Here is a 57,220-nt window from a genome sequence, read left to right on the forward strand (position 1 = left end):
CCCATCGACCTCGCTGCGCTCGGCCACTTCCCCCTCTGAAGAGGGGGAAGGACAAATTTGCGGCGGCCTGGCCCTCTTCGTAGAGGTATCCCCCGGGATTCCCCTGCGAAATGCCGTGAGTCGGCCAGGTTTTCCAAAAATATTTCCTTTTTTTCGATAATTTTCCTTGACACGGGCGATCCCGCGCCCTATATCGGCCCCGTCAACGCCCGAAGTGCGCCCGCTGCGGTCGGCCGACGCCCTCTCAAAAAAGAAGCGAACGAAGAAACAGGCGGGAACCTGCCCGCTTTCCGGCCCGCCGCCGATCGGCTATCCGATCTGCCATCCAATGCGCCACCCTGTGCGCCATCCACTGCACCACGGGGCTTGACGGCCGGACCCCGTCCGGTTCGACCCTCCAATTCTGCCGGGCCATGCTACCCCGATTTTGGTCCTCGATCCTGCCCGGCGGTGCCGCCCCCGGTGTCGACCGGCGCTCCCGCTCGGCCGGGATGCTGGAAAATTTCCTATCGAGATTGATTTTGCGCATTCCCGAAAGGCGTCTTTCCAACGATTCCAAAGGGTTAGGGCTGCCGGGTGCAAAAAAACACGTAAGAAAGACCGGTCTGTCTAACTCTAAAAACCAAGCAATTTCAAAGACTTAGAGTAATTGATTTTGAACATTTATTCAAAATCCAGCCGCTTTCCGGCGTCCGGCCCGTCCGGCACACCCTTTCGCTGGGGAATCCCCGGAGATGAAAGGCGGAGCAAAGGCGGAGTCGCGGCGCGGATTTCAGGGCTCAGAAGTCGATCGGGGCGCCGCCGCGCAGTACGGCCTCGGCCGCCGGGGTAAAACGGCCGTCCGCCTCGTGCAACGTCAGGCCGGGCAGCAGACGCGCCGGGCCCTTTCCGCCGAGGCGCGCGCGGACCAGAACCCGCCTGGCGTCCCTGCCGGCCTTGGGCCACAGCGGCAAAATCTCCGGCCCGCCGCACCGCGCCGCCAGCGCGGCCAGCAGATCGTCGAGCCGCGCCGCGGCATAGACCGTCGTCGCCGTCGCTTTCGGCCGGCCCCCCGGACGGCAGAGACGGCAGAGTTCGTCCACCCATCCGGCGATGGACATGTCGCCTTCGTGGTTGGCCCGCGCCTTGCGGGCGTCAGGCGACCGGTTGCCCGACCCTTCGGCCCAGAAGGGTGGGTTTGACATCACATGATCGAACGGCCGCCCGGCGGCGTCGAGCGCCGCCGTGTCCGCAACGGCGGTCAGCCGGCCGTCGAGGCCGTTCGCCGCCGCGTTTTCCAGCGCGAGCCGCCGCAGGACGGGATCGGGCTCGACGCCGGCCACCATGCAGTCCGGAACGCGCGCCAGCAGGCACAGCGCCGCCGCCCCGGCGCCCAGGCCGAGTTCGAACACCCGGTCGCCGGCCCCGGCCGGCACGGCGGCGGCCAGGAACACCGGGTCGATGGCGCTGCGGTAGCCGGCCGCCGGCTGCCGGAACCGGATGCGGCCGCCGAGCAGCGCGCCGTCGGTGGTTTCAATCGTCATCGAATGCGTTATCCGCTTCCGAGAGAATCCGCCGGGCGGCGGCGAAATCGTCCGCGGCCACCATGACACGGCGCGGCAGGAGGGCGACGCTCCCTTCCAGAACGCTCATATGCAGGTCGAGCACCAGCGGTTCGATCCCTTCGGCCCTCAAGGCCGCCTCGAGCCAGGAAATGAGCACCGGATCGGTGGTTCTGACCAGTTCGCGCATGGCTTTCTCCCGGCCGGCCCGGACATGCCCGGCGCATCTGCCGTTGTTTCCGGACCAAGCATCGCTGCGCTTGTTTGCCGCTTGACCGGCCTTTGCGCGGCGGTGTCTGATATTTGGCTAGCGGGTTACGATTTTTTGCCAATACGACAGGAATATCAAGAGGTTATACCGGACGCTCGACGGACGCGCGCCCGGTTGCCGCGATGCCGCGGCCGGCCAACGCCGGCAGGTGAGGAGACGCTGTGACGCCAGTCGCGACCCTGCAGCAGAACACGGCGCAGCAGAACACGGCGCAGCAGAACACGGCAGCGACCGGCTCCGGACTGGCCTCCGCCCCCGGACTGGATCGTATCCTCAGGATCGTCGGCGCCGACCTCGAACGGGTGAATCGGGTGGTCCTCGACCGGATGCAGAGCCCGGTCGCGCTGATCCCCGAACTGGCCGGCCACATCATCGCCGCCGGCGGCAAGCGGCTGCGCCCCGTCCTGACGCTCTCAAGCGCCCGCCTCTGCGGCTATGAGGGCGACCGCCATGTCGAGCTCGCCGCCTGCGTGGAATTCATCCACACCGCGACGTTGCTGCATGACGATGTCGTCGACGAAAGCGACCTGCGCCGCGGCGTGGCGACGGCGAACGCGGTGTGGGACAACAAGGCCTGCATCCTGGTCGGCGATTTCCTGTTCTCCCGGGCCTTCGAGATCATGGTCGCCGACGGTTCGCTGAAAGTGCTGGAGACCCTGTCCGCCGCGTCGGCCGCCATCGCCGAGGGCGAGGTGCACCAGCTCGCCACGACCAACGACCTCTCGACCACGGAAGAGCAGTATCTGGACGTCATCTCGGCCAAGACGGCCAAGCTGTTCGAAGCGGCCGCGCAGGTCGGCGCCATCGTTGCCGATCAGCCGGAGCGCACGGAGCGCAGCCTCGCCGCCTTCGGCGCGCATATTGGCATGGCGTTCCAGCTGATCGACGACGTGCTGGACTATTCGGCGCAACAGGCAACCCTGGGCAAAACGATCGGCGACGATTTCCGCGAAGGCAAGATCACCCTGCCGGTGATCCTGGCCTACCGCCGGGGGCAGCCGGCGGAAAGGGAATTCTGGCGGCGGGCGCTGGAAGAGCAGCGGATCGAGGATGGCGACCTCGACCGGGCGATCGACCTGATGCGCCGCCACGGTGCGCTCGCGGAAACGGTCCAACGGGCCCGGCACTACGCCAACTCCGCGCTGCGGTCGCTGGACGGGTTCCCGCGCAGCCCGATCCGCGAGGCGCTGGGCGACCTCGTCGCTTTCGCCGTGGAACGGCCCTACTGAAAAGCCGGCCGGCGGGCCGGCGGCGCGGCTTGCACCCGCACCGGCCGGCCCTTATATAGCGCGCTCGGCCGGAGTGTAGCTCAGCCTGGTAGAGCACTGTCTTCGGGAGGCAGGGGCCGGTGGTTCGAATCCACTCACTCCGACCATTATATTTCGTAGTGTTTTTCAGAGGGTTGGCGGCACTCCGCGCCCTTTGAATTCCCCCGGGTATCTTTGCGTTCGCAATGAAACCCGGTCGCAACGGGGCGGCCGGGCCCGTCAGCGAGCAGGATTGTCCGTCCGGGAGACGCGCCCGGAATACCGCCCGAGGCCGGTGGCGGCAAGGAGGGCAGGATGGAGCCTGGAAAGATCGCGGCGCTGACCTACGACGTTTTCGGCACCGTCGTGGACTGGCGGGGCGGCATCGCGCGCGACGCCAGGGCGCTGCTCGGCGGCGAAAAGGGCCTTTCGCTCGACTGGAACGCCTTTGCGATCGCCTTCAAGGAACGCAGCAAGATGGCGGGCTCCCCGGAAGAGGCGGCGGCGCGCGCCGAACGCTCGATCCGCGCCGACGATCTCAACCGGGATAATCTGCGGGAGACGCTGGACACGTTCGGCGTTGCGCCCGATACGCTCACCCCGGCGGAGTTCGGCTGGCTCGCGAAGGCCTGGCACCGGCTCGATCCCTGGCCCGATTCCGTGCCGGGTATGACACGGCTGCGCACGCGCTACATCCTGGCCGCGGTATCGAGCGGCAACGTCGCGCTGCTGGTCGCTATGGCGCGGCGCGGCGGCCTGCCCTGGGATGCCATTCTGTCGGCCGAGGTCACCGGCTACTACAAGCCGCGGCCCGAGGCCTACCTGACCGCCGTGGACATGCTCGGGCTGGAACCGGCGCAGTGCCTGATGGTCGCGTCGCATAACGACGATCTGCGCGCCGCCGCGGCCTGCGGCCTGCGCACCGCGTTCATCCGCCGCCCGGCCGAGGACGCCGAGGACCGGATCGAGGACGCCCGGGCCGCGCCCGGCGTGGACCTCGCGGTCGAAAACATGGTCGACCTTGCAGAACGGCTCGGGTGCTGACGAAAGGCAAGCGCCGCGACCGTCCCGTCCGGTTTGTCAGCCTGACCGGCTGTCGGCCTTGCAGGACGGGGAATCGTCGAGGCGGCCGTTCGGGTGACGGTCCACTGTTGTTCGGCGCCCAGGTTTGACCCTATAGGAATACGGAACATCGAACGGTTGGCCTGCCGATCGGCGTTCGACCCGTACGCCGATCAGCAGACGACCGCAAGGCAGGCGAGATGGCCGAGTTACCGACACCGGACTGGATGGAGCGCTACCGGCAGCGGGTCAACGCAGACCCCGAGATGGCCGTGATCGGCGACTGGTTCTCGCTCGACTTCAAGCTCGCCTTCGAAGGCGACGCCTGGCTGCTCTCGGTGCGCGCGGGGCGGATCGTCGATATCGTCCACAACCCGCGCTTCGACCGTCCGGCACGGTTCACCATATCCGCGCCGATGCGGGTCTGGACGAAGTTCATCCGGCCCGACCCGGAGCCGCTGTACCACGATTTTTTCGCCATGCTGATGCGGGTGCCGGACTTCGGGATAGACGGCGATTCCCTCGCCGCGATGCAGAACGCGCGCGCGCTGCACCGCATGATGAACATTCTCAAGACGATGGAGCCGCTCGATGGCCGATCTTGAGCCGGTGGTCGGCCGTTATCTCAACCTCGAAAGCGGCGGGCGCCGCTACCGGATCTACTACGAGGAGGCGGGAGCGGGACGGCCGCTGATCTGCCTGCACACGGCGGGCGCCGACAGCCGGCAGTTCCGCCACGTCCTCAACGATGCGGACGTCACCGGCCGGTTTCGCGTGCTCGCCTTCGACCTGCCCTTCCACGGGCGCTCGAACCCGCCCGACAGATGGTGGCTGGAGAGATACCGCCTGACCACGGAGGTCTATCTCGGCCTGATCCGCGATTTCTGGCGCGCGCTGGGGCTCGACCGCCCGGTGGTGATGGGCTGTTCGATGGGCGGCGCGATCGTCCTCAGGGTCGCCGCCGACCACCAGGACGAGATCACCGGCATCGTCGGCCTCGAAAGCACCGCCTTCGCCGAGGGGCGCGACAACGACTTCCTGCACCACCCGGCGATCCACGGCGGCGAGCTCGCGGCCTGCTACACCTACGGGCTCAACGGCCCCGACTCGCCCGAAGAAGGCTGCCGCGAGAACTGGTGGTACTACAGCCAGTCCGGCCCCGGCATCTACAAGGGCGACGTCTGGTTTTACTGCGAGGACTGGGACGCGCGCGAGGACATCGGGCGGATCGACACCAACCGCTGCAAGGTCTCGCTGCTGACCGGCGAATACGACTATTCGGCGACGCCGGCGATGACGCGCGAAGTGGCCGACGCGATCCCCGGCTGCCGCTTCACGGTGATGGAGGGCATCGGGCACTTCCCGATGGTCGAGAACTACGACCTGTTCCGCGGCTACCTGCTCGAAGAGCTGGCGCGGATGGCCTAGCGCCTATCCGTTTCAGGTCGGACCATGCCCGGCGTCCGGAAAGCGTCCTGCGCCGAGGCACGAGAGGCGCCATGTTTGCGATCGAAGAGCCGGGTTCTTCGGACATTCAGCGTTTTCGCCGGGATGGCTTCCTCGTCGTCGAACGGCTCATCGAGCCCGCGGCCGCCGCACGTCTGGCCGCGCGCTTCGGGCCGCTCTTCCGCGGCGAATTCGAGACCGGCCTTTGCCCCGACGAGTGGAACTGGCGCGAAGGGCGGGACGCCGAAGACCTGACGCGCCAGATCTGCAACGCGTGGAAGTCGGACCGTCATGTGGCGCGCACGGTCCTTCATCCCCGCGTCGGCCTCTGGTGCGCACGGCTCAGCGGCTGGCCGGGCGCGCGGATCAACCAGGACAACGTGTTGTGGAAGCCGCCGGGCGCTCGCCCGCTCGCCTTCCACCAGGACGACAGCTATCAGCAGTGGGTGGTGCCGCCCGAACTGTGCAGCTGCTGGATCGCCCTCGACGCGACCAGCGCGGCCGGCGGCACCATCGAATATGTCGTGGGGTCGCACCGCTGGGGCCTGGCCCCGCCGGCCGTCCGGTTTCACGCGCCCGACGACTACGAGCGCGAGATGCATGAGGCCGCCGCACAGGCGGGCGTCGTCCCCGAAGCGGTGCGGGTCGAAGTCCCGGCGGGCGGCGGAGTCTTTCACCACGGACGGACGTTCCACGGCTCGGGCACCAACCGCACCGGCACGCCCCGGCGGGCGCTGGTGTCTCACTGCATGTCTTCCGAAGCCCGCTACCACCCGACCAACGTCGGATCCGTCTACGGCCGCTACAAGCGCGCCGGAACCACGGAGATGGACGAATCCTTCTTTCCCGTGCTGTGGACGGAGGACGGCTACCGGAGCGCCTTTCTCGATGGGTATCTCGGCGCGGTTCCCGATACCTCGGGCTGATCCGCGCATGCAGCCCGTTCCCGCCGGCGGCGTACCTTGCGGGCCGCGCCGGAACCGGAAAATTCAGTTCGCGATGATGTTGTGTTCCGGGCCGAAGGGGAAGCCGGTGATATTCTCGGCGCCGTCTTCGGTCACGACAAGGATATCGTGCTCCCGGTAACCGCCGGCGCCGGGCGCGCCCTCCGGAACCATGATCATCGGCTCCATCGACACGACCATGCCGGGTTTGAGCACCGTCTCCACGTCCTCGCGCAGCTCCACCCCGGCTTCGCGGCCGTAGTAGTGGCAAAGCACCCCGAAGGAGTGGCCATAGCCGAATGAACGGTATTTGAGCAGGTCGTGGCTCCGGTAGATCTCGTTGAGTTCCTTCGCGATCTCGCCGCAGCGCGCACCGGGCCCGATCAGCGCGAGTCCGGCGCGGTGGACGTCGCAGTTGATCTCCCACAAGCGCAGATGCTCGTCCGAGGCGCGGTCGCAGAACAACGTGCGCTCCAGCGCCGTGTAATAGCCGAAGATCATCGGGAAGCAGTTGAGGCTCAGGATGTCCCCCGGCCGGATGACCCGGTTGGTGACCGGATTGTGCGCCCCGTCGGTGTTGATGCCGGACTGGAACCAGGTCCAGGTGTCCATCAGCTCGACGAAGGGGAAGCTCCTTGCGATTTCCCGTATCATCGCGTTGGTGGAGGCGATCGCCACTTCGTGCTCGGGCACGCCGGCCTTGATCGTCTCGGCGCAGGCCCAGCCGCCCACGTCGCAAATTCGCGCGCCCTCCCTGATGAGCGCGATCTCTTCGTCCGACTTGACGGTCCGCGTCCACATGGATTGCGCTCCGGCGTCGACAAACTCGACGCCGGGGAGCTCTTCTTCCAGTTGCCGCCGATAGTCGAGATGTATGTGGTCGAACTCGATGCCGAGGCGCTTGACCCCGCCGGTGAGCTGCCGAACGGCGCGGAAGAAGTTGTCGCGCCGCCAGTCGGTATAGGTGATGTTGCGGCCGAAGGCGCGGCGCCAGGGCTGTCCGCCGTCGATTCCGGCCGAGATCGTCGTCGCGTTCTCCTGGTCGATCACGAGACCGTATTTGCGGCCGAAATAGCAGTAGAGCCAGCCGGAATAGTAGTTGATGCAGTGGTGGGAGGTGAACAGAACGGCATCGACATCGTTGTCCGCCATCCAGGGGCGAATCGAGTCCTGACGCCGCTGCATTTCGGCGTCCGAAAACGGGGAATACTCCTTCTCGCCGTTGTGCCACTCCATGACGTGCAACATGTCGTCAGACATGGCTATCCTCCGTCGTTTCCCCGGATACATCGCGACCGGCGGCCGGGCGGAATACTAGTGCGCCGACATGCATCAGATAAATTTATTCCTGAAATGATTGCATAAGACGATCGGATGACCGGCGTTCGCTTCTTCGCCATCTCCATCCCGTGTTGACGGCGGCGCAACGAGACCCCGCACGGCACGGCCGGATGGCCGGCCGCGGCGCTCGAAACCGGGCGGCAGTCCGGCGATTGCCGCCCGGCATCGCCCCGGGGCCGCTCAGGTCAGGAACTTGGTGAAGCCGCCGTCGACGTTCCAGCAGGCGCCGGTCACGAAGCTCGCCCGCTCCGACGCGAGAAAGGCCACGACGCCGGAGACCTCGTCCGGCCGGCCGTAGCGCCCGGTCAGAAGGAGTTGTCCTGCGAGGTTGGTGAACACCTCGTCGACGGTCTCCCCCGCCTCGCCGACGAAGGCCTCCTCCGCGATGCGTTCCCACAACGGGGTGTGGATGAGCGCCGGGTTGACCGCATTGACCCGGATGCCGTCGCCCGCGAGGTCCTGGGCCAGGGTCTTGGTCATAGCGAGCATCGCCGCCTTGGCCGAGTTGTAGTCCGCCATGCCGCCGAGGCCGCTGTGTCCGCTCACCGAGGCGACGTTGACGACCGAGCCGCCGCCCTGCTCGCGGATCAGCGGCACCGCGGCGCGGGTCGCGCGCACCGCACTCCAGAGGTTGATGTCGTAGGTCTGCTCCCAGACCTCGTCCGGGTCCTCGATGGTCCGGCCGACCGCGGCGTCTCCGGCATTGTTCACGAGAATGTCCAGGCGCCCGAAATGCGCTGCGGTTTCGTTGACGAAGCGTTCGACATCCTCTCGCCTGCTCATGTCGGCAGCGCACGAGAACACCTCCCCGCCGGCCGCTTCGATCGCCGCCGCGGCCTCGTCGAGCGGTCCCTGACGGCGCGCGCAGATCGAAACCTTGGCGCCCTCCTGCGCCAGTTCCATGGCGATCGCCTGGCCGAGGCCGAGGCTCGAGGCCGTCACGGCGGCCACCTTGCCGTTCAATCCGAGATCCATTGTCCGTTCCTTCGCTTGGTGTTGTCTGTGGGTCTTGTGCCGGCGGAAGCGCCGGAAACGCGCGCCGCCGCTAGAAGGCGGGGCTCAGCCGGTGCTTGGGATACTCCGCCCCGACGACGTGCTGAATGGTGATCGCCCGCACCATCTGGTAGGTGCGGATGCGGAAGGCCGGATCGCAGGACATGCGGATGTAGGTGTCCTGCGGCTTGACGCCGTAATCCTCGCTCAGCCAGTCGATCATGTTGGCGCAGGCGTCGTAGACCGCGTGCTCCATCGGCAGGTTGATGCCGACTGCGACGATGCTCTCCGGCTTGACGATCCGAACAGTCGGCTGGCGCTTGTTCTTGATGACGGTGCAGTTGAGCTGCACGGTGGCGCGCGTTTCGTCCGCGATGCCGGTGAACTCCGTATCGCCCTGTCCGCCGTGGATGTCGCCGATGTAGAGCAATCCGCCCTCGTGGTAGGAATTGAGCAGGATCGTGTGGCCGGGCGCCACGTCCCGGCAGTCGATATTGCCGCCGAACGGGCCCTGGCCCAGCAGCGAGGTGAAGACCTCGCGTTCCGGAGCGGTCGCCAGAGTCCCGCAGAAGGGCTCCAGATCCCAGGTCAGCTTGTCGGAATACTTGCCCTTGCCATCCCGGGTCTTGCCGCTCGGGCCGGGCAGATGTTCGATGACCTGCACCCGCGGCTCCGCGCACTGGCCGCCCCAGCGCGTCGACTCGCCATAGGGGCCGATGCCCGGGAGAATGCCCGAGAAGCCGTAGCGCCACGGGTCGATGGTCTCGAGGTTGACGGCGAGGACGTCGCCAGCTTCGCAGCCTTCGACGTAGATCGGGCCGACGACGGGATTGTATTTTGGAGGCCAGGCCGCGTTCAGCGCTTCGACATGGGCATCGCCCACGAACTGGTGCACCTTCGGATTGTCGCTGTCGTCCTCGATCAGGCCCGACAGCGCATCGTCGGTCTCGATCTGGAACGACTCCTCCTGCTTGACGCGAAGCACGGGCTCGTCTCGCGCATCGAACGCGTATTTCGTCACTTCGCCACGCTTGATGATCTGCATCGATCGGCCTCCCTGGGTTCGATGGATGGCCGGGGTGTCGCCCGGCCGGCACGTCGCGTGCCCTGTCCCCGCAAGACATTGCAATGAAACATTACGATACCGGGCGCATCGGAGAAACCTTGCCCTGTGAACGTTGCCCTGTGAACGTTGCGATGTGTGGCTCAACTCGCCGGCCGGCGGTATCGTCCGGGGACGGCCGGAACCGCCTGCGGATACGGACGGTGTCGCGGTAAGCTGGCCCCGAGGCGCGACGGAGGTGGCGCGCGTGCGGAAAACGGGATACGGCGTGGAACGGAAAAAACCGGAGCAAGCGCAATGAAGGCGGCGGTGTGCCGGGCATTCGATGCGCCCCTGGAGATCGCGGACATCGATCTCCGCCCGCCGGGGCCGGGCGAGGTCGAGGTCGCAATCGCCGCGTGCGCCGTCTGCCATTCGGATCTCCACGCGATGGACGGCGCCTGGGGCGGCTACCTGCCGGCAGTTTACGGGCACGAAGCGGCGGGCCATGTGACGGCCATCGGAGAGGGCGTTACCGACATCGCAAAGGGCGGCCCGGTGCTTGTCACACCCATCCGCGCCTGCGGGACCTGCCCGTCCTGCGCCGGCGGGCATCCGGCGACCTGCGAAACGCCGTATGACCGGGTCGGCGACAGCCCGCTCAGGGACCGGGACGGCACGCCGGTCGAGCAGGGAATTTCGGCGGCGGCCTTCGCCGAGCGCGTCGTCGTCGACCGGAGCCAGGTCCAGAAGATACCGGCCGATATCGGCATGGATGCGGCCTGCCTGCTCTCCTGCGGGGTCATCACCGGCTTCGGCGCCGTTACCAACACCGCCGACGTGAAACCGGGCAGCGATGTCGTGGTGGCCGGCGCCGGCGGCGTGGGTCTGAACAGCATCCAGGGCGCCGCCATCGCCGGCGCGGCGCGGGTGATCGCCGTCGACCCGGTGCCGGAAAAGCTCGACGCCGCCCGCGAATTCGGCGCGACGGATGTCGTGCTGGCGACGGATGACGATGTCGAACATCAGATCGGAAAGCTGACCGGAGGCCGCGGCGCGGATACCGTCCTGGTCACGGTCGGCGCTGCCGACGCCTACCGGCAAGCGCCGCGCTTCCTTGCGCCCCGGGGCCAATTGATCGCGGTCGGCATGCCACCGTCGGACGCGTGGGCGGAATGGTCTCCCGCCGATTTCTCCTACTACGGCCAGGGCATCAGCGGCTCGTGCCTGGGCGATACGGTGCTCTCGCGGGACATTCCCGCCCTCGTCGAACTCTACCGGCAGGGGCGCCTCAAACTCGACGAACTGGTAACCGGCAGGTACCCGTGCGCGCGGATCAACGACGCCATCGGCGACACGCGGTCCGGCCGGTCCCGGCGCAATGTCATCCTGTTCGACGGATACGGCCGATGAAGCTGGCGGATCTTGAGGTCTTCGTCGTCGGCAACCCGCCGCCCGGCTGGGGCGGCCGCTATTTCTTCTTCGTGAAAGTCTCCACGGCCTGCGGCGTGGCGGGATACGGCGAGGTCTACGCCGCCGCTGTCGGGCCGGCGGCCATGAAGGCCGTGGTCCGGGACATCTTCGAACGGCACATGGCGGGCGAAAACCCCGAGAACATCGAGATGATGTTCCGCCGGGCCTATTCCTCCGGCTTCACCCAGCGTCCCGACCCGACGGTCATGGGCGCCTTCTCGGGGCTCGAAATGGCCTGCTGGGACATCATGGGCAAGGCGCACGGCCGGCCGGTCCATGCCTTCCTGGGTGGCATGATGAACGAGCGGCTCCGCTCCTACACCTATCTCTATCCGTTGCCGGGCCATGACCTGAGGGCATTCTGGACCAGCCCGGAGATGGCGGCGGAATGCGCGGTGGAAATGGTGCGGCTCGGCTTCACCGCCGTGAAGTTCGACCCGGCCGGCCCCTATACCGTGCGGGGTGGTCACCAGCCGGCGATGGGCGACATCGAGCTTTCGGCCGAATTCTGCCGTGCCGTGCGCGACGCGGTGGGGAGCCGGGCCGATATCCTGTTCGGCACCCACGGCCAGTTCACCACATCCGGCGCGATCCGCCTCGGCCGGCGCCTCGAGGAATTCGATCCGCTCTGGTTCGAGGAGCCGGTGCCGCCCGACAATCCCGACGAATTCGCCAAAGTCGCGGCGGCCCTGCGCATTCCGGTGGCGACCGGCGAACGGCTCTCGACCAAGGCCGAATTCGCGGCGGTGCTCAAGACCGGCGGCGCAAGCATCGTCCAGCCGGCGCTCGGCCGCTCGGGCGGGCTGCTCGAAACCAAGAAGATCGCGGCGATCGCCGAGGTCTTCAACGCCCAGGTCGCGCCGCATCTCTACGCCGGACCGGTCGAGTGGGCGGCGAACATCCAGCTGGCGGCCTGCATCCCCAATCTCCTGATGGTCGAGACCATCCAGACCGGCGGCGACTTTCACCGCCGGCTGATCGGCGACGCGATCGAGTGGGAAGACGGCTACATCCGGACGCCGACAGCGCCGGGGCTCGGCATCGACTTCGACGAGGATCTTGCGCGGGCCCATCCCTACAAAGGAACCCAATTGCACCTTGAGATGCAGGAAGCGCCCTGCGACTACACCGGCGCCAATGCGTTCGCAGGCGGTGCGCCGCCTGTGAAGGAATGATTCGCGACGCCTGTCTCTTTCAGGCCGGCTTTCAGAGTGCGTTGCGCTGCCGGGGCGGCCGGAAAATGCCCGTGTTAAGGCAACCGGGGGATGCTATAGTCGATTCCTGCACATCTGTCGGCATACCGATATGAATTTGGATTCATGCATCGCGCTCATTATGGGGCGCCGCTGGCTGACCGTTCTTCTTTCATTGCTTCTCATGCTGGTTCTCGCCACCGGCGCAATGTTCATAGTCAATGTCGACGTCGACGTTCGAAATCATTTCAGCAAAAACGACCCGCACATTGTTGCGCTCGAACAGCTTGAAGACACCTACGCGCTTTCGGACGCCGCGTTCGTTACCGTAGCGCCGCGCAACGGCACAGTTTTCACACGCGAAGCGCTTGTCGCCATAGAAGATCTGACCGAACAGCTCTGGCATACGCCCTACGTTACCCGTATCGATTCCATCGCAAACTATTCGCACAGCGAGGGCCGTGAGGACGAACTTATCGTCGAGCGGCTGATCGACGGCGCCGGTTCTCTCAGCGCCGGCGACATAAGACGTATCGAAAAAATCGCGCTCGAAACCGAGGAAGTTGCCGGGCGCCTGGTTTCCCGGGACGGTCAGGTCGCCGGGTTGGTCGTCAGCATTGCGCTTCCCGAGAAACGACAGCAGGCGCGCGTGGAAATCGTCGATTTCCTCAACGAAACGCTCGCCGCGGTCCGGGCGAAACATGCGGACATCGATTACCACTTGACCGGTGAAATCGTCCTCAATCGCGCCATGCGCGACGCGATCAACGACGACATGGGCATCCTGGCGCCGCTTGCGCTGGTGACGATGCTGCTCGTCGCCATAGTCCTGCTCCGCTCGATCTGGGGAACCGTGGCGATCGTCGTGATGCTGATCGTCGTCTTCCTGTCCGCGCTGGGCTTCATCGGCTGGGCCGGGATGAAGTTCTACGGAGAGAGCGGCGCGGCGCTGTTCGTCCTGATGGCGGTCACCGTCGCGCACTCCGTCCATATGATCGAGGCCGTGGCGGCGGGATTGCGCCAGGGCATGGATCGCAAACAGGCTGCGACTCACGCCCTGCAAGTCAACATATGGCCCGTTTTCCTGACGTCGCTGACGACCGCGATCGGTTTCCTCAGCCTGAATTTTGCGGAAATGCCGCCGTTTCGGGTCATGGGGAACATGGTGGCGTTCGGCGCCATGTGCGCCTTCGTCTATTCGGTCACGCTGCTGCCGGTATTTCTGTCGGTCGTGCCCCTGCGCGCCCGGCCCGTGCGCGCCGGACACTCGAATGTCTTCGATCGTCTCGGGCGGTTTGTCGTTTCCCACCGCACGACACTTCTATGGTCTTTCGGCATCGTGACCGTTGTGCTCATCGCCGGAATTTCGCGGATCGAGCTCAAGGAAAACTGGCTCGAACTGCTCGACGAAAGCTACGAGTTCCGGCGCTCCACGGATTTCGTGAGCGAGAAATTCGCCGGCGTGGAAACCTACGAATACTCGCTCAATTCCGGGCGCGAGGGCGGCGTAACCGATATCGAATACCTGCGCCGCGTCGATGCGTTTGCGCAATGGTACCGGGCGCAGCCTGAAGTGGCCCACGTCTTCGCCATTTCCGACATCATGAAGCGGCTGAACAAGAACCTGCACGGCGACAAACAGGAATTTTACGCTATTCCGGACAACTCCGATCTCGCTGCGCAGTATTTGCTGCTTTACGAGTTTTCCTTGCCGGAAGGTCGCGACCTGAACAATCTCATCGACGTCGGACGCGCGGCGACGCGCATGACGGTCACGCTCAAGAGCCTGTCCACCAACGAGAAGATCGCGCTTGACGAACGCGCGCGGGACTGGCTGAGGACCAATGCCCCCGGCATGGAATCCGGCGCCACCGGCGTCGCCGTCGTCGGCGCCAATTCGATCCAGCGGAACATCGAAGGCATGTTGCGCGGCACCATCGTGGCGATGGCGATCGTCTCCCTGCTCCTGCTGTTCGTCTTCAGGAGCGTGCGGCTCGGCCTGATCAGCCTGATACCCAATTTCGTTCCGGCCGCCATGGCGATGGGCCTGTGGGGCTATGCGGTCGGAGCGGTCGGGAATGCGGCGGCGGTCGTCACCGCGATCGCCTTCGGCATCATCGTGGACGACACGATTCACTTCATGACCAAATATGTCGGCGCCAGGAAGCGCGGCCTGTTGCCGTCGGAGTCGGTACAATCCGCCTTTGGCTCGGTCGGCAAGGCGCTGGTGACGACGACCATCGTGTTCGGATTGGGTTTCCTTGTATTCGGCGCGTCGGGGATGACGACCAACCAGGCGCTCGGCATGCTCGTGGGAATGACGGTCGTCATCGCGCTGCTGGCGGATTTCCTGTTCCTCCCGCCGCTGCTCATGGCCCTCGACGGGACCAGGGAGACGACCGCGCAGATCAGGGAACGGCTCAGGCGGCCGGCCGATTGACGCCGGCGGCTTGACGACCTTCCTGGGTCTCTTCGGGAAAATCCGCCATGCAACTCCGCAGATTGTCCAACGGGTTGAAGGCCGCGTACCACGGGTCGAACGTGGCTCGCCGGGTGCAGCGGTTCAATGGCTGGACCGGCAGGGCTTTCGCGGAGGATTCCGGCGCGGCCGGCTATGACCACGCCGAAACCGTCAAGGAATATTACGACCTTTGCAGCGAGTTCATGACCTTCGGTTGGGGCGAATCCCTGCACTTCGCGCCGCTGTCGCCCCGGGAGAGCCTGGAGGACGCTAAGGTCCGGCATCAGCGGCTGATGATCGCCAAGCTGGAACTGCGGGAAGGCATGACGGTTGTCGATGTCGGCTGCGGGATAGGCGGTCCGATGCGCCGCGTCGCCCGTGAGGCGGGCGTCAGGGTCACCGGGATCAACAGCAACGAACTCCAGCTGGAAAAGGCGAAATCGCTTAACCGCCAGGCAGGGCTCGATCACAGGGTCGACTACGTCACATGCAGCTTCATGGATATGAGCGCCATCGAGGACGGTGCCTTCGACCGGGGCTATGCGATCGAATCGACGTGCCATGCGCCGGACAAGGCGGGCGCGTTCGCCGAGATTTACCGTGTGCTGAAACCCGGTGCTCTCTTCTGGGGTCAGGAAATGTGCCTGACGGACAGGTTCGATCCCGACGACAGTCGGCACCGGGCCGTCAAGCGGGAACTGATGCACGGCATCGCGCTCAAGGAAATTGCGACGATAGGCGAAGTCGACCGGGCGCTCGAAATTGCCGGGTTCCAGGTCATCGAGGGAAGTGACCTGGCTGTCGGGGAGAACGGTCCGGTCACGCCGTGGTACCGACCCATGGAGACCCAGCGCGGAACGGTCGGTAATGCCCTCCGCAGGACTCCGCTGGGCCGCAAGGCGATCATCGGAGTCTCCAGGCTGGCCGAGATAGCGGGGGTCTTCCCGAAAGGCTCAGCACATGTCGTCCGGCTGCTGGATCGCACCGCCGACGCCTATATCGCCGGGGGCAAAGCCGGGATCTTCACGCCGCTATATTGTTTCCTGGCGCGCAAACCGCTTTAGGCGCCGCTGTCCCCATGCTCCGTCGCTCCCCTGTCGCGTCAGACGGGCAGTCCGCGCTTCTGCTCTGCAATACGGAACTTCAGTTTCTTGCTCGGTTTCATCGACGGGAGCGGGCTGAAGCTGAGCGAATCGGCATAGCTTGCGGGAGACACCTCGAGGGTGAAGTGGTGCGCGATCATCAGCAGATTGACGGCCAGTTGCAGGTCCATCCACCGGTTGCCGAGGCAGGTGTGCGTGCCCAGCCCGTAGGGCGCGTATCCGGGATCGCGGTGCTCGCTGCGCTCCGGCAGATAGCGGTCGACATCGAATGAGAAGGGGTCGGGGAAAACGTCTTCCATATAGTGCGAAGCCGTTTGGGCGATATAGACCCGCGACCCGACCGGTATTTCGTATCCCTCGACCACGAAGGTATTCATGACATCCCGCATGGACATCGGGACGATCGGGTACATGCGCAGGCATTCGGTGAGGAAGCGGTGCGTGAACTCGATCGCGGACGGGGTGAAATCTTCACCGTCCGGATCGCCGTTCTCGAACAGGGCGTCGGCTTCGGCCCGGATTTTCTCGTAATGCTCGGGCTGCGACGCCATGGCGTAAACCGCGAAGCTCAGCGCATCGCCGAGATACACGCTGGCGACCAGCGCCGCGGACAGGGCGAAACGCAGGTTCGCCTCCGGCACCAGCTGCGGATCGCTCGCGTGCAGGCTCAGCCAGTCGTCGGTAAGGTTCCGTGGGCAGCCGACCCGCTGAGCCGGCGTATGGACGCTTTGGACCCGTTCGAGCAGCGTGTCGACGGTTTTCGCCCGGCGCTTCATGCCCGGGGTATTCAGCATGAATTTGGGCAGGGCCTTGATGATGTGAGTGATGAGCGCACGCTCCTTGAAGGCCATCAGGTCGTCGATGATGTCCTGAGAATCGACGCTGATGAAAAGAGGCGAGAGTTGCGCGTTCACCATGCGCCGGCACAGGCGCGTCGCCTGGTAGGTTTCGCCGACCTTCCAATCGGCCATGTATTTGCGGACATAGTCGTAAACATAGTCAAGCTGGCCGGCCAGCCGCCCGCGCGAATAGGCCGGCCCCATGGCCTTGCGAAGGCGGAAATGATCGGCGCCGTCCAGCGATGGCATGACCCCGTGCGCGCCGTAGATTTTCTCGAAGTCCGCAAAATAATTCCCGGCATTCAGGTGCATCCGCCCGTGCCGATGCACCCAGCGGTTCGTCTCCGGCCCGGCGAGAAATATCATCGGTCTGCCGAACGGCACACGGACCTCGAAGACCGGGCCGTATTTTTTTGCGAGATCCGCAAAGACGGCAGGAATGTTGCCGTTGCGCAGATGAGGATTGAACAGCAAATCGCGCAGCGAAACCCGCTGAATTTGCTTGGTCAGAGCCGAATGCCGAAGCATCGGGCTGGCGATGGTGTGTTCGACCGCGTCGGCTATGGAACGGCCGATCAGGTCCATCTTGCAGATTAACTCGATGCGCCTTTCCGCCTCGTCGTCGAGTTCGAAAATGAAGCGAAAGACGTCGCAAGTATTGACGAGGCAAACGACGATGATGTCTCTCGGATCGGGAATCGTGTCGGTGAAGATGCACTCGCTGATGCGTGTTTTGATGAACTGACCTGCGGTGTCTTTCCGGTCATTGCCGTGCAGATCCGTGAACCAGTTGGTCGGGGCCAGCGTCCAGAAGTCGCCGTCGTGGTGGCTCAGGATCTTCAGATCGACCAGGCGGTCCAGGGTCAAATCGATAATCGACTCCGCCTGGATAGCGAACCGTTCGATCCAGTACTGGGCGTTGCGTTGCTCCGGTTCGTTCGCGATTTCCTCCAGAACGGGATCCAGGGCGGGGTTGCCCGTTTCTGTCCGGTCCACGAGGATCAGCGAATCAAGGTCCGTATCGATGCGCGACAGGAGGGAGAGTTCCGCAAGCACAGAACCGATGACGGCGCAGTTCAATTCCCAGCCGTGGACCTGATGAAAGTAGCCGGTCTCCTCGTTGAGGAGCATTAGGATGAGCTCTTCCGGCAGGCTCAGCGATTGCGTCGTCAATCCTTCGACAGAATCGGGCATCGGCCATGCCTCCTTGGGCCCGAAGCGGTGCGAATTCCGCCATCGGCACATTCGCAAGCCGCCGATACACCGCATCCGGAGATTTGAACTGCCATCGGCGTTCAATTCCAAAACCGAATGTCGGGCCCGGACAGACCGCCGTCAAGTCCGCAGGAATTGAATCATCCGGGTCGAGGACTTCGCTGCCGAGGGCGAATTCGCATGTTGCGGACCGGCACACCGGCCTTCTCCGGCCGGGCTTTCGCGACCTCGCCTCGGTTCTCGCAGCGCCTCTCGCCGTTCAGCGGGTGCGAGGGGCCGGCTGTTTCTCCGTGCCGACGGAAAGCCCATCCGCCGCTCGGGAGTCGCAGAACTGGCCGTCCGGATAGAACTGCTTGCAATAGCGCCGGTATTGTCCGATCGGGCCGTCCGAAGCGCAGAGCATGGGGCGCGGCCGGTACCGTTTCCGGCCCCAGATCGCGACGTCCTGCAACACGTCGTGCTTCTGGGCCGCCATGATGATCTTGTTCATGATCCGCGTGCGCAGGCGCGGCGGGAGAAAGCGCATCCCGACGATCGGCCGCTTCGGCCCGAGCAGTTGCCGGACCTGGCTGACCAGCGTCATTTCGACGAGGTCGCCGTCGATCGGCGTTGCGAGCACCCACAAGCGGGTATCCATGCCGATATTGTGTTCGCGGACCTCGACATACGAATAGCCGAAGCCATGCACATGGGTGACGGCGGACACGTCGTAGGCGAAAATCTTTATCCCGGCGACGGTCTGGGTTCGCTTGAAGTCGAAGCAGCTCTTGAGCCACGCGCCGTCGACCGATACTGGCTCGACCCCGCTTACGCTGTTATAGCCGTGGACATAGCGCAGATGCCCGAGATCGACGGAATTTTCCGTCGTTTCCTGGGGGTGGCCGGAGAACCGGACGCTCCAGGCTTCCATTCCGCACCAGTCGGAGCCGGCCGGCGGCGCTTCCGGAAGGTCCCATTGCGGCGGCCGGCCGCCGCTGCTCCACCAGGCGAAGATCAGGCCGAGAATATCGCGGGTCTCGAACACCTTGAGCCTGGCGGACCTGGGCGCCGGCGCATAGGGCGTGGCGACGCACTGGCCGGTGGCATCGAATTCGAAGCCGTGAAACGGACATACGAGGCAGCCGTCGCGGACCCGCCCGCCGGCTTCGGGACCCAGATCGGAGCCCATATGCGGGCAGGTCGCTACGGCAACGCAGACGTCCCCGTTGTCGTTGCTCCAGACGACGATCCTTTCGCCGAGCCAGGTTTTCTGGAGCAGCTTTTCCTTCCCGATCGTTTCGCGACGGGCGACGAAATACCAGCCCTCCGGAAACGGAAAAAGCTCGGCGGAGACAGTGTGCTCGTTCGGGTCGGTTTTCATTTGCCGCGGATTTGCCCCACTCCGAAAACTGCAGTTCCGCCGGCCGAACGGCCGGCTCGACCGCAGGGATATCGGGGCATGTATGGTATCGGGCAGTACAGGGCAATCGAATCCGGGCGGGAAATGAAAGTCCCGGACTCCCGGGACATCGGGCCCGCATCTTCCGAAGTTCGGGAGTGAAGCCCGCACGCGGACGATGGTAAGGGTAGGTAAAGCCACAAGCGATGCGAGGTCTGCGGCGATGCCGAGACGGGTTGCCATTGTCGGCGGAGGAATCTCGGGGCTGGGGGCTGCCTGGGCGCTGCATCGGCACCCGGACCGCTTCGAATTCCGGCTGTTCGAGGCGCAGGATCAGGTCGGCGGCAACGCGGTCACAGCCGACATGCCGCAGGACGACGGCACCGCGATCCCGTTCGATATTTCCGTCACGGCGTGCATACCGTCGGTATACCACCACATTCTGCTTCTCATGCAGCAGCACGGTATCGAGCTGGTCGATACCAGATTCAGCTACAGCGTGAAGTATCGCGGCGCCATCTACGCCCACGATTTCGATTCGGACATCAGGAGGCAATTGCAACCGGAAATCGAGAAATTCCAGAGGCTCTTGCGGCGTCTGAAATGGTTTGGCCGGCTCAACCGGTCGAGATCCCGGCTGCTCAACGCGCTCAACCCCTTCAACTATGTCAGCATGGGAACCGTTCTCAACTTCGGCAGGTTTTCCGGCGATTTCAGGTACAAGATACTCAAACCCATGTTCGTCAACTTCCTGATGGCGACGAACGTGTTCGACATGCCGGCGTCCCTTTTTGCCCGGTATCTGGAGTTTTTCGATATCGAAACCGCAACCCCGATGCAGACCTGGGACCGCGGTACGCGGCGCATTTACGAAAATCTTTCGGCCGAATTCCGGGACAGGATTTACCTGGGCCGGCCGGTTCGGAAAGTTTACCGGCGCCCCTCCGGCGTCGTCGTGGAGGATGAAAACGGAAACGAAGAAACGTTCGACGATGTCGTTTTCGCGTGCAACGCGAACCAGACGCTGATGATCCTGGATAAACCGACCTTACTGGAGAGCTGGCTTCTCTCTTCGATCCGCTACGAGAGCGAACTGCACAACCATACGGTCGTTCATTCGGACGCCTCGGTTCTTCCGGACAACGAGGCCCGGCCGCTCGCCACCCGGAGCAACCATATCGAGCAGTATGGCGCCCGGCCGGACAACTACGAAATCACCTACATCATGCACAATCAGCAGCCCTGGGCGAACCTGTCGGACAAGCCCTGCCTGGTGACCTACAACCCGATCAGCCGGATCGACGACAACAAGATTGTCAAAAGATGGTGGTTCCAGCACATCGTGCACGACGTGCGGCACATCGCATTCCTGATCCACCTGTTCCGCTTCGTTCAGGGCAAACGGCGAACCTGGCACTGCGGCGCCCATACGCTCATCAACAGTCAGGAGACCTGTTTCGTGACCGGACTCGTCACGGCAAGGCAGATGGGCGCAGACTACCCGTTCCGGGATTCCGAAGCGCGGAATTGGTTCAACTTTTACGGGCGCACGATGTACGGCTGGCGCTTCCGGAAGGCGTGAGCCGGGGCCCGTACGGGCTGGGCCGCCCGGACGGACTCTATCCCACCATGGAGTAGCCGCCGCTGATGCTGAGAATCTGTCCGGTGATCCAGCCCGCGCCGCCCGACGCCAAGAAGACGATGGCGGGCGCGACGTCCTCGGGCGTGCCGATCCGGCGCAGGGGATATTGCCGGACGATCTTCTCGCGGTTCTTTTCCAGCCAGTCCGGGTCGGTGTGGGTGGTCTCGACATAGCCGAGCGCGACCGCGTTGACCGTGACGCCGGACGGGCCGAACTCCTGCGCCAGCGACTTGGTGAGCGACAGCACGCCCCCGCGCGCGGATGTCGTGACCGAAAGGGCCTTCCCGCCGATCCGCGCGGAATCGCCGGCGAGGTTGACAATGCGCCCGCCGCCCTGCTCGACCATGCGGGCGCCGACCGCGCTGCAGCAATGGATCACGCCGTAGAGGCCGACGTCGATCTGGCGTTTCCATTCCTCCGGTCCGGTGTCGAGGAAGCGACGCGGCTCGACATAGCCGGCGTTGTTCACCAGCACGTCGATCCGGCCGAAGTCGCCGACAATCGCCTCGGTCATGGCCTGGACAGACTCGAGGTCGGCGACATCCGCCTGGTAGGCCTTGGCCTTCCCCCCGTTCTCGGTAATTTCACCGACCACGCTGCCGGCGGCGTTTGCCGACCGGTTGTAGTTCACGGCCACGGTCGCGCCCTCCGCAGCGAAGGCCAGCGCGGTCTCGCGGCCGATGTCCCGGGCGCTGCCGGTGACCAGGGCGACCTTGCCTTCCAGATCGAGATTCATTTGCGGGTTCTCCCTCGCATGGTTCGACCCTGCAGATCGGGGCGGATCAGGCGGAAGAGCCGGTCCGGCGTGATCGGCAATTCGTTGATTTGAGCGTTGCAGGCTGATAGCGCGTCGGCGACCGCATTGGCAATGGCGGCAGGCGCGCCGATGGTACCGCCTTCGCCCATACCCCGGTAGCCGCCCAGGGTTGACGGCGATTCCGTCTCCAGGTGAATCACCGCCATGTCCGGAATTTCGGCGGCGGAGGGAACAACATAGTCGACGAAGCTGCCGGTCAGGATCTGGCCGCTTTCGTCGTGAATGACCTCCTCCAGCAGCGCCGCGCCGATGCCCTGGGCGACGCCGCCGTGGACCTGCCCATCGACGATCATGGGGTTGACGATGCGCCCGCAATCCTCGGCAACGACATAGGTCCGCACCGTCACCCCGAAGGTTTGCGGGTCGATCTCGACTTCGGCAACATGGGTGGCCGCCGTCGCCGTGCCGAAAAAGGGGTCGTAGGTCGCGCTGGCGCTGAGGTCGAGCGATTCGCGCGCCTCTTTCGGGATACGGCGCATTTCCGTGTAGAAGGCCCGCGCCAGCTCCGGAAGTGTGATCGCCGAATCCGTCCCGGCGACCGAAATCGCGCCGCCGCGCACTTCGATATCGGCTTCCGCAGCCTCCAGGATGTGGGACGCCGCCTTGACAACCTGGGCCCTGAGCGACCGGGCCGAGAGCGTCGCCGCGCCGCCGGCGAGAACCGTGCTGCGGCTCGCATAGGTGCCGGTGCTGTGCGCCACGGCCGCGCTGTCGCCGTGAACGATCTCGACGTCCTCGATCCGGACGCCGAGTTCCTCGGCGACGATCTGGGCGAGCGTCGTCTCCAGGCCCTGGCCGTGGGAGGCGATGCCGAAGGCCGCCGTCACCGCGCCGGTCGAATCGATCTCGATCGTCGCGCGCTCGGTGCCGGTGTTGATCGGCATGCCCGGCGCCGCCGAGATGCGCGAGCCGATGCCCGTCAGCTCCGCGTAGGACGCAATCCCGATGCCGACCAGCCTGCCCCGCTCCCGCGCCGCCGCTTGCCCGGCCCGTCGTTCCGCATAGCCGAACCGGTCGAGCGCCGAACGGAGGCAATCCTGGAAACCCGCGCGGTCCCAGACGATTCCGGAGCCGGACTTGTAGGGAAACTCCTCGTCGCGCACCAGGTTCCGTGCCCTCACCTCCGCAGGGTCCATATCCAGCCGCCGGGCCGCCATGTCGACCAGCCGCTCCATGACGAAGGTCGAGATCGGCCGGCCGACCCCGCGATACGGCCCCGTCGGCGCCTTCGAGGTCGCGACCGCGCGGACCCGCCCGCGGTAGTTCGCGATCCGGTAGGGACCGGGCAGGAAGCTCACGACCTGGACGGGCTCCAGCGACGCCGTCCAGGGATAGATCGAATAGGCGCCGATATCGCCGACGACATCGGCCTCCAGCGCAAGGAACTGCCCGTCCGCGTCCAGCGCCAGTTTCGCCCGGACGATCTCGTCGAAAGCCTGGCTGGTCGCCGTCAGGTCTTCCATGCGGTCGCCCGTCCATTTGACCGGGCGGCCGAGGCGCATGGCGAGCGCGCAGACGACGACTTCCTCCGGATAGAGCGAGGCCTTGGCGCCGAAGCCGCCGCCGACATCCGGCGCGACGACCCGCAGGCGGTGGCCCGGCAGGTCGAAAATCTCGGCCAGCGCGTCGCGCAGCAGGCCGGGCACCTGGGTCGTCCCGTGGAGGGTCAGCGCCTGCCGGCCGGCGTCGAATTCGGCGAGGTAGCAGCGGTTCTCGATCGCCGCCGGCGTCTTGCGCCGGATACGGAACCGGTCTTCCACGACCAGCGCGGCGCCCGCCATCGCCGCGTCGACATCGCCCCGCGCGAACTCCCGGGCCGCGATGAGGTTGGTCCCGGCCTCCTCGTGGAGCAGCACCCGATCGTCGAGCGCCGCTTCCGGATCGGCCGCGTCCGGCAACGGATCGTAGTCGACGGAGACCAGCGCGGCGGCGTCCTCGGCGAGATAGCGGTTCTCCGCGACCACGGCCGCGACCGGTTCGCCGACATAACGCACCTTCCCGCGCGCCAGCGGCACGAACTCGGTGGCGCGGTAGTCGGGCATGTTCGAGGTCGCGCGGATCGGGCGCGCGACGGCGTCGATATCCGCGGCGGTAAAGACGCCCACAACGCCCGGCGCCCGGCGGGCTTCGGCCGGATCGATCCCGGCGATGCTGGCATGGGCCCGGTCGCTCCTGCAGAAGGCGACATGGACCGCACCGGCGGCCTTGCGGTCGTCCGTATAGCTGCCCCGGCCGGTGAGCAGCCGCGGATCCTCGCGCCGCTGCACCCGCGCACCGACGATGCCGGGCCGGGCCGCCTCCGCCACGCCTGCCGGCGTGTTCCTGCTCATCCGGTGTCGTCCCCGCGGGCCGCGGCCGCCTCGCGGATGGCGTTGACGATGTTTACATAGCCGGTACAGCGGCAGAGGTTTCCGGAAAGCCCCTCGCGAATCTCGTCGTCCGTGGCGAGCGGATACTTGGCCAGAAGGTCGAGCGCCGTCATCAGCATGCCCGGCGTGCAGAAGCCGCATTGCAGGGCATGATGCCGTCGGAAACTCTCCTGCAGCGGATGGAGCGCGCCGATCTCGCCCAGCCCCTCGACCGTGCGGACCGAGGCCCCGTCGCACTGGACGGCGAAGGTCAGGCACGACCGGGCGCTGTCGCCGTCGAGCAGCACCGTGCAGGCGCCGCAGACCCCGTGTTCGCAGCCGACATGGGTGCCGGTCAGCCCCAGCTCCTCGCGCAGGAAGTCCGAGAGCAGGCGGCGCGGCTCAACCCGCCGCTCGTATCGGACGCCGTTCACCGTCAGCGCAATGTCGATCCGTTCCATCATGCCGCTCCGCCGCCGGCGCGGCCCTCCGCGCGGGCCCCCGCGCGGACCCAGGCGTCGCCCAAGGCGCGTTCGGCCATGACGCCCGCCAAATGGCGCCGGTATTCGGCCGAGGCATGCAGGTCGTCGTCCGGATCGATGCCGCCGCGCACGGCCTCGACGGCGGCGGCGACCGCGTCGGGCTCGAAGCCGGTACCGGTCAGCAGCGCTTCGGCCGCCGTGGCGCGGACCGGCGTTTCTCCGACACCGAACAGCGCGATCCTGACCTCTTCAGCCCGGCCGGCCGATCCGGTCACGGTCGCCGCGGCGCCGGCCAGCGCGAAATCGCCGTGCCGGCGCGCGAATTCGCGGAAGCCCCATCCGGTGCCCGGCGGCAGCAAAGGAAAGTCGATCCGCGTGACGATCTCGCCGTCATCGAGCGCCGTCCAGAGCGCGCCTTCGAAGAACGACCCGGCTTCGACGACGCGTTCGCCGCCGCAGCTTGCCGCGTGGATTCGCGCGTCGAGCAGCACGGCCAGCGCCGGCAGCTCCGCCGCCGGGTCCGCGTGGCACAGGCTGCCGCCGATGGTCCCGCGGTTGCGGATCGCCAGATGTGCGACATGCCCCATCGCCGCGGCGAGAACCGGGAAGCGCTCGCGGATCAGGGGCGAGGTTTCGAGGGAACGATGCCGGGTGAGCGCGCCGACGCGGACATGGTCACCGGCCTCCTCGATCGCGTCCGGTGGCGCGATCCTGCGGATGTCAACCAATACGGCCGGGCTGACGAGGCGGAAATTCATCATCGGCACGAGGCTCTGGCCGCCGGCGATCGGCCGCGCGTCGTCGCCGTATTCGGCCAGCCGGGCTGTCGCCTCATCGACCGTCTCGGCCGCAACATATTTGAACGCTGGCGGTTTCATCTGCGCTTGCCGCGATTTGCCTGTGGCGCAATTCGGGAGATCGTTCCGGGGAATCCCGGCGCAGATTGTTGCGGATCGGACGCCGGTCTATCGACCGAACCGATGTCGCATGCCGGGCCGGATCGGCTTCGGCGCGATTGCGCCTTGAACCGGACCCCGACCGGCCCCGATAATCCGCGCAGGCCCGCCGCGCAAAATGACAGATCGGGCCGGAACACCGGACGACGAGCGAAGCATGAGCGATTCATCGAACACGGAACCACGGAAGGTCGCCTTCCTCGGCCTCGGGGTCATGGGCTACCACATGGCGGGACATCTGGCGAAAGCCGGCCACGAGGTGACCGTCTACAACCGGACGGCGTCGAAGGCCGCACAGTGGGCCGGGGAGTTTGCCGGAACGACCGCCGCGACGCCGGCCGCGGCGGCAGCCGGCAACGGGATCGTGTTCGCCTGCGTCGGCAACGACGACGATGCGCGCGCGGTCACGATCGGCGCGGACGGCGCGTTCGAGGGGATGGGCGACGGCGCGGTCTTCGTCGATCATACCACCGCTTCGGCCAACGTCGCGCAGGAGCTGGCGGCGGAAGCGTCGAACCGGGGCCTCGGCTTCATGGATGCGCCGGTCTCCGGCGGCGAAGCCGGCGCGGTGAACGGCGTGCTCACGGTCATGGTCGGCGGCGATCCGAAGGTTTTCGACCGCTGCCGGGGCGTCATCGACAGCTATGCGCGCGCCGTGACCCTGCTCGGCCCTGTCGGCTCCGGCCAGCTCACGAAGATGGTCAACCAGGTCTGCATCGCAGGGCTGGTGCAGGGCCTGTCCGAGGGGCTGAACCTCGCCATGCGCTCCGGGCTCGACGCGAAGCTGGTGCTGGACGTGATCTCGAAAGGGGCCGCCCAGTCGTGGCAGATGGAGAACCGCGGCACCACGATGGTCGACGACGAATTCGAGTTCGGCTTCGCGGTCGACTGGATGCGCAAGGATCTCGATATCTGCCTCGCCCAGGGGCACCGCGTCGGCGCCCTGCTGCCGGTGACGGCGCTGGTCAACGAGTTCTACGCCCGGGTCCAGGCGCGCGGCGGCGGGCGGTGGGATACCTCCAGCCTGATGCGCCTGCTCAGCAATCCGTAGCCGGCCCCCGGAACGCCAGAACGCCGTCTTCGGCAAGGCGCGCGATCTCGGCTTGCGAATATCCGAGTTCCCCGAGGATGGCGCGGTTGTCGGCGCCCAGGAACGGCGCCATCGCCGCGACGGCCGCCGGCGTCCGGTCGAAGCGCGCCGCGGGCCGGGGCTGGCGCACCTTGCCGAGCACGGCATTGTCGTGGATCTCGATGGTCCCGTTGGCTTCGATCTGGGCATCGTCGAGCAGCTGCCAGCGGGTCAGCACCGGGGCGGCGGGTACATCCTCGCGGTCGAGCCGCGCCAGGATGTCCCCGCTCGGCCATTTTTCCATTTCCGCGCCCACGATGTCCCGGCGCGCCGGCCGGTTCTTCGCGCGCGCGCCGGCGGTCGCGAAGCGTTCGTCCTCCAGCAGGTCCTCGCGGTCGAGCGCCCGGCACATGCCCTGCCATTCGGAGTCCGAGACCGCGCCGGCCGTGATGTGGCCGTCGGCGGTCTTGTAGACGAGATCGAGGCCCATCTGGCCCTCGGCCGGATCGGATTCGCTGCCGACGTAGCTCAGGCTGGAAATCGCCTCCGGCCAGAGATAGGCCACCATGGTATCGAGCATGGCGAGGCGGACATGCTGGCCCTCGCCGGTCTGCGAGCGCGCAAACAGCGCCGCCGTGATCGCCTGGGCCGCGGCAACGGCGGTGGTCTTGTCGGGAATGATCGTGCGCACCATGCGCGGCTGGCCGGTCGCATAGTCGGTCTGGACGTCGGCGAGCCCGCACAGCGCCTGTATCACCGGGTCGTAGACCCGCTGATGGGCATACGGGCCGGTTTCGCCGAAGCCGCTGATCGACACGAAGATGATGTCGGGCCGGAGTTCGCGGACGACATCTTCGCCCAGGCCCATCCGCTCGATCGCGCCCGGGCGGAAGTTCTGCACCAGGACGTCGGCGGTCGCGGCCAGCCTCCTGACCGCGGCAAGGCCCTCGGGGCGCTTGATATCGAGTGCCAGGCTGCGCTTGCTCCGGTTGCACGACAGGAAGGAGGCCGACATGCCCCGGCTCATGCTGCCGACGTGGCGCATGTGGTCGCCCCGGGGCGATTCGATCTTGATGACGTCCGCGCCCTGGTCCGCCAGCATCATCGTCGCTATCGGTCCCGAAACCATCGTGGTCAGATCGAGAATGCGCACGCCGTTCAGGGGTCCGGTCATCCGTCGGCTCCGTCTGTTAGAGTTTCCCAGGTGTCTGGCGGACTGCCGCCAGCCGGTTTCCGCGACGGGTCTCAGGGAAAACGGGTCTCAGGGGAAACGGGTCTCAGGGGAAATTGATTTCGCGGGCGCGCCGGTAGGCCGGCCGCTCGATGATCCGGTCGCGATAGGCCATCAGCAGGTCGGGAATCGGGATTTCCAGCGTCAGCGCATAGTCGAGGCTGGTCACCATCAGGATGTCGGCGACGCTCATGCCCTCCGGCATCAGCGAGTCCATGCCGTCGGGAAACTTCTTCATCATGCCGTCGATCTGCTCGCAGAAATAGTCCCTGGCCGATTCGACGGCGTGCGGCGCCTCGCCGTAGATGTGCGCCAGTTGCAGGTGCCGCCGGATCAGGTAGAGCGGGTGCGCGTCCAGTTCCGTCATGACGAAGAAACACCATTCGTTCAGCGCGGCGCGGCGCGCCCGATCCTCGGGCACGAAAAAGCCTTCCGGCGCCGGGAAGGTCTCGCTCAGATAGTTGGCGATGGCCGCGCTCTCCGCCAGGACGAACGGGCCGTGCTCGATCACCGGGACCTTGTGCCGGGGGTTCAGGCGCAGATATTCCTCGGTCAGGGTCTCGCCGGTGCGCGGCCCGATCGGGCGCAGGTCGTAGTCGACGTCCATTTCCGCGAGCATCCAGTGCGCGCGCATGGTGCGGGCAGTCCCGATTCCCCACACCCTGAGATCGTTCTTCGACATTATTGCGTTTTTCCTCTCGCAGAGCGGCCATGCAGCGTTGAACGGGGCAGGATGACCGGGCAGGTCCGATACCGTATCGGGCGGCGTCGCCGGCGGCGCATTCTCCGGCCCGCATTTTCCGACCCGGGGGCGCACGAACCGTCACGCAAGCGTTGAACCGGCTCTCAAACTGCCCCATCGCGGCGGGCCGATCAACGGTCCGGCGCGCCCCGTGGGGCATTGCGGATCGGCAGGGAAGCAGGAAATTGCCGCGGCTTCCGGCAAAGGGTGCAACGGAGTCTCGCTGCACTCGAAATGCGCGCCCACATCGGCTAAGTACAGACGTTCACCCTTGAGGCATGGCCCTTGAACCCGTTCTTTATCCGAATCGTCACCGTCTCCATCATCTGCCTCGTCGCCGGCGGTGCGGCCGGCCGTTACCTGCTCTCGCCCTGGCCGCAGAGAATCATCGTGCGCGAAACGGTCGAAAAAAAGCCGGACTTCAAGGCCCCGGAATCGGTCTATCTGAAATGGACCATGGCGAGCGCCTTTCGGGGCGACACGCCGCAGTTCGGCACCCTGGGCAGGAGCTTCACGACGAAACTGCGCCGGGCGTCCGCCGGCGCCATGCAGATCGGCTTCGCCGAACCCGGCCAGCCGATCGCGGCCGAAAAATGCTTCGAAGCCGTGGTGGACGGCAAGGTCGAGACCTGCTGGTCCACACCGGGCTACTGGACGTCGACCGAGAAGGCGCTGGCCCTCTTTTCCGGCGTGCCGTTCGGGCCCGACGCACAGGAATACCTGGCCTGGTACTACTATGGCGGCGGCGAGGAACTGCTCGACGAAATCTATGGCGGGCATGGGCTGAAATCCGTTCTGTGCGGCGTCACGGCGGCGGAGGGCGGCGGCTGGTTCCGCGAGGAGATCGTTGGCGCCGGGTTCTTCAAGGACAAGAAGATCCGGATTTTCGGCCTGGGAGCCCGGGTGATCGAGAAACTGGGTGCAACCGCAGTGCGCCTCAACGCGGAGGAAATTAAGAAGGCGCTGGAAGCAGGGCAGATCGCAGGCGCGGAATATTCGATCCCGCTGATCGATCTGAACCTGGGCCTGAATACGGCGGCAAAGTTCTACTATGTGCCCGGCTGGCACAAGCCGGCGACCCTGCTGGAACTGCTCGTCCGACGCGGTGTCTGGAACGGTCTTGCCGACGCGGCCAAGACCACGATCAGAAATGCCTGCGGCGACACAATCCGCGAGGGCCTGGCAGAAGGCGCCTCGCACCAGCCGGCAGCCATCCGCGAGCTGACCGCCAAGGGAGTCGAGATCAGGAAATTCCCGAAAGACGTGCTGAACGCCCTCGAACTGGCCTGGCAGAAGGTGGCCGAAGAGGAGAGCACGGCCAATCCCCTTTTCAAGCGGGTCTGGCGGTCGCTGATCTCCTTCCGGGCGGAATACCGGCTGTGGGACAACAAGAGCCGGCTACCCTGATTGCGGCACGGCGCGCGACGCCGCAGTCTCAAGTGACTATTCCGCGGCCTGAAGCAGGGCAGGCCGGCAGCTTTCCTCCATCTCGCGGCGCACCTGCACGGCCGGATGGGCGCTGTCCGCCGCAACGTCCGACCAGCGCACGACCTGCCCCTTCGCCACGGGGTTCACCAGGCGGACATCGTGGGTCAGCCCCATCGGAAAGGCGCCTTCGGCCAGCGAGCGCGCTGCGGGCATCAGGTGGCCGGACACCGTGTAGCCGCCCTCCCCGTCGAGCATCTCCCCGGCTCTCAGATCGCGCTTGGCGACCGCGACGGCATCCGCGCGCCAGCCGGTCGCGGCGCCCGTTGGCTCGCCGCGCAGGGCGACGCTGGCGACGCTGATGCCCAGTTCCAGCCCGATCAGGTGCCAGCGCTTGTACAGGGCGGCGTAGCGGCCGCTGTCGTCGGTCTGGACGCCGTATTCCATGAAGCAGCGCGCGACGTAATCGGTATCCGCCTCGAAGGCGACGAACACGCCGAAACGGATGTCGTAGTCGATGACCCGGCCGTCCCGGTGCAGCGAGGATATGACCTCGACCTGGCCCTTGTGGTCGAGCGCGCCGCCCTCGGCGCGCGGACGGCAGACATTGGGAATTTCATCGATCCGGGCCGGCGGATAAGCCAGGCCGTCGGGCGCCGGCGTCAGGCCGGTGGCGTTGGCGACCGCCGTGCTCTCGATCGCCGGCTTGGTGCCGTCGAGGAAGGAGGTGAACATTTTCGGGTTCAGCCCGCCCTCGGCCGCCTGTTGCGGCGTCAGTCCATAGCCGTCCCAGACATTGTCCGGCGTGTAGAACTGGAACTCGGGCAGCCATTTGTGGCCGCGGCCCGCCGCGGTCACGTCGAAGCCGCTGGCGCGCGCCCAGTCGACCAGGTCGCAGATCATCGCCGGCTGGTCGCCGTAGGCGAGCGAATAGACGATGCCGGCCTCGCGCGCCTTTTCGGCGAGCATCGGGCCGGCCAGCGCGTCGGCCTCGACATTGACCATGATTATCGACTTGCCGTGGCGGCACGCGAGCAGGGCGTGATGCACGCCGGACGGCGGATCGCCGGTCGAATCGATGATGAGGTCGATCGCCTCCTCGCGGAAAAGCGCCTCGACGTCATCGCCGATCCATGTCGCGCCCGATTGGAGCGCCGCACCGCAATCCGCCGCCGCAAAGCGCTCCGCGGGCCAGCCGATGCGGGCCAGACTTTCCCGCGCCCCGGCCGGATTCAGGTCCGCGATGGCGGCAATGTGGACGCCCGGCGTGCGCACCGCCTGGGCCAGGTACATCGAGGCGAACTTGCCGCAACCGAGAATCCCGACGCGGACGGGGCTGTCCTGCGCCTGACGCTCCAGCAGGAGGCGGTGAAGGTTCACGCCGCCTATTCCGCCGCCACCTGGATCCCGCTTTCGTATTCCGCGAACGGCGTCATCGGCGCGAGCAGACAATCGTCCGGCAGCGGCTCGATGGGCGCGAAATCGCGGTGGGCAATCCACTCCGGCCGCTTGAAGCGCCGGATATGGTTCTCGACGTGGCACAGCGACAGGTAGACGATGGTCCGGCCCCAGGGCGACAGGTTGGGCGAGGAGGCGTGCACGATGTTGCTGTGGAACATCAGCACGCTGCCGGCCGCGCCCTTGGCCGAATAGATGCCGCCGCGTTCCGCCAGTTCGCTCACCTTCGCCTTGTCGAGCGTCCAAAGCGGATAGCTGGTCGTCTCGATATCGTGGCCGGCCTCGTAGACGCCTTCACGGTGCGAGCCGGGGATGATCCACAAGGGACCGTTGAATTCCGTCACCTCGTCGACGAACAGTGCGATGTTCATCGCCCGGGCTTCCGGCATCAGGTCGTCGCGCGACCAGGTGCCGTAATCCTGGTGCCACTGCCAGACGGCGCCGTCGAAGGCGACCTTGGCGTTGACCTTGTACTGGTGCATGTACACCGGGCCGTCGAGCAGTTGCATCACAGGCTCGACCAGGCGCGGATGGCGGCCGAGCCGCCGGAAGGCCTCGTGGTAGCAGTGCGCCGCAAAGCCGGTGCGCGGCGAGACGCCGTCCAACTCGCGCACCACTTCCTTTCGGTCCATGGCGTAGACGTCTTCTGCTCCCTGCCGAAGGACATCTGCCTCCTCGGTGGAAAACAGGTTGGGCAGCATGAGGTAGCCGGTCTCGTGGAACCGGTCGATCTGGTCTCGCGTGAGCTTCATCGTCGTGCGCCCTTTGGACATCTGGGCCGGCCGGAACGGGTTAGGGCAAAGGATAGGCGCGCGGCGCACGGGATTCAACGCCGGTCACGCCGAAAACTGCGGATTCAGCTTTGGCAGCGGGGACCATGAAAGCGGCGTATATCGAGGAACAGGGCGGCCCGGAGGTTCTGCGATACGGCGACCTGCCCGACCCGCAGGCGGGGCCGGGCGAGATCGTGGTGGATGTCCATGCCGCCTCGATCAATGCGGCGGACTGGAAGGTGCGCTCCGGCAGCTACGCGAAGCTGACCCGGTTTCCCTACGTCCTGGGGCGGGATTTTTCGGGCGTCGTCGCGGAAACGGGCGCGGGCGTAAGCGACCTTGCGCCGGGCGATCCCGTCTTCGGCGTGCTCGACGCCGGCCAGGAAGGCGCCTATGCCGGGAAGGTGGCGGTCCGAGCCGATCTGACGGCGCGGAAGCCGGAGGGTTGGTCCCATGAGGAAGCCGTCGCCCTGGCGCTCGCCGGGCTTACAGCCATCGTCTCGCTCGAAGAAACGCTGAAGCTGGAGGCCGGCGAGACGATCCTGATCCAGGGCGGCGCCGGGGGCGTCGCGGGCTTCGCCATCCAACTCGCCAAGCATCTGGGCGCCACCGTTGTCACGACGGCGAGCGCGGCGAACCACGACTATGTCAGGGGTCTGGGCGCCGACCGGGTCATCGACTACCGCGCGCAGGACTTCACGGAGGAAATCTCCGGCGTCGACGCCGTGTTCGAGACCGTCGGCGGCGATGTCGCCCTGCGGTCCTTCGATGTGCTGCGGCCCGGAGGGCGGGCGGCGTTCATCGCCTCGGGCGGGCAGGCGCCGAAGCCGCCGCGCAGCGACGTGACTGCCCTTCGACCCAACGTCGCCCGGGCCCGGCGCCATATGGAGCGGGTCGCCGAACTGGTCGCCGCCGGCGCCGTGACTATCCCGCCGGTCCGCACATTCCCGCTCTCCCAGGCCGCCGACGCCCACCGCGTCAGCGAGGGCCGGCACCTGCGCGGCAAGCTGGTGCTCACGGTGCGGTAAGGTTGCTTGATTTCGCTCCCGGACCGCGCCAGATAATTCGCCATCGCCAAACGATCCTTCCCGGCCGGCCGGAACGGAGCGGTTAAGCCATGGCCATTGCATCCGAGCCTGTTTCGCCGACAAGCAATGCGATCCGGAATGTCGGGCGGGTGCTGCCTTGGCTGGCCGAATTTCCGGAAAGCCCCGATCGTTCGCGATTTACGCCCGATTGTCTCCTGCGGTCCCCGGACCGGGAGACCCGGAGAGCCGTAACCGAGTTGGAACGTAATCTTGGCGAACGCTACCGATCCATCAATGCCGCCGTCATCACGATGTTGGACAAGCTCCGGGCCGAGGTCGAAGCAGCCCCGCCCGGCATGGTAATGGACCCCGATGGAGTCGGCGTTCAGGCGTTCGAGGAAACGGAAGAGTATTTTCGCAGCGAATGCGACGAACTCGGCGCAATCCGTGGCGCGCTGGAGCATTCAGGAGGATCGGGCGAGCACGGGAAGGAGATATTCCACGAACTGGACCGCCTGGAAGACCTGCTGTCTCAAATCGTCCAGCGATGTCAGGACATTCGCTGGCGTCTCATGATCAATGACGGCGCTCTGGCGCCGACCACCGGAAAGACTTTCGCATCGGGCGCGGAACTGGTCTCGTCGTTGACGAGCGATTGATTCCGTGAATGTGCCGGTCCCGAAAGTTCGGGCTTTCGAGGAACCGGCCGGACAGTTCCGGCTGCAGGTGAGACGGCTGCCCCAGCCAATGCAGCGAGAATTCGCAGCCGTCATCGACGAATTGCTCACGGGTACGCTGCCGCCCGGACGGCGCTTTGAGAAATTGCGGGGTGGGACCGATCTTTATTCGGTCCGACTAAGTCGGCAATATCGTTTTGTTTTTCAGATTTTGGAAAACGGGAACGCGAAGCCGGTGGCCGTCGGCCCGCACGACCAGGCGTATCGCTCGGCCTAGCGCTACACAGCCATTCGCATAAACGAAACCCGCCGTCTCCGGGGCAAGCTGATGCTTACGGTGCGGTAGGCGCCCCTACACCCGCTCGATCACCATCGCGATGCCCTGGCCGACGCCGATGCACATGGTGCAGAGCGCGTAAGCGCCGCCGCGGCGTTGCAGTTCGCGCGCCGCCGTCGCGACCAGCCGGGCGCCGGACATGCCGAGCGGGTGGCCCAGCGCGATGGCGCCGCCGTTCGGGTTCACATGTTCCGCATCGTCCGGCACGCCAAGCATACGCAGCACGGCAAGGCCCTGAGAAGCGAAGGCCTCGTTGAGTTCGATCACGTCCATGTCGTCGATCTTGAGGCCGAGCCGGGCCAGCAGCTTTTCCGAAGCCGGCGCCGGCCCGATGCCCATGATGCGCGGCGGCACGCCGGCGGTCGCCATCCCGGCGACCCGGGCGAGCGGCTCGAGGCCGTAGTCTTCGACCGCCCGTTCCGACGCGACGAACATCGCCGCCGCCCCGTCGTTGACGCCCGAGGCGTTGCCCGCCGTGACGGTGCCGCCGTCGCGGAACGGCGTCGGCAGGCCGGCCAGCTTCTCGACCGTCGTGCCGGCGCGCGGATGCTCGTCCTTGTCGACGACGACCGGATCGCCCCGGCGCTGCGGAATCGTGACCGGCACGATTTCCGACGCCAGGGTCCCATTCTCCTGGGCCGCAACCGCGCGCGCCTGGCTGCGCGCCGCAAAGGCGTCCTGGTCCTCGCGCGAGACCTGGAATTCCTCGGCGACATTCTCCGCCGTCTCCGGCATCGAATCGGTACCGTACTGCTTCTTCATCATCCGGTTGACGAAGCGCCAGCCGATCGTCGTGTCGTAGATCTCGGCCTTGCGGGAGAAGGCCGTGTCCGCCTTGCCCATGACGAAGGGTGCGCGCGACATGCTCTCGACGCCGCCGGCGACGGTGAGTTCGGCCTCGCCGGTCCGGACCGCCTGGGCGCAGATCCCGACGGCGTTCATGCCCGAGCCGCACAGCCGGTTGACCGTCGCGCCGGGCACGGTTTCGGGCAGGCCGGCGAGCAGCAGGCTCATACGCGCCACGTTGCGGTTGTCCTCGCCGGCCTGGTTGGCGCAGCCATAGACCAGGTCGTCGATGGCTTCGGCGTCGACCGCTCCGTTGCGCGCCATGAGCTCGCGGATCGGCACGGCGCCGAGATCGTCGGCGCGCACCGCGCTCAGGCTGCCGCCGTAGCGGCCGATCGGCGTGCGCACGGGATCGCAGATATAGGCTTCGGGCATGGTCGGGATCCTCCTGGGGCAGCGGGTTCATCGCGACTTCGGGGTGCCGCCGCCGGTCGGTCCGTCATATCGGCCGAACGTCGCTTTCCTGCAACCCCCAAGGATTCCTCTGCGAAAGGGTGTGCCGGCAACGGAGGGGGACGGGCCGGATGCCGGAAAGCAGCCGGATTTTGAATAAATGTTCAATATCAGTTTCCTAAGTCTTTGAAATTGCTGAATTTTTGAATTAGACAGACCGTTCTAAAAAATATGTTTTTTTGCGCCCGGCGACCTTAACCCATTGAAATCATTGGAAATACGCCTCTCGGAAGTGCGCAAAAACACTTTCGATAGGAATTTTTCCAGCCTCCTGGGCGAGTGGGAGCGCCGGGCGACACCGGGGCAGCACCGCCAGGCAGGATCGGGGGCACGATGGCCCGGCGGAATCGGAGGGTCGAACCGGAGGATCGAAGCAGGAAGGGTGGAAGGATCCCGCAGGGTCCCCCGCCTGTTTCTTCGTTTGCTTCTTTATTCGGGGGGATGTCGGCCGGCCGCGGCAGGCGCACTTCGGGCGTTGACAGGGCCGATATAGGGCGCGGAACCTGCCGTGTCAAGGAAAATTATCGAAAAAAAGGAAATAATTTTGAAAGACCGACCTGGCGAACCCCGCCGTCTGGGGTGCGCAGGGCGGCAAGGACGGAAGGGCGCGCAGGATCGCGTTGCCCGCCGTGCGGCTTTTCGCAGAGGAATCCTTGGGCGACCGCCGATCGACCGCAGACCGGACACGGCAGTCGTTCGCCGGATGCTCCGGCTATCGAAGCGGGCTCCGTCGGCTGCTTGCCCCCGCACTCTGCTTGGCGCTATCGTTGCCCGGCACCCGCGAGAAGGGCGATCCGTTGGGGCCTGGGCGATGACGGTTGAAATCTGGCCGGTAACCGAGAGCTTTGCCGCCGAAGTCGGCGACGCCGACCTGTCGAAGCCGTTGTCGGCGGCGGACTGGCGGACCATCGAAGACGCCTTCCATCAATTCGCCGTACTGATCTTTCCCGACCAGCGGATGACCCAGGAGCAGCATGTCGATTTCGCCCGGCGCTTCGGGCCGATCGACCCGTCGATGATCGTCGATCTCGACGGCGTCAAGCCGCGGGTGCTGACCGACATCGCCGACGTCTCGAACCTGATGCCGGACGGCGCGATCTGGAGCGCGGACAGCCGCCTGCGCGGCTTCCAGGCGGGCAACCAGCTCTGGCACACCGACAGTTCCTTCAAGGAAGTGCCGGCCAAGGCTTCGCTCCTGTTCATGCGCGCGATACCGCCGGTCGGCGGCCAGACCGAGTTCGCCGACATGCGCGCGGCGTGGGACGCCCTGCCCGACGACCTGAAAGCGCAGGTCGAGGGCCGCATCGCGCGCCACGCCATCGCCTATTCCCGGGCGCGCCAGGGCTTCGAGATGTCCGAGGACGAGAATACCGCCCTGCCGGCGGTGCCGCAGGCGATGGTCCGCCATCACGGGTACAGCGGCCGCACGGGCCTTTATCTGGCGTCCCACGCCGGGCGGATCGACGGCATGGCGGACGACGCGGCGGCCGAATTGCTGCAGCGGCTGATGGATCACGCCACCCGGCGTCGGTTCGTTTACAGCCACCGCTGGCGGGCCGGCGACCTCGTCATGTGGGACAACCGCTGCACCATGCACCGCGGCCTGCCCTACGACGACCTGCGCTGGCCGCGCGACGCCCAGCGCGCAACCGTGCTCGATGTCGCCCCGACCTGGGAACAGGAGGGCCTGACGCCCGGCGCGATGGCGGTTGCCGCCGAGTAGCGGGACCGCGGGCTACGCGGGTCCGGCCGCAGCCGGCGGCGGAACCCCGAGGCGCAGTTCGGCCGGGGTCCAGCGTTCGCGGCGGCGGGCGCGGCGGCCGCCGGCGGTCTCCCGGCCATAGGAGGTTGCGGCGCCGGGCCGGCCGTGGTGGGCCGTGGCGCGCAGGTTGAGGGTCGCGAAGCCGCCTTCTGCTTCCTCCGCATAGGCGCCGATATAGACCCCGCATCGGCCGCACAGGAGAAACTCCGCCGTCTGCAGGCCGAAGCGATAGCGGACGAGACGATCCGGGTCCGCCACGAAGATCGCCGCCCGGCCCTTCGGGTCGGAAACGCAGCGCGTGGCGTGCGCGCGGCAGAAGGAACAGTCGCACTCGCGCGGCAGAAGGGTCTCCCAGGTCAGGGCTGTCTCGAGCGCGAAGCCGAGATTGCCGCAATGGCATCGTCCGTCGATCCGCATGGCATCGCCCCGTGTCGATGGAATCCGGTCTACACCGGAAAGCGCAGCACGGCGCGCAGCCCGCCCATCGGCGATTCGGCCAGGATAACGTCGCCGCCGTGGCCGCGCAGGATATCCCGCGCGATCGTCAGCCCCAGGCCGGCGCCGCCGCCGTCCCGGTTGCGCGCGTCGTCGAGGCGGTGAAAGGCCTTGAAGGCGTTGTCCCGCTCGTTCTCGGGAATGCCGGGGCCGTTGTCGTCCACGAAAATCACGATCATGGCGGCGCGCCGGCTGGCGCCGATCCTGATTTCGCTGGCGAAGCGCTCGGCATTGCGCACGATATTGGTCAGAGCGCGCTTGAAGCCGTTCGGCCGCACCGTGGCTTTCAGGCTGGACGGCAGCGCCAGTTCGATGCGGGCGCCGTCGTCCCTTGCCCTGGCGACCACATCGCGGACCAGCAGGTTGACATTCGCCTCGACGGCCTGCTCCAGCCCCTCGCCGCGGGCGAATGCGAGATATTCCTCGACCATGCGTTCCATCTCGTCGACGTCGCTGCGCAGAGCGGCGGTTTCGGGACTGTCCGGCTCAAGGGCGAGGCCGAGCTTCAGGCGGGTGATCGGCGTCCGCAGATCGTGCGACACGCCGGCCAGCATTTCCGTCCGCTGGTCGATCTGGCGTCTGAGCCGTTCGCGCATGATCAGGAAGGCGGTCGCCGCCTGGCGCACCTCGGTGGCGCCCCAGGGTTTGAAATCGGGCACATCCCGTCCCTTGCCGAACTGGTCCGCTGCTGCCGCAAGTTCGCGGATCGGGCGCACCTGGTTGAGCATGAACAGCCCGCCGATGATGAGCAGCACCACGGCGGCGCCGATCGACCAGGCGACATAGAGCTCGGTTGTGATGGGCCGGATCTTTTTCTTCGTCGCGATGATGTCCAGGGCCCCGCCCGGCGCGGTGACCTGGATGCGGATGTGGCGGTCGTCATGGTCTCCGTCGATAACGAAGTCCTCCGCCAGAATCCTGCGGAACTGGCGCATCACTTCGCGCCCCACCTGCCCGCCCATATTCCGGCTCTCGAGGCCTTCGAGCGTCCGATCCTTATGGAAGGTGACGCGCATGCCCTGGCCGGACCGCAGCGCGGACAGGATCCATGCCCGGTCCTTCACTGCCGGGAAATACCGCATGTGGTTGACAGTCAGCTGGATATTGTGGGCGAGATTTTGCGCCATGCGCCGCGACACGTTCTGGACGTGGCGATCGTAGAAGAACCAGAGCGAGATGAGCTGCACCGCGATGATCGGCACTCCGAGGATCAGCAGGGATCGGCCGAGCAGGCTTCGCGGCAGAAAACGGCGCAGCGGCGACAGGGATCGGTCTTCGGATAATGGCATCCCGACGCGCCTCCGTCAGTCCGGCATCAGGGCATAGCCCTTGCCGCGCACTGTTTGAAGATAGCGCGGATCCCGGGGATCGGGCTCCACCTTGCGGCGCAGCCGGGTGATCAGAACGTCGATCGCCCGTGCGCTGCCTTCCAGTTCGCCTTCCTCGGTCAGGGTGTCCCGCGCGACCGGCTCGCCCGCCCGTACGGCCAGAACCTTGAGCACCCGCGCTTCGGTCTCGGTCAACCGGACCCGGGCGCCGGCGCGCGTCAATTCGAGCCGGCGCATGTCGAACAGGCACGGCCCGAAGGCCAGGGTGCGCGGGATATTGGCCGAATCCGTCCGTTGCCGCCGCAGTGCCGTCCCGATGCGCAGCAGCAGTTCGCGCGGCTCGAAGGGCTTGGGCAGATAGTCGTCGGCGCCGCGCTCCAGCCCGGCGATCCGGTCCTCGGCCTCGCCCATCGCGCTCAGCATCAGGATCGGCACCGACGAGGCCCGGCGCAGGCCCTCGGTGAGCGACAGGCCCGATTCGCCCGGCATCATCACATCGACGATCAACAGGTCGAACGCGAAGGATTCGAGCTTGCGCCGGGCCTCCGCGGCATCGGCCGCCACGTCGACCATGAAGCCGTTATCCGCAAGGAAGCGCTGCAGCAGATCGCGCAGGCGCCGGTCGTCGTCCACGACCAGAATATGGGCGTCGCTGTCTTCCATTGCCGCTACCCTGCCGGTCCGGGTGAACGGGCTACCGGCGAATGCCGGCGCACACCGCCTCCCGGGGCGGGACAAGCGGGTTGCCGGCCCGCTCGGCAGCCCGGTCGGCAGGCCCGTCTGCAGGCCCATCTACGGACAGTGTGACTTTGGCCATCGTTGACTCGATTCCCTAACAATGTTACCCAGCGCGCCCTTTTGTTGAAAGAATCTAACCCGATTTACCGGCAAAGGCCAACCGTTGCAGCAGACGCGTCTCCGCTGCCGCCGGCCGGGACCGTGCGGGCTGCCCCCGGGAGGCTTAAGCGAATGTCCACGCCGCCGTTTCACGACCGCGACGGCCTGATCTGGCTCAACGGCGCGCTGATCCCCTGGCGCGATGCCAACGTGCATGTGCTGACCCACGGTTTGCACTATGCCAGTTGCGTCTTTGAAGGCGAGCGTGTCTACAGCGGCGAAATATTCAAGCTGACCGAGCATACCGAACGGCTGCACAAGTCCGCCAGCCTGCTCGACTTCGAAATCCCCTGGTCGGTGGCAGAAATCAACGATGCCTGCCGCACGGTCGTGGAAAAGCAGGGCATCGTCGACGGCTATGTCCGCCCGGTCGCCTGGCGCGGGTCGGAGATGATGGGCGTCTCGGCCCAGCAGACCAGGACCAATCTCGCGATCGCGGCCTGGGAATGGCCGGCCTATTTCACGCCGGAAGCCCGCCTGCAGGGCATCCGCATGACGGTCGCAAAGTATCGCCGGCCGGATCCGTCGACCGCGCCGACCGACAGCAAGGCCGCCGGCCTTTACATGATCTGCACGCTTTCGAAGCACGCCGCCGAGGCCGCGGGCTACAACGACGCGCTGATGCTCGACTGGCGCGGCCAGGTCGCCGAGGCGACGGGCGCCAACATTTTCCTGGTGCAGAAGGGCGTGCTGCACACGCCGACCCCCGACTGCTTCCTGGACGGGATCACGCGCCGCACCGTCATGGGGCTGGCCCGCAAGCGCGGCTACGAGATCGTCGAACGCGCGATCATGCCGGAAGAATTCGCGCACACCGACGAAGTGTTCCTGACCGGCACCGCCGTGGAGGTGACGCCGGTGCGCGAGATCGACGACTACCGGTTCAATGTCGGCGAGATCACCCGCGCCCTGGTCGGCGACTACGACGCGTTGGTCAACCGGAGCGACGACATGGCCGCAGCGGCCCGGGCGAGCGCGGCCTGAGCGCTATTCGGCCGCCGGCAGGCTGTGGATTTTCCCGTCCGGGTGAAACGCATGGAAAGCGAAGGCGAAGGAGACGTCGTGCACGGCGTCCTGCAACTGGCCGCGCGCGCCCTTGCGCTGCACGATGACGTTGCCGATATCGCGTCCTTCCGCGATCACGGCGCTGTCGAGGGCTGAGGCCTGCCCCTTCTCCCAGGTGATGACGTAGGCGCCCGCAATCACCTTGCGTTTCTCCCGCAGCAGGCTGAACGTCCAGGCCTGCCTGCCGATCACGACAACCCGCTCGAGCGGCGGCACGCCGGGCGGCAGGCTGCCGACATCGAAGTAGGGCCGGCTGCGGGTGTCGTAGCGGCGATAGGGGTTGTGGCCGTAGGCCCGCATGCCGTCGTTGTTGGGGATCAGCACCTTGCCGCCGGGATGACGGCCGGCAAACCGCTCGAAGCTCTCGACCCGCATCGGCAGCATCTTCAGCTTGCTGCCGGCCAGCTTGCCGACGATGCCCTGGCCGAGGAATTGCTGCCACCAGGTCTCGGTCTGGCGGTCGTACATCACGAGATCGGAGTTGCGCAGCTTGCCGGTGGTGCCGAAGTCGAGCACCCGCTCGCCCAGCCGGCGATCGAACACGACGGCGGAATTGCACAACGGGCACCAGGTGACAGAGACCGGCCGGCCGCCGACGCTGTCGTTGACGATCTCGTGCCACATCAGCACGCGTAGCGGATAGGCGCGCGCGTCTTCCCCGATCGCGACGGAAATGACCGGCTCGCGCCGGGCGAGGCCCTTCATGGCGGCCTGGCCGACGGTGGTGAATTCGGGATCGTCGATCGGCGGGATGCCGTCCTTCGGCGGTCCGCCCGAGCGGATCGAGGCGAGATCGACGATGGCGTTCGAAAAATCGGTCTTCGGCCATTCCCCTTTCCAGGAGAGCGGGGCGTCGGCGACGGCGCCCTCGTCGATCGGAATGAAGGCGCTGACCAGGATGAAAATCGCGGCGGCCAGAAGCGGCCTGCGGCCGGTGCGAAGGCGGATCATGGCAAAGTCTCCGGCCGGCGCCCGTTTCGTTTCGGGGTTTCGTTTCGGAGTTTCATTTCAGGGCGTCCTTTCGGGGCGCCGGCACCCGTTCCATTTCAACAGGCCGCCGCCCCTTGGACAATCCACAGACGCTCACAGCTTGGTGAAACCGCGCGGGCCCCCGCGCGGCACAGGATGCCTTGCCTTTTCGGTGATGACACCCGGAGCCGCGGCGCGATAATGCCGGCCATGGCCAGGACAGTCATCCCGCGTACGATCCTGGGTCTGGGCGCGGCGGGACCGAACGCCGAACGCGCCGGACGGGCCTGATGCTGCGCATCGCCGGCGCGATCCTGCTTGCCGCCGCCGTCGCCGGGCTCGTCTTCGGCCTGTCGGCGGTCGTCTCGGTCGCGCTGTACCGGGCCGGGCCGCCGACCCACACGCCGCTGATGGTCCTGCGGGCGGCGCAGCACCCCGACGCATATCCGGCCCGGTGGCACTGGCGGCCGCTCGAGCGGATCTCGCCGCATCTCGTGCGCGCCGCCATCGCCGCCGAGGACAGCCGGTTCTGCAGCCATAATGGCTTCGACTGGCAGGCGATTCGCCGGGTGCTGAAGACCCTGGAGGAAACCGGCGGGATCCGCCGCGGCGCCAGCACGATTTCGATGCAGACCGCCAGGAATGTCTATCTCACGCCGCACCGGTCCGTCATCCGCAAGGCTCTGGAGGCCGGGTTCACGGTGCTGATCGAGGCCTTCTGGGGCAAGCGGCGCATCCTGGAGGCCTATCTCAATATTGCCGAGTGGGGCCCCGGCATCTACGGCGCCGAGGCGGCGGCCCGGGCCTGGTTCCGCCGCTCCGCCGAACGCCTCACGCCGGCCCAGGCCGCGCTGCTCGTCAGCACCCTGCCCGGCCCGTTGCGCTGGCGGCCGGACCGGCCAAACCGCCGCATCGCGCGCAAGGCGCGCATCGTGCGCGAACGGATGCGTTTGGTGAAACTTGGGAAAGACCGGGCCTGCGGCCGGTGAAGGTGCGGCGCCGGCCCCTAGCGCGCGCGCAAGCTTGCCGTCGGCGCGGCGCGGAAGGCCGGATCGTCCGGGAACCGGCCGGAAATGCGCGACTGGAGTGAGATACGGGCGCGCTGATGCTCGGACAGACGGGTCAAATAGTCGACACGCAGGCCGCGTCTCCCGGCATTGCCGTCGCTGGCGAGCACCACGTCGCTGCCGATCTCATGCGCCAACGGCTGCCGGACGACCGCCCGCGCCAAGGGGTGACTGGACCGGAAACCCGGCGCATGCGCACAGGCTGCGACGATCGAATCCCGTGCGAACAGGGCGGCAAAACTCTCCCGCGGCCGGTGGCGGTGCGTGGCGAGGTAGCGGACGGCCTCATCGAAGACCGCCACGAACAGATCGATGTAAACGGAGCGGCCGACCGGATAGTTGCGCATTTTCCAGCGGTTTGCCCGGCCGTTCTGGCGGTACAGGCCGCCGGCGTTATAGGCGGCCGCCACCTTGGGCGGATCGAAGCGCGTCAGGCGGTACTGCCGGTTCAGATAGATGCCGATCATGCGGATATTGTTGGCCGGCTTCTCCAGCCAGGCCCGGTCGATCGACGGGTCGCGCAGCATGAAACGCGCGGTGCCGATCAAAATCTGGCCCAGCCCGACGGAAATCCGGCCTGGCGTCTTCCGGTCGCTGACATACCCGCGATAGGTCTTGTAAGCCCTTGGATTGAGCGCCGATTCATTGACGATGATCGTCAGGAACAACTCGGCCGGGACGCGGTATCTGCGGGCGGCGGCGCGGATCAAACCGCCGTATTTCCGCCAGGCCCGCGGAACGCTCCGCAGCCGGTAATGCTCGCGCGGCCGGATCCGCACCGGGCCGCGGTCGGTCACGATGCCGTCGGCGGTCATACGCCAGGAAACGCTGTCGCGGAACGATTGCCAGTGGGTCAGGCGGCCGATTTCCAGGCGCCGGCCGTTCCAGCTATCGGCGCCGCGGAAGACGGGCTTGCCGGCGCGGCATTCCCGATCGACCGTTGAGGCATGAACGGACGGCGCAAAAAGCAAGATGAGCGCTACCGCGCCCACAGCAGCCGGTAAATTTCGAAACAAAACGCAACATCCGGAACGTCTCCACAGCACCCGTCGGGCTTGTCCCGCCCGATCAGGCCGGCGGAAGCTAGAGCATTTGGCCACCGCTTTGAACCCGGAATCTTCGCAATGGCCCCTTAATCGATGAAATTGCGGCAAATCGCACCATTTGCGGGCGCGCGCGAATGCCGATTGGCGAAGCCCGGCCGTCGCTATATTCTGGCCGGAAAGCCGGCGGATAGACGCCGAAAATCGAGGAAGAAAATTATGCAGATTGCGACACCTTTGCGCCCATTCGGATTGCGGTTTTCGGAATGGGGACAGGCCTGTCTGAGCCTCGCCGGCATCGGTGCAATCGCACTCGCAACGCCGGCCCAGGCCCAGAGCGTCGGCATCGGCACGACCAAGGGCGGCGCCACGGCACAGGTCACGGCCGCCATTGCCAAGGTCGTTTCCGCCCATGCCGGCCTGCAGATGCGCCCGCAGCCCTACGCCAACACCTCGCAATACATCCCGGTCGTCAACAGCGGCAAATTGGAGTTCGCGGCGTCGAACATCTTCCAGCTTACCTTCGCGCTCAACGGCACCGGTATGTCGGAGGGCCGGCCGAACCCGAACCTGCGCATGGTCGCGACCCTGATGCCCTTCCGTGTCGCCTATTTCGTCAGCGAGAAATCCGGCATCGGGAGCTTCGCCGGACTCAAGGGCAAGCGTCTGCCCGGCTTCAAGCAGCGGGCTCTGGGCACCTATCTTCTGCTCGGCACGGCCGCCAACCTCAATGTCAGCACCGTCGGCTGGAATTTCGTCCAGGTGCCCAATTTCCCGCGCATGTGGGACGGCTTCAAGCGCGGCACGCTGGATGCAGCGATCGCCGCCGTGGGCTCCAAACCGACCCGGGACATGAAGGCGGCGCGCGGCGCGCTGCGCATTCTGCCGATCAACGACGACCGCGATTCGGTTGCCCGGATGCGCCGGCACCTTCCGCAGTCCTACGTCATGACGATGAAGGCCAATCCGAAGCTGCCCGGCCTGAGCGGCGACGTGAAGATCATGGCCTTCGACTACACGCTGTGGGCGCACAAGGACGTCCAGGACGATACCGTCTACCGGGTGGCGCGGACGATGCACGAGCGGGCCGACGACCTGCGCGCTGCGGCACCGCTGTGGCGCAGCTTCAAGGCGGCAGGCATGGCGAAAAAGGTCGACATCGACTATCACCCCGGCGCCATCCGCTTCTATCGCGAAAAGGGGATTTGGCGGCAGTAGGCGCCTGACAGCCGGCTGCCGCAGGACGCCGTCCGGAATCCGTTCCGGAGATGCGCCCCGGCGGCGACGCCCGGTCCCCGGATGAAGCCGCCGGCGCCGTATTGCGGGACGCGCCCGCCACCCGGCATTTCTGCGCGTTCCTGGCTGCGCTGATCACGGCCCTGGCGGTCGCCTGGGCCGCCGACCTGCCGCGCCTCGCCGGCCTGTCCTCGCTCTATACCGAGCAGATGATCGCCGTCGTCCTCGGCGCGGCGAACGCGCTGATCTTCCTGCGGCGGCCGTTCCGCCGCGGGCGCGCCCGGCCGACGGCGCCGCTCGCCGACCGGGCGATCGCCATCGCCAGCCTCGCCGCCGGCCTGTGGCTCGCCGTCCGCTTCCCGGTGCTCACCGAAGACGCATTCTATTATCCCGACGAAGTGCTGGTCATCGGCCTGGTGCTGGTGCCGCTGACCGTCGAGGCCCTGCGCCGGGCCACCGGCGTTAGCCTGCTGCTCGTGGTCGCGGTCTTCATCCTGTACGGCCTGTACGGCGATATCTTCGAGGGCAAGCTGCAGGCCCGCACCATGACCGCGGCCGAGATGGTCCGCTATGTCGGCCTCGATTCGACGGCGATGCTGGGCCGGCCGATCGTCATCGGCGTGACCATCGTCACCGTGTTCGTGCTGCTCGGCCGGTTGCTGCTGCTGTCGGGCGGTTCGGATTTCTTCACCGACATCGCCGCGGCGCTGATGGGGCGGAGCCGCGGCGGTTCGGCCAAGATCGCCGTCACCGCCTCGGCCATGTTCGGCTCGATCTCCGGCAGCGCGGTCTCCAACGTCGCCTCGACCGGAGTCATCACCATCCCGCTGATGCAGCGCGGCGGCTACAGCGCGCGCGCGGCCGGCGCCATCGAGGCCGTGGCCTCGACCGGTGGCCAGCTCACGCCGCCGATCATGGGCGCGGCGGCCTTCCTGATGGCCGAATTCCTGCAGGCGCCGTACCAGGACATCGTGCTGGCGGCGATCCTCCCCGCGCTGCTGTTCTACGTCGCCCTGTTCGTCCATACCGACCTCGAGGCGGCGCGCACCGGCGTGAAGGCGCTGGAACCGGAGCAAATCCCGCCGGCGCGCAAGGTGCTGGCCGGCGGCTGGTTCCTGATCGTGCCCTTTGCTGTGCTGATCGTCGTGCTGTTCAGCCTCAACCAGCCGGCGGAGACCGCCGCGCTGGCGGCGTGCGCCAGCCTGGCCGCGATTGCGTTGTTCGTCGGCTACGGCGCGCGCCGGCTGACTACGGCGGCGATCCTGACGGCCTTTCGCGATACCGGCTACATGGTCGTCGACATCATCGCGATCACGGCCGCGGCGGGCATCATCATCGGCATCCTGGACCGCTCGGGCCTGAGCTTCGGTCTCGGCTTCGTGCTCGTCCAGTTCGGCGAGAACAGCCTGTTCCTGCTGCTTCTGGTGACCGCCGGCGTGTCGATCCTGCTCGGCATGGGCATGCCGACGACCGGCGTCTATTTCCTGCTCGCCGCGCTCGCCGCCCCGCCGCTGATCAAGCTCGGGGTCGAGCCGATCGCCGCGCACATGTATGTGCTGTATTTCGGCATGCTTTCCATGATCACGCCGCCGGTCGCGATTGCCGCCTTTACTGCCGCGAACCTGTCGGGCGCCGGGCCGATGGCGACGGCGCTGAGCGCGGTGCGGTTCGGCTGGCCGGCCTATGTCGTGCCGTTCCTGTTCGTACTGTCGCCGACCCTGCTGATGCAGGGCGACGCCGTCTCCGTGCTGCTGGCGGCGGCCACCGCGGTCCTCGGCGTCGCGGCGGTGACGAGCGCGCTGGCGGGCTACGCGCTGAAGCCGTTGGGCCCGGCCGCGCGCCTCGCGATCGGCGCCGCCGGCCTCGCCCTGCTCCTGCCGCCGGAGGCCTTCGCCGAAGCCGGCTGGATCAACCTGGCCGGCGCCGCCGTCCTGGCGCTCGGTCTGCTGCTGTCGATCTTGCCGCGCCGAGCGAGCGCCAGCTGACTGCCTTCGGCCACAGACCGGTACATTTCTTTGCGGTCCTGCGCGCTATGACTCTCGATCCGTCTGCATGTCGCCGCGCTTGACGGGATTCCGCCGCTATATCAGTATCTGATATTATCTGACATAAATTCAGGCCGCAAACATGCCGAACGTCCACCTTACCAAACCGATGGAATCCTACGTTCACGGCCAGATCGAGTCCGGCGCTTACGCCAACGTGAGCGAGGTCGTGCGGGCGGGAATCCGGCTTCTGATGGAACGCGACGGCGCGCGCCAGTTCTACGCGCTGAAAGCGGATCTCGAAGCGGCCGTGCGCGAGGCGGAAGCCGGCGGATTCAGCGACTTCGATCCCGCCGCCTACGAGCCGGAGGCAGGCAGCCGGTAGCTGCAACGCGATGACGATCCGGCTGTCCCAGCTTGCCCAGCACGACCTCGACGATATCCGTCGCTATACCCTCGAAACCTGGGGCCGCAACCAGTGGTTGACCTACTACCGCGGCCTGGTGCGGACCTTCGAATCGATCGCCGCCGACCCGGACGGCGGACGGGACCGCAGCCTTTTCGCGGCCGGCCTGCGCTCGGTGAATTACCGGCGGCATGTCGTCTTCTTTGCCCGCATTGCCGCTGCCGGCGGTGAGCCGGTCATCCTGCGCATCGTCCATCAGCGCCGCAACATGCCGGCCCTGACGTATTACGAGGATGTCGGCGACTGAGACTTCGCCGCGCCTTGTCGGCGCGACGGGCGTCCCCACCTGCGATCCGATCCCGGCAGCGCATCCCGGCACCGCCTAAATCTCCGGCCAATCGACGCCTTCATCCGCCAGAATTTCGCGCAGTCCGGCGACCAGCCGGGCAAGACCGGCCTCTGTCCCGGCTTCGCAGCGCAACGACAGGGCGGCCTGGGTGTTCGACGCCCGCAGCAGCCACCAGCCGTCTTCGATCTGCGCGCGGACGCCGTCGATGGCGACGAATTCCGCGGCCTGCGCTTCGAGCCGCGCGCGGACCGCCTCGACGATGGCGAATTTCCGCGCCTCCTCCACCCCGACACGGATTTCCGGCGTGTTGAAGACGGGCGGCAGGGCGGCGCGGAAGGCCGAGAGCGGCGCCGGATCGCCCGCCATGAGGCGGAGCAGGCGCACCGCGGCGTAGAGCGCGTCGTCAAAACCGTAGTAGCGGTCGGCGAAGAACATATGGCCGCTCATCTCGCCGGCCATCGGCGCGCCGGTTTCCCGCATCCGGTTTCTGATGAGGGAATGGCCGGTCCGGTACATTTCGGGCGCGCCGCCGAGCCGGGCCACCTCGTCGAAAAGGACCCGGCTCGCCTTGACGTCGGCGATGATCCGCGCGCGCGGCCGGTCGCCGAGCAGGTCGGCGGCGAAGTAGAGCATCGCCTGGTCGGCCCACAGGATCGCGCCGCTGTCGTCGACGATGCCGATCCGGTCGCCATCGCCGTCGAAGGCGATTCCGACATCCGCACCGTCCCGCGCGACGGCCGCCTGCAGGTCGGCGAGATTGGCCGCGACCGTGGGATCCGGATGATGGTTCGGAAAGCTGCCGTCGATTTCGGCGTACAGGAGACGATGGGTCCCGGCGAGCCGGCCGGTCAGCCGGGCCGCGATTTCGCCCGCAGCGCCGTTGCCGCAATCCCACACAACGGTGAGGCGCGACATGTCGGCGCCTTCCAGTTCGGCGACGAGGCGGTCGGTATAGGCCTCCGCGATGTCGATCGCGGCGGTCTTTCCGGGCTCCGGAGCAGGTTCGATCCCCGCCGCCGCGGCCCGTCCCAACTCCCTTATCTCGTCGCCGAACACGGGCCGTCCGCCGCCGCAAACCGGCCCGAACATCATCTTGAAACCGTTGTGGTCGCTTGGATTGTGCGAACCGGTCACCATGACGCCGGCATCGGCGCCGCAATCGTGCAGGGCGAAATTCAACATCGGCGTCGGGCCGCGCCCGACCGTGAGGACGCTCCGGCCGCTCGCCGTCAGCCCGTCGATCAGGGCGTCGCACAGGGCCGGCGAACTGCGCCGCCCGTCCCAGCCGACGCAGACGGTCGACCCGCCTTCCCGGCCGACCGACGCGCCGAAGGCGGCGCCCAGGGCGCGCGCATCCGCTGGGAACAGCGTCTCTCCGGCGATGCCGCGGACATCGTACTCGCGCAGAATTTCGGGATGGAAAGAATGGCCGGGAAGCCGGCGGCCCGATCCGCCCCTGTGGAGTCCGGTCATGGAATATCCGTGCGGGCAGGGTCCGTCGCGCAGGCCCGTTCCGGGCGAAATTCGAGGGTCTGGCGACCCCGGCAGGACTCGAACCTGCGACACCAGGATTAGGAATCCTGTGCTCTATCCTCTGAGCTACGGGGCCGCTTCCGGCGGTAAATTGGCGGCCCGGCGGGAACTGTCAACAACCGGCGGCCGTCCCGCAAGTCCGGGACAACCCGCCGGCTGCGCGATTACCGCGCGCCGCCTCCCGCCGCCTCGAGCAGGGTCGGCTGGCCGGCGCCCCTGGCCTTGCCGGTCCGGCGCGTGCAGCGGCCTTCGAATTCGGCGCCGTTTTCGATCGACAGGCTTTCGTATTCGACATCGCCGTCGACCCGGGCCGTCTTGCAAAGGGTTGCGATCCGCGCCGCGATCCCGCCGGTCACGCGGCCATGCACCATGATCTCCTCCGCGGTGATCTTGCCTTCGACATGGCCGCCCGATCCGACCGTCAGCTTCCGGACGGCAACGTCGCCCTGGATCTCGCCCTCGACCATCAGATCGCCTTCCGAAGCGATATTGCCTTCGATCCGCAAGCCGTCGCCGACAAACGACGCATCGGTATTTTCCGACATTTTCCCGTTCCTTCCTCCCGCCCGGACGTCCGGGTCCGGGCCGGTCCCAGCCTCGCCCGGAATTCCCGGCGTTGCAAGCCGGTTTCGGCGCGGAACCGCTGACCATTTACCGCGCGGTATCGGACCAATGGTGCCCCCGGGGAGACTCGAACTCCCACGCCGTTGCCGGCAACAGATTTTGAGTCTGCCGCGTCTGCCAATTCCGCCACAGGGGCCGTCCGGCGCGCCGGAGCGCAAGACCATAGCGCTGCAACCGCCGTTTGCAAGATGCGGGCGCGCCCCGCCGCAGCGCCGGACCCGACAACGGCAGCCGCCCGGCGGCGGTCCGGCAGCAGCGCCGAAAAGCCGCTGGAACGCGGCGCGGGCGCGACGCATTCTGCCCGGCAGACAAAGGCAGGAGCGACAGATGCCGGGCGTGCTGGACGAAATTCGGGTGCTGGACTTCGGACGCTACATCGCGGGGCCCTATGTCGGCGCCCTGCTGGCGGATTTCGGCGCCGACGTGATCCGGGTCGAGAAGCGCGGCGGCAGCGAGGACCGCTTCGTGCTGCCGCTCACGACCGATGCCGACGGCCGGCCCGGCGAAGGCGCCCTGTTCCTGCAGATGAACCGCAACAAGCGCTCGGTCACCCTTGACCCGATGAAGCCGGAGGGCCGCGCCGCGCTCGACCGGCTGGTTGCCACGGCCGATGTCGTCATCGCCAACCTCCCGCCCCAGACCATGGCGCGCATGGGCCTGGATTACGACAGCCTGCGCGCCGTCAAGGCGGACATCATCCTCGCCAACCTGTCGTCCTACGGCAAGGACGGGCCGTGGGCGACGCGCCCCGGCTTCGACAGCGTCGGCCAGGCGATGTGCGGCTCGATCTACCTGACGGGCGAGCCGGGCCGGCCCTGGCGCGCGCCGATCGCCTTCATCGATTTCGGCACGGCCCTGCACGCGGCCTTCGGCGTCGCCATGGCGCTGATCGAGAAGCAGCGCTCCGGGCGCGGGCAGGAGGTCGTCGGCGCCCTGCTGGCGACCGCCGCCGCCTTCAACGGCTTCCTGCTGACGGAACAGTCCGTCCTGGAACCGGACCGGGGGCCGATCGGCAACCGCGCCTTCAACTCCGGCCCGACCGACCTGTTCCAGACCCGGGACGGCTTCATCGTGGTCCACACCGTCGGCAACCCGCTGTTCAAGCGCTGGGCCGACCTGATGGGCGAGCCGGAATGGCTCGAGGACGAGCGCTTCGCCACCGACGACGCGCGCGGCGACAACGGCGCGGTCCTGTCGCAGCGCATGGCGGCCTGGTGCGCCGAACGGACCCGCGACGAGGCGCTGGAAGCGCTGGCCGCGGCGCATGTCCCGGCCGGCCCGGTGCTCAAGCCGCAGGAGGCGCTGGACCATCCCCAGGTCCGGGCGCTCGGCCTGCTCCATCCGGTCGCCTGGCCCGGCGCCGACCGTCCGGCCATGGTCGCGCAGGCGCCGATCTGGCTGAGCGAGACCCCGGCCCTGCCGCCGACGGGCCAGGCAGAGACCGGCCAGCATACGGACGAGGTGCTCGGGGCCATCGGTTACGGCGCGGAGGATCTGGCCGCCCTGCGCGAGGCGGGCGCGATCTAGGCGCCGTTCGGCCGGCCGCGCACGCGCGCCGGTTCATCTGGCGGTGAAGCGGGCGTGAATCGCCCCGGCGGCGGCGTGGGCGGCGAGCAGGGCGCCCTCCTGCCAGCCGGGCAGCGCGGTCACCTGATCGCCGGCGAAATGGAACGGTCCGTCGCCCCGGCGCAGCGCCGCTGCAGCGTCCGGGTTGCGGCGCGGCCATCCGCCCTTCTGGAAGGGAACCTTGAGCCAGGCGCGGCTGATCCCGCACTCCATCTCGCCGGCGTATCCCGGATGCAGAGGCGCGCCTTCCGCCAGCGCCGCCCGCAGGCGTTCCGGCGCGGACAGTGCGGAATAGCGTAACCCCGGCTTCCGGCTCCAGATATAGGCGCCGACCAGCACGCCCTTGGGCCGCTGGTAGCCGTTGCACGGATACCAGACCTGGGTGATGTCGTTGTCGGTCCAGGAAATGCCGCCGTAGATCGCCGCATCCTCCTCCCAGAACCGCCGCTTCGCCTGGAAGGCGACCTTTACCGCTTCGACGAAGTCGAGGGAGCCGAGCGCCGCCCGGGTGCCGGGCGAAAAGTCGTTCGGGATGTCCTTCAGAACCGGCGCGGGGATGGTGCAGATGGCATAGTCGGCCAGGACGGCCCGCTCGGCGCCATCGGGGCCGTGCCAGACGATCCGGACCCCGTCGCCCTGCCGGCGGATCTGTTCGACGATGCATCCGTAGCGCACGAGGCCGCCGACGCGCTGCGTAAAGGCCCGGACGAGCGCGTCCATGCCGCCGACCGGCTGGAACAGCGTCGGGTTCTGGTCGAGGAAATGGCTGAAATGGAGCTTGTACTCCCAGAACTCGGCGCCCAGCAGCTCGCCGAAATCCAGCCGCTCCTCGATCTCGCCCGCCGCCATCCCGGCGTTGACCTGCGCGCCCCGATAGCCGGCCCGGTCCGACCCGGCATAGCTGCGGTCGTCCTTCAGCCCGCCGAAACTCTTGAGCATGGCGCGCACGCGCTCCTTGTCGTCCGGAGTCAGCTCCGCGTCCAGCGCGCCCCGGTCCACGGCCTTGGCAAGCAGTTCCGCAACATAGCCGCGCATGTCGGTCAACACCCGCCGGCCGGCGACCGGCCGGCCGCCGAAGCGCTCGCGGTTATGGAAGAAGGCGGCCCGGTTGTCGTTGGTGAAGACTTCGAGATCGATGCCGAACGCCTTGCAGTATCCGAGCGCCGTGCGGTGATGGTAGGGAATGCGCGCCGGGCCGAGATTGGCGTAGAGATGGTCCTCCCGGTCGAAGCACACCTCCTGGCGCATGCCGCGCTCGGTCAGCACATCACCGCCGCGCGCCGTCAGGTTACGGCCGCCGGCGCGCCCCGTCGCTTCCAGCACCGTGCAGTGCCAGCCCGCCCGCGACATCTCCCACGCCGCCGCGAGGCCCGAGACCCCCGCGCCCAGGATGACGACCCGTCCGCCCTTGCCAGACCCGGGCGGAAGGTCCAGCGCCGCGGCATGGGCGTCGCCCGGCCCCAGCATGCCGAGTGCATCCATGGTCCGGTAAACTGCCGCCGACCCGGCGGCGGCGGCGACCGAACGCAGCAATGTGCGCCTGGTGGGAGTATACACGGTGCGTCTCCTCCGCGATTTGCCGCCGCCCGTTCGCCGGACGGAGCGCCAGCGCTGTGCCTGCGTTGACACCAGGCAATTCGGCCTATCTAAGATTATCGTGACGCCGCGCGGCCCGGCAAATCCGTCCACTGGGCCCGACGGCTTGGAGGAAAGCGTCCTGACCTATCCCGGCCGCGATATTCTTACAGAAATCGGCGACGATCCCGAGAGAATCGCCTTCGAGTTGCGAGATTTTTCGAATTCCGCACGGCTTCTTTCGGAGCAGTGGGAGCGGCTGGCGGAAAAGCATCCGATGGAATGGGTATGCTTCCATCGCGGCAAAATCTCGGCCCATTCGGAATCTCTCGACGCTCTTATGGAGGAGATGAGAAATCTGGGCATCCCGTCAGACCGCGCGGTCATCCGATTCATCGACAAAGAGCCGAAAATCCTAATTCTCCGATACTGCGGGGCAGCTTCCACGCCGCGACCGGCCGGCCGTGGTGGCGCGGGTGCCGGTCTGGCTAAGAGAGACCAAGGACCTTCCACGGAGGCGCGCTTATGGCCATCGGCTACGATTATGAACTCCCAAATCGGCGGATCCAAATGCTTTGACGAAAGTGAAATGAAACTTAGATAGGTATCTTCTTTGATATTCGATTCATTCCTTTCTGATGTATTCAGCACATTTGTTGGCGGAATTCTGCTGGCATTATCATTCTTTTGGATTAGGGAAAAATGGTTTTCTTTTCCTGAAATTGAAGGCCGATGGTTCATCAAGACCGACACAATTGAATCAGACTATGACGATTTTAGGAATATGATACTCGTATTTAATGCGATGATTTGGCGAGAAGAGAATCTAATCAAAGGAACGGCTGAGAAAATATATGAAATGTCATCGACTGTTCAAAAAGAATATGTAGGAAAGGAAAGAACAAGAAGCGAAGTTAATGGGTGGATCGAAAGAAAATATTTTTCGAGAGATCGTATTTATCTTCATGTGGTTGAGCAGGGGCATAGAAGGGAGTCGACGACATTTTACACTCTTGTCTTGGAACAAGACGATAGAATGGTCGGTACGTTTGTGTCGATGGTGGCCAACGTAAAGGGCAGAGCAAGTTGTTCACGAGACTTAGAACTGCCGCATTCCGCATAATTTGTTTTGTTCACCTAGTTGTTGCTTGGATTGTTTATAAGCTACAACCGGAAGGTGTGGAGGGTGATTTGCGCTCTTGCATTCGAGTGGTTGATCAGTTCGGAGCAACCGTACCTGCAAAATTTATTGAGGCGCTGGTCAATGCTGAAGATCATCGCAGCGCGCTTCATTTTGGAGTTGATCCGATAGCAATATTACGAGCCTTCATGGTGAGAATTAAGAATGGCGAGATTCAAGGTGCGAGCACTATTGAACAACAGTTTGTCAGAGTTGTAACGAAAAGGTATGAACGAACAATTGGCAGAAAAGTTCGTGAACAATTTCTGGCAGCTATGCTATCTCTCCGGCGCCCTAAGAGATCAATAGCTTCGGCCTACCTGTCAATAGCGTATTATGGAACCAGCATTGAAGGCATAGGAGGACTACGAAAGCATTTTGGGCAAAATCTTTGGGACGTCGATTATTTGGACGCGCTTGAGTTTATTGCCCAGTTAAAGTATCCACGTCCGGCAAAGGATCTGTGGATATGGAGATACAAAATTGATCGGAGAGTAGCTTATATTGCCCGCGTCCGGAGCAAGCAGCCAGCATGATTCTGCATCTGCGCCACGATGCGGCTTGACCGGGGCGGATGGCGTCCTTACCGTTTGCGGCACGATGCACATGCCGCACGCCATTACCGGTCTGCTTCTGCTTAGCCACCCGGCGTCCTAGGACGCCGGGCCAAGGGCGCGCGACCGCCGCCCGCCGCATGTGACACCCCCGATCCGACGCCCCGGATTTCAAGATCCCCGAGGCAAGCGCCGCAAGGCAGGATCCCCCAAGGAACCTTCGCGACAACCGGAACAGAGCGCTGCGCCGCCTGACACGCGGGCGCAGCCGTCTCTCCGCCCCGCCGAACCGGAGACGTTTCCATGTCCACCATGCCGATCCACAAATACCAGGGCTTCGAGCCGGTCGGCCTGACCGACCGGACCTGGCCCGGCAAGGTCATCGAGAAGGCGCCGGTCTGGTGCTCGGTCGACCTGCGCGACGGCAACCAGGCGCTGGTCGAGCCGATGGGGCCGGAGCGCAAGCGGCGCATGTTCGAACTGCTGTGCCGGATGGGCTTCAAGGAGATCGAGGTCGGCTTCCCCTCGGCCTCGGAGACCGATTTCGACTTCTGCCGCCAGCTCGTCGAGCAGGACATGATCCCCGACGACGTCACCATCCAGGTGCTGACCCAGGCGCGCGAACACCTGATCCGGCGCACCTTCGACGCCATCCGCGGCGCGCGGCGCGCCATCGTCCATCTCTACAATTCGACGTCGACGACCCAGCGCCGCGTCGTCTTCAACGCCGACCGGGCGGAGATCATGAAGATCGCGACCGACGGTGCGGAACTGATCCGGAACCTGCTCCCGAGCGTCCCGGAAACCGAGGTGATCCACCAGTATTCGCCGGAATCCTTCACCGGCACCGAACTGGACTATGCCCGGGACGTCTGCAACGCCGTGATGGACGTGTGGCAGCCGACGCCGGAGAAGAAGACGATCATCAACCTGCCGGCGACCGTCGAGATGGCGTCGGCCAACATCTACGCCGACCAGATCGAGTGGATGCACCGCAACATCGCCAACCGCGACTGCTACCTCCTCTCCCTGCACCCGCACAACGACCGGGGCACCGCCGTTGCCGCCGCCGAGCTCGGCGTGATGGCCGGCGCCGACCGGATCGAGGGCACGCTGTTCGGCAACGGCGAGCGCACCGGCAACGTCGACATCGTCACCCTGGCGCTCAACCTGTTCACCCAGGGCGTCGATCCCGATCTCGAAATTCAGGACATCAACGAGATCATCCGCACGGTCGAATATTGCAACCAGCTGCCGGTCCATCCGCGCCACCCCTATGGCGGCGAGCTGGTGTTCACCGCCTTCTCCGGCTCGCACCAGGACGCGATCAAGAAGGGCTTCGCGGCGCTCGAGTCCAGCAACAGCGAACTGTGGGACGTGCCCTACCTGCCGATGGACCCGAAGGATGTCGGCCGGACCTATGAGGCGGTCATCCGCATCAACAGCCAGTCCGGCAAGGGCGGCGTCGCCTATGTCATGGATGCCGACTACGGCCTGAAACTGCCGCGCATGCTCCAGGTCGAGTTCTCCGGCGTGATCCAGAAGGTGACCGACGCCACCGGCAAGGAGATGACCTCGGAGGAGCTCTGGTCGGTCTTCGAGAAGGAATATCTCGACCAGGAGGGCCCGATCGGCTTCGGCAACTACCGCACGGTGCCGGACGCCCACGCCAGCGAGATCCGGCGCATGACCGCGGAGATCAGCTGGAACGGCGAGCCGCGCACGATCCAGGGCAAGGGCAACGGCCCGATCG

The 57,220-nt window shown here is 66.3% G+C and carries 51 protein-coding genes and 3 tRNA genes (1 of these 54 cut by a window edge); 28 read left to right on the forward strand and 26 right to left on the reverse strand.

The genetic code is table 11. From position 1 onward, the window contains the following. Positions 1-779 precede the first annotated feature (779 nt). On the reverse strand, positions 780-1,523 hold the full coding sequence (locus OXM58_10070) for a methyltransferase (protein ID MDE0148708.1): 744 nt from the start codon (positions 1,521-1,523) through the stop codon (positions 780-782). Then, complete coding sequence (locus OXM58_10075) at positions 1,513-1,731, reverse strand: DUF2007 domain-containing protein (GenBank protein ID MDE0148709.1); 219 nt, start codon at positions 1,729-1,731, stop codon at positions 1,513-1,515. Before OXM58_10075 ends, OXM58_10070 begins: the two co-directional genes overlap by 11 nt. Positions 1,732-2,072: 341 nt before the next feature. Between OXM58_10075 and OXM58_10080 the strand changes: the two genes are divergently transcribed. The 6 genes from OXM58_10080 (at position 2,073) to OXM58_10105 (ending at position 6,493) form a co-directional block, all read left to right on the forward strand. After that, a complete protein-coding gene (locus OXM58_10080) occupies positions 2,073-3,041 on the forward strand; it encodes a polyprenyl synthetase family protein (GenBank protein MDE0148710.1) in 969 nt (322 codons plus the stop codon). 69 nt (positions 3,042-3,110) lie between these two features. Next, positions 3,111-3,187 (forward strand) — tRNA-Pro (locus OXM58_10085). Positions 3,188-3,374: 187 nt separating this feature from the next. Then, positions 3,375-4,103, forward strand: a complete 729-nt coding sequence (locus OXM58_10090; protein ID MDE0148711.1) for a haloacid dehalogenase type II — start codon at positions 3,375-3,377, stop codon at positions 4,101-4,103. A gap of 218 nt (positions 4,104-4,321) precedes the next feature. Next, positions 4,322-4,726, forward strand: coding sequence for a hypothetical protein (locus OXM58_10095; protein MDE0148712.1), 405 nt, complete (start codon positions 4,322-4,324; stop codon positions 4,724-4,726). Beyond that, positions 4,713-5,549, forward strand: coding sequence for an alpha/beta hydrolase (locus tag OXM58_10100; protein MDE0148713.1), 837 nt, complete (start codon positions 4,713-4,715; stop codon positions 5,547-5,549). The genes OXM58_10095 and OXM58_10100 overlap by 14 nt, the downstream gene beginning before the upstream one ends. A gap of 71 nt (positions 5,550-5,620) precedes the next feature. Beyond that, a complete protein-coding gene (locus OXM58_10105; protein ID MDE0148714.1) occupies positions 5,621-6,493 on the forward strand; it encodes a phytanoyl-CoA dioxygenase family protein in 873 nt (290 codons plus the stop codon). 63 nt (positions 6,494-6,556) lie between these two features. On the opposite strand, the gene OXM58_10110 is transcribed toward OXM58_10105, so the two are convergent. The 3 genes from OXM58_10110 to OXM58_10120 all read right to left on the reverse strand — a co-directional run bounded on the left by OXM58_10110 (position 6,557) and on the right by OXM58_10120 (position 9,890). Continuing rightward, positions 6,557-7,771 (reverse strand): M24 family metallopeptidase, encoded by a 1,215-nt coding sequence (locus tag OXM58_10110; GenBank protein ID MDE0148715.1) that lies wholly within the window; start codon positions 7,769-7,771, stop codon positions 6,557-6,559. Positions 7,772-8,032: 261 nt separating this feature from the next. Then, positions 8,033-8,827, reverse strand: coding sequence for an SDR family NAD(P)-dependent oxidoreductase (locus OXM58_10115; protein MDE0148716.1), 795 nt, complete (start codon positions 8,825-8,827; stop codon positions 8,033-8,035). A 70-nt stretch (positions 8,828-8,897) separates the two neighbouring features. Beyond that, positions 8,898-9,890 carry an acetamidase/formamidase family protein gene (locus tag OXM58_10120; protein ID MDE0148717.1) on the reverse strand — a complete coding sequence of 331 codons (993 nt, stop codon included), beginning with the start codon at positions 9,888-9,890 and terminating at the stop codon, positions 8,898-8,900. Between the two features lie 315 nt (positions 9,891-10,205). On the opposite strand from OXM58_10120, the gene OXM58_10125 reads away from it, so the two are divergent. From OXM58_10125 to OXM58_10140, 4 genes are all read left to right on the forward strand, one after another. Next, on the forward strand, positions 10,206-11,300 hold the full coding sequence (locus OXM58_10125) for a zinc-binding dehydrogenase (protein MDE0148718.1): 1,095 nt from the start codon (positions 10,206-10,208) through the stop codon (positions 11,298-11,300). Further along, positions 11,297-12,535, forward strand: coding sequence for a mandelate racemase/muconate lactonizing enzyme family protein (locus OXM58_10130; GenBank protein MDE0148719.1), 1,239 nt, complete (start codon positions 11,297-11,299; stop codon positions 12,533-12,535). The genes OXM58_10125 and OXM58_10130 overlap by 4 nt, the downstream gene beginning before the upstream one ends. A 130-nt stretch (positions 12,536-12,665) precedes the next feature. Next, positions 12,666-14,993: an MMPL family transporter gene (locus OXM58_10135; protein ID MDE0148720.1), complete on the forward strand. Its 2,328-nt coding sequence runs from the start codon at positions 12,666-12,668 to the stop codon at positions 14,991-14,993. A gap of 47 nt (positions 14,994-15,040) precedes the next feature. After that, a complete protein-coding gene (locus tag OXM58_10140; protein ID MDE0148721.1) occupies positions 15,041-16,078 on the forward strand; it encodes a class I SAM-dependent methyltransferase in 1,038 nt (345 codons plus the stop codon). Positions 16,079-16,116: 38 nt separating this feature from the next. Here the strand turns inward: OXM58_10140 and OXM58_10145 are convergent, their stop codons facing one another. Further along, on the reverse strand, positions 16,117-18,261 hold the full coding sequence (locus OXM58_10145; GenBank protein ID MDE0148722.1) for a cytochrome P450: 2,145 nt from the start codon (positions 18,259-18,261) through the stop codon (positions 16,117-16,119). Between the two features lie 169 nt (positions 18,262-18,430). After that, entirely contained in the window at positions 18,431-19,531 is a 1,101-nt protein-coding gene (locus OXM58_10150) for a Rieske 2Fe-2S domain-containing protein (GenBank protein ID MDE0148723.1), read from the reverse strand. Between the two features lie 241 nt (positions 19,532-19,772). Here OXM58_10150 and OXM58_10155 point away from each other — a divergent pair, with 241 nt between their 5' ends. After that, positions 19,773-21,131 carry an FAD-dependent oxidoreductase gene (locus OXM58_10155; GenBank protein ID MDE0148724.1) on the forward strand — a complete coding sequence of 453 codons (1,359 nt, stop codon included), beginning with the start codon at positions 19,773-19,775 and terminating at the stop codon, positions 21,129-21,131. A gap of 37 nt (positions 21,132-21,168) precedes the next feature. Here OXM58_10155 and OXM58_10160 read toward each other — a convergent pair whose 3' ends face one another. Genes OXM58_10160 through OXM58_10175 form a run of 4 tightly spaced genes read right to left on the reverse strand, consistent with a single transcriptional unit; the run spans position 21,169 to position 25,716 of the window. Next, the gene (locus tag OXM58_10160; protein ID MDE0148725.1) at positions 21,169-21,927 is read right to left on the reverse strand and encodes a 3-oxoacyl-ACP reductase FabG; all 759 of its coding nucleotides are present in this window, start codon (positions 21,925-21,927) and stop codon (positions 21,169-21,171) included. Next, entirely contained in the window at positions 21,924-24,338 is a 2,415-nt protein-coding gene (locus tag OXM58_10165; GenBank protein MDE0148726.1) for a xanthine dehydrogenase family protein molybdopterin-binding subunit, read from the reverse strand. The genes OXM58_10160 and OXM58_10165 overlap by 4 nt, the downstream gene beginning before the upstream one ends. Beyond that, positions 24,335-24,817: a (2Fe-2S)-binding protein gene (locus OXM58_10170; GenBank protein ID MDE0148727.1), complete on the reverse strand. Its 483-nt coding sequence runs from the start codon at positions 24,815-24,817 to the stop codon at positions 24,335-24,337. The genes OXM58_10165 and OXM58_10170 overlap by 4 nt, the downstream gene beginning before the upstream one ends. Then, positions 24,817-25,716, reverse strand: a complete 900-nt coding sequence (locus tag OXM58_10175; protein MDE0148728.1) for a xanthine dehydrogenase family protein subunit M — start codon at positions 25,714-25,716, stop codon at positions 24,817-24,819. Before OXM58_10175 ends, OXM58_10170 begins: the two co-directional genes overlap by 1 nt. Positions 25,717-25,951: 235 nt before the next feature. On the opposite strand from OXM58_10175, the gene OXM58_10180 reads away from it, so the two are divergent. After that, a complete protein-coding gene (locus OXM58_10180) occupies positions 25,952-26,845 on the forward strand; it encodes an NAD(P)-dependent oxidoreductase (protein ID MDE0148729.1) in 894 nt (297 codons plus the stop codon). Here the strand turns inward: OXM58_10180 and OXM58_10185 are convergent. Next, positions 26,832-28,037, reverse strand: coding sequence for a CoA transferase (locus OXM58_10185; protein MDE0148730.1), 1,206 nt, complete (start codon positions 28,035-28,037; stop codon positions 26,832-26,834). The two genes, OXM58_10180 and OXM58_10185, sit on opposite strands and share 14 nt — an antisense overlap. 103 nt (positions 28,038-28,140) lie before the next feature. Further along, complete coding sequence (locus OXM58_10190) at positions 28,141-28,776, reverse strand: glutathione S-transferase family protein (protein MDE0148731.1); 636 nt, start codon at positions 28,774-28,776, stop codon at positions 28,141-28,143. A gap of 345 nt (positions 28,777-29,121) precedes the next feature. Between OXM58_10190 and OXM58_10195 the strand changes: the two genes are divergently transcribed. Next, positions 29,122-30,243 carry a TRAP transporter substrate-binding protein gene (locus OXM58_10195; GenBank protein ID MDE0148732.1) on the forward strand — a complete coding sequence of 374 codons (1,122 nt, stop codon included), beginning with the start codon at positions 29,122-29,124 and terminating at the stop codon, positions 30,241-30,243. A 36-nt stretch (positions 30,244-30,279) separates the two neighbouring features. On the opposite strand, the gene OXM58_10200 is transcribed toward OXM58_10195, so the two are convergent. Further along, entirely contained in the window at positions 30,280-31,641 is a 1,362-nt protein-coding gene (locus tag OXM58_10200) for an SAF domain-containing protein (protein MDE0148733.1), read from the reverse strand. A 5-nt stretch (positions 31,642-31,646) separates the two neighbouring features. Beyond that, entirely contained in the window at positions 31,647-32,471 is an 825-nt protein-coding gene (locus tag OXM58_10205) for a phytanoyl-CoA dioxygenase family protein (protein MDE0148734.1), read from the reverse strand. 125 nt (positions 32,472-32,596) lie between these two features. On the opposite strand from OXM58_10205, the gene OXM58_10210 reads away from it, so the two are divergent. From OXM58_10210 to OXM58_10220, 3 genes are all read left to right on the forward strand, one after another. Further along, positions 32,597-33,520, forward strand: coding sequence for an NADP-dependent oxidoreductase (locus OXM58_10210; protein MDE0148735.1), 924 nt, complete (start codon positions 32,597-32,599; stop codon positions 33,518-33,520). Between the two features lie 89 nt (positions 33,521-33,609). After that, positions 33,610-34,179, forward strand: a complete 570-nt coding sequence (locus OXM58_10215) for a hypothetical protein (GenBank protein MDE0148736.1) — start codon at positions 33,610-33,612, stop codon at positions 34,177-34,179. Between the two features lie 4 nt (positions 34,180-34,183). Next, a complete protein-coding gene (locus OXM58_10220; GenBank protein MDE0148737.1) occupies positions 34,184-34,474 on the forward strand; it encodes a hypothetical protein in 291 nt (96 codons plus the stop codon). A 75-nt stretch (positions 34,475-34,549) separates the two neighbouring features. Here OXM58_10220 and pcaF read toward each other — a convergent pair whose 3' ends face one another. Next, positions 34,550-35,755, reverse strand: a complete 1,206-nt coding sequence (gene pcaF / locus OXM58_10225; protein ID MDE0148738.1) for a 3-oxoadipyl-CoA thiolase — start codon at positions 35,753-35,755, stop codon at positions 34,550-34,552. 889 nt (positions 35,756-36,644) lie between these two features. On the opposite strand from pcaF, the gene OXM58_10230 reads away from it, so the two are divergent. Continuing rightward, positions 36,645-37,556, forward strand: a complete 912-nt coding sequence (locus tag OXM58_10230; GenBank protein MDE0148739.1) for a TauD/TfdA family dioxygenase — start codon at positions 36,645-36,647, stop codon at positions 37,554-37,556. A 12-nt stretch (positions 37,557-37,568) separates the two neighbouring features. Here the strand turns inward: OXM58_10230 and OXM58_10235 are convergent, their stop codons facing one another. Genes OXM58_10235 through OXM58_10245 form a run of 3 tightly spaced genes read right to left on the reverse strand, consistent with a single transcriptional unit; the run spans position 37,569 to position 40,081 of the window. Then, entirely contained in the window at positions 37,569-38,012 is a 444-nt protein-coding gene (locus OXM58_10235; protein MDE0148740.1) for a hypothetical protein, read from the reverse strand. Between the two features lie 29 nt (positions 38,013-38,041). Continuing rightward, positions 38,042-39,379, reverse strand: a complete 1,338-nt coding sequence (locus tag OXM58_10240; GenBank protein ID MDE0148741.1) for an ATP-binding protein — start codon at positions 39,377-39,379, stop codon at positions 38,042-38,044. A 15-nt stretch (positions 39,380-39,394) separates the two neighbouring features. After that, positions 39,395-40,081, reverse strand: a complete 687-nt coding sequence (locus tag OXM58_10245; protein ID MDE0148742.1) for a response regulator transcription factor — start codon at positions 40,079-40,081, stop codon at positions 39,395-39,397. Positions 40,082-40,387: 306 nt separating this feature from the next. On the opposite strand from OXM58_10245, the gene OXM58_10250 reads away from it, so the two are divergent. After that, positions 40,388-41,299, forward strand: coding sequence for a branched-chain amino acid aminotransferase (locus OXM58_10250; protein MDE0148743.1), 912 nt, complete (start codon positions 40,388-40,390; stop codon positions 41,297-41,299). A 3-nt stretch (positions 41,300-41,302) separates the two neighbouring features. Here OXM58_10250 and OXM58_10255 read toward each other — a convergent pair whose 3' ends face one another. Continuing rightward, the gene (locus tag OXM58_10255) at positions 41,303-42,331 is read right to left on the reverse strand and encodes a DUF3179 domain-containing protein (protein ID MDE0148744.1); all 1,029 of its coding nucleotides are present in this window, start codon (positions 42,329-42,331) and stop codon (positions 41,303-41,305) included. 308 nt (positions 42,332-42,639) lie between these two features. Between OXM58_10255 and mtgA the strand changes: the two genes are divergently transcribed. Continuing rightward, on the forward strand, positions 42,640-43,338 hold the full coding sequence (gene mtgA, locus OXM58_10260; GenBank protein ID MDE0148745.1) for a monofunctional biosynthetic peptidoglycan transglycosylase: 699 nt from the start codon (positions 42,640-42,642) through the stop codon (positions 43,336-43,338). 17 nt (positions 43,339-43,355) lie between these two features. Here mtgA and OXM58_10265 read toward each other — a convergent pair whose 3' ends face one another. After that, entirely contained in the window at positions 43,356-44,873 is a 1,518-nt protein-coding gene (locus OXM58_10265) for a transglycosylase SLT domain-containing protein (GenBank protein ID MDE0148746.1), read from the reverse strand. On the opposite strand from OXM58_10265, the gene OXM58_10270 reads away from it, so the two are divergent. From OXM58_10270 to OXM58_10285, 4 genes are all read left to right on the forward strand, one after another. Continuing rightward, positions 44,805-45,677, forward strand: coding sequence for a TAXI family TRAP transporter solute-binding subunit (locus tag OXM58_10270; protein ID MDE0148747.1), 873 nt, complete (start codon positions 44,805-44,807; stop codon positions 45,675-45,677). The genes OXM58_10265 and OXM58_10270 overlap by 69 nt on opposite strands. Positions 45,678-45,727: 50 nt before the next feature. After that, a complete protein-coding gene (locus OXM58_10275; protein ID MDE0148748.1) occupies positions 45,728-47,680 on the forward strand; it encodes a TRAP transporter fused permease subunit in 1,953 nt (650 codons plus the stop codon). Positions 47,681-47,822: 142 nt separating this feature from the next. Then, positions 47,823-48,065 (forward strand): type II toxin-antitoxin system ParD family antitoxin, encoded by a 243-nt coding sequence (locus OXM58_10280; protein ID MDE0148749.1) that lies wholly within the window; start codon positions 47,823-47,825, stop codon positions 48,063-48,065. A gap of 10 nt (positions 48,066-48,075) precedes the next feature. Then, the gene (locus OXM58_10285) at positions 48,076-48,393 is read left to right on the forward strand and encodes a type II toxin-antitoxin system RelE/ParE family toxin (GenBank protein MDE0148750.1); all 318 of its coding nucleotides are present in this window, start codon (positions 48,076-48,078) and stop codon (positions 48,391-48,393) included. Positions 48,394-48,468: 75 nt separating this feature from the next. On the opposite strand, the gene OXM58_10290 is transcribed toward OXM58_10285, so the two are convergent. From OXM58_10290 to OXM58_10305, 4 genes are all read right to left on the reverse strand, one after another. Then, positions 48,469-49,908 (reverse strand): phosphomannomutase/phosphoglucomutase, encoded by a 1,440-nt coding sequence (locus OXM58_10290; GenBank protein ID MDE0148751.1) that lies wholly within the window; start codon positions 49,906-49,908, stop codon positions 48,469-48,471. Between the two features lie 60 nt (positions 49,909-49,968). Continuing rightward, positions 49,969-50,044, reverse strand: a tRNA-Arg gene (locus tag OXM58_10295). Between the two features lie 88 nt (positions 50,045-50,132). Beyond that, positions 50,133-50,513: a polymer-forming cytoskeletal protein gene (locus OXM58_10300; GenBank protein MDE0148752.1), complete on the reverse strand. Its 381-nt coding sequence runs from the start codon at positions 50,511-50,513 to the stop codon at positions 50,133-50,135. A gap of 128 nt (positions 50,514-50,641) precedes the next feature. After that, positions 50,642-50,728 (reverse strand) — tRNA-Leu (locus OXM58_10305). A gap of 191 nt (positions 50,729-50,919) precedes the next feature. Here OXM58_10305 and OXM58_10310 point away from each other — a divergent pair. Beyond that, on the forward strand, positions 50,920-52,119 hold the full coding sequence (locus OXM58_10310) for a CoA transferase (protein ID MDE0148753.1): 1,200 nt from the start codon (positions 50,920-50,922) through the stop codon (positions 52,117-52,119). A gap of 33 nt (positions 52,120-52,152) precedes the next feature. Here OXM58_10310 and OXM58_10315 read toward each other — a convergent pair whose 3' ends face one another. Further along, a complete protein-coding gene (locus OXM58_10315; GenBank protein MDE0148754.1) occupies positions 52,153-53,715 on the reverse strand; it encodes an FAD-dependent oxidoreductase in 1,563 nt (520 codons plus the stop codon). A 100-nt stretch (positions 53,716-53,815) separates the two neighbouring features. Between OXM58_10315 and OXM58_10320 the strand changes: the two genes are divergently transcribed. The 4 genes from OXM58_10320 to leuA all read left to right on the forward strand — a co-directional run. Then, on the forward strand, positions 53,816-54,337 hold the full coding sequence (locus OXM58_10320; protein ID MDE0148755.1) for a hypothetical protein: 522 nt from the start codon (positions 53,816-53,818) through the stop codon (positions 54,335-54,337). 9 nt (positions 54,338-54,346) lie between these two features. After that, positions 54,347-54,856: a hypothetical protein gene (locus tag OXM58_10325; protein MDE0148756.1), complete on the forward strand. Its 510-nt coding sequence runs from the start codon at positions 54,347-54,349 to the stop codon at positions 54,854-54,856. After that, positions 54,820-55,449, forward strand: a complete 630-nt coding sequence (locus tag OXM58_10330; GenBank protein ID MDE0148757.1) for a transglycosylase domain-containing protein — start codon at positions 54,820-54,822, stop codon at positions 55,447-55,449. Before OXM58_10325 ends, OXM58_10330 begins: the two co-directional genes overlap by 37 nt. A 321-nt stretch (positions 55,450-55,770) precedes the next feature. Then, on the forward strand, positions 55,771-57,220 hold the 5' portion of the coding sequence (gene leuA / locus OXM58_10335; protein MDE0148758.1) for a 2-isopropylmalate synthase. The gene runs 245 nt beyond the window's last position; only the first 1,450 of its 1,695 coding nucleotides appear in the window; it begins with the start codon at positions 55,771-55,773; its stop codon lies off the right edge, out of view.

This window comes from Rhodospirillaceae bacterium, assembly GCA_028819475.1.
Lineage (GTDB): Bacteria > Pseudomonadota > Alphaproteobacteria > Bin65 > Bin65 > Bin65.

Coding starts and splice junctions, on each gene's coding strand:
- OXM58_10070 (MDE0148708.1), bottom strand. CDS start 1,523: ATGACGATTGAAACCACCGACGGCGCGCTGCTCGGCGGCCGCATCCGG.
- OXM58_10075 (MDE0148709.1), bottom strand. CDS start 1,731: ATGCGCGAACTGGTCAGAACCACCGATCCGGTGCTCATTTCCTGGCTC.
- OXM58_10090 (MDE0148711.1), top strand. CDS start 3,375: ATGGAGCCTGGAAAGATCGCGGCGCTGACCTACGACGTTTTCGGCACC.
- OXM58_10095 (MDE0148712.1), top strand. CDS start 4,322: ATGGCCGAGTTACCGACACCGGACTGGATGGAGCGCTACCGGCAGCGG.
- OXM58_10100 (MDE0148713.1), top strand. CDS start 4,713: ATGGCCGATCTTGAGCCGGTGGTCGGCCGTTATCTCAACCTCGAAAGC.
- OXM58_10105 (MDE0148714.1), top strand. CDS start 5,621: ATGTTTGCGATCGAAGAGCCGGGTTCTTCGGACATTCAGCGTTTTCGC.
- OXM58_10110 (MDE0148715.1), bottom strand. CDS start 7,771: ATGTCTGACGACATGTTGCACGTCATGGAGTGGCACAACGGCGAGAAG.
- OXM58_10115 (MDE0148716.1), bottom strand. CDS start 8,827: ATGGATCTCGGATTGAACGGCAAGGTGGCCGCCGTGACGGCCTCGAGC.
- OXM58_10120 (MDE0148717.1), bottom strand. CDS start 9,890: ATGCAGATCATCAAGCGTGGCGAAGTGACGAAATACGCGTTCGATGCG.
- OXM58_10125 (MDE0148718.1), top strand. CDS start 10,206: ATGAAGGCGGCGGTGTGCCGGGCATTCGATGCGCCCCTGGAGATCGCG.
- OXM58_10130 (MDE0148719.1), top strand. CDS start 11,297: ATGAAGCTGGCGGATCTTGAGGTCTTCGTCGTCGGCAACCCGCCGCCC.
- OXM58_10135 (MDE0148720.1), top strand. CDS start 12,666: ATGAATTTGGATTCATGCATCGCGCTCATTATGGGGCGCCGCTGGCTG.
- OXM58_10140 (MDE0148721.1), top strand. CDS start 15,041: ATGCAACTCCGCAGATTGTCCAACGGGTTGAAGGCCGCGTACCACGGG.
- OXM58_10150 (MDE0148723.1), bottom strand. CDS start 19,531: ATGAAAACCGACCCGAACGAGCACACTGTCTCCGCCGAGCTTTTTCCG.
- OXM58_10155 (MDE0148724.1), top strand. CDS start 19,773: ATGCCGAGACGGGTTGCCATTGTCGGCGGAGGAATCTCGGGGCTGGGG.
- OXM58_10160 (MDE0148725.1), bottom strand. CDS start 21,927: ATGAATCTCGATCTGGAAGGCAAGGTCGCCCTGGTCACCGGCAGCGCC.
- OXM58_10165 (MDE0148726.1), bottom strand. CDS start 24,338: ATGAGCAGGAACACGCCGGCAGGCGTGGCGGAGGCGGCCCGGCCCGGC.
- OXM58_10170 (MDE0148727.1), bottom strand. CDS start 24,817: ATGGAACGGATCGACATTGCGCTGACGGTGAACGGCGTCCGATACGAG.
- OXM58_10175 (MDE0148728.1), bottom strand. CDS start 25,716: ATGAAACCGCCAGCGTTCAAATATGTTGCGGCCGAGACGGTCGATGAG.
- OXM58_10180 (MDE0148729.1), top strand. CDS start 25,952: ATGAGCGATTCATCGAACACGGAACCACGGAAGGTCGCCTTCCTCGGC.
- OXM58_10185 (MDE0148730.1), bottom strand. CDS start 28,037: ATGACCGGACCCCTGAACGGCGTGCGCATTCTCGATCTGACCACGATG.
- OXM58_10190 (MDE0148731.1), bottom strand. CDS start 28,776: ATGTCGAAGAACGATCTCAGGGTGTGGGGAATCGGGACTGCCCGCACC.
- OXM58_10205 (MDE0148734.1), bottom strand. CDS start 32,471: ATGAAGCTCACGCGAGACCAGATCGACCGGTTCCACGAGACCGGCTAC.
- OXM58_10210 (MDE0148735.1), top strand. CDS start 32,597: ATGAAAGCGGCGTATATCGAGGAACAGGGCGGCCCGGAGGTTCTGCGA.
- OXM58_10215 (MDE0148736.1), top strand. CDS start 33,610: ATGGCCATTGCATCCGAGCCTGTTTCGCCGACAAGCAATGCGATCCGG.
- pcaF (MDE0148738.1), bottom strand. CDS start 35,755: ATGCCCGAAGCCTATATCTGCGATCCCGTGCGCACGCCGATCGGCCGC.
- OXM58_10230 (MDE0148739.1), top strand. CDS start 36,645: ATGACGGTTGAAATCTGGCCGGTAACCGAGAGCTTTGCCGCCGAAGTC.
- OXM58_10235 (MDE0148740.1), bottom strand. CDS start 38,012: ATGCGGATCGACGGACGATGCCATTGCGGCAATCTCGGCTTCGCGCTC.
- OXM58_10240 (MDE0148741.1), bottom strand. CDS start 39,379: ATGCCATTATCCGAAGACCGATCCCTGTCGCCGCTGCGCCGTTTTCTG.
- OXM58_10245 (MDE0148742.1), bottom strand. CDS start 40,081: ATGGAAGACAGCGACGCCCATATTCTGGTCGTGGACGACGACCGGCGC.
- OXM58_10250 (MDE0148743.1), top strand. CDS start 40,388: ATGTCCACGCCGCCGTTTCACGACCGCGACGGCCTGATCTGGCTCAAC.
- OXM58_10255 (MDE0148744.1), bottom strand. CDS start 42,331: ATGATCCGCCTTCGCACCGGCCGCAGGCCGCTTCTGGCCGCCGCGATT.
- mtgA (MDE0148745.1), top strand. CDS start 42,640: ATGCTGCGCATCGCCGGCGCGATCCTGCTTGCCGCCGCCGTCGCCGGG.
- OXM58_10265 (MDE0148746.1), bottom strand. CDS start 44,873: ATGGGCGGAAACGACCTTGGCAATGGCGGCCGTGACCTGTGCCGTGGC.
- OXM58_10275 (MDE0148748.1), top strand. CDS start 45,728: ATGCGCCCCGGCGGCGACGCCCGGTCCCCGGATGAAGCCGCCGGCGCC.
- OXM58_10280 (MDE0148749.1), top strand. CDS start 47,823: ATGCCGAACGTCCACCTTACCAAACCGATGGAATCCTACGTTCACGGC.
- OXM58_10285 (MDE0148750.1), top strand. CDS start 48,076: ATGACGATCCGGCTGTCCCAGCTTGCCCAGCACGACCTCGACGATATC.
- OXM58_10290 (MDE0148751.1), bottom strand. CDS start 49,908: ATGACCGGACTCCACAGGGGCGGATCGGGCCGCCGGCTTCCCGGCCAT.
- OXM58_10300 (MDE0148752.1), bottom strand. CDS start 50,513: ATGTCGGAAAATACCGATGCGTCGTTTGTCGGCGACGGCTTGCGGATC.
- OXM58_10310 (MDE0148753.1), top strand. CDS start 50,920: ATGCCGGGCGTGCTGGACGAAATTCGGGTGCTGGACTTCGGACGCTAC.